Genomic DNA, 56,325 nt, shown 5'->3' with positions numbered 1-56,325 from the left:
CCGTTCAGGACGCCGGAGGCCGCAGCCGGAAGCCCGGAGGAGAAGGAGGCGTCCAGGTCAAGGAGCGAGCCGAGTTCGGAGGGGAGTCCGGCCACAATGCGGCGCACTCGCTGGGGGACCAGGCTGATCCCGGCGTCGTCGCGCTGCTGGAGCCCGTAGAGGAGCTCCTGGCGGACCGCTGGGCTCACATCGGCGAGCGAGAACTGGGAGACGCCGGGCATCGCCCCGTTCGCGGAGGTGTTGGGCCTACGGCGGGACGGATCCGGAATGTGCGTGGTGTCGAAGTCCGTGGGGTTCCCCAGGAGGTATCGGGCTTTCCGGCAGGCGTCGCACCGGGAACCGTTGCTCGCCACATGGGTGGTACAGGAGGCCACGGAGCAGACGAACACGCTGGTCATCGGGTTACCGGGATCGGCAGTGAACAGTGCCTGAACGGGGTCCCACTCATCTGCCCGCCAACTCGACGGAATGCGCGCCGCGAGCCATGACGGCCAATCCGGTTCAGCGGAGACGGAGGCGACGCCAGCCGAGCGGAGAGGTGCAACGGTCATCGCAGCAGCTCCGAGGCGAGACTGTCGACGGCCGCGACGGCTGCGCGGAGATCCTCGTCCTGGGCGTGCAGGTACACGGCGGTGCTAGCCGAGGAGGCGTGGCCCAGGAGCGTCTGTACGACGTCCGGAGCGACCCCTTTACGGATCCAGCGGGTGGCGGCAGTGTGCCGCATCATGTGCGGCCGGGCGGTCAGACCGCAGCGCCTCCCGATCCGTTCGACCACTTGCTTGGCGTTGGAATACGACAGGGGGCGTCCCGCGTGGACGCCGACGAGGTTGACGAAGACGTAGTCACAGTCGGCGGAGCCGACTGCCTGTTCACGCTCGGCGAGGTGATCGCGATACCGATGCACCACCTCTGGCGTCAGCGGAACCATGCGAGGGCGCCCGGCTTTGGCCCGTGCCCCGTTGACGTTGTCCTGTCGTGGCCTGACGTGCAGGTGCGCGCCACCGGTCCGGCAGCCGAGGTGGGTGGAGTCCGGGAGCAGGTGCATGTCCTCACGCCGCAGCCCGAGGGCTTCGCCGATGCGGAGGCCCGCCTCCACCAGGACGGTCAGCAGCAGCCGGTCACGCGCGGTGCGAGCGGCGTCGAGGACCTGATCCATCTGGGCGCTGGTGAGGGTCTGCGGCGTCCGCTCGATCTCCGGCGCCTTCAGGACGCGGGCTTTGATCATCAGGTGCTGGCCGCCCTCGCCGGGATCGAAGCCGGCCGGGGCGTGGGCGAGGAAGCGCGGCTCGCTGAGACGCGCGGCGACTTCGTGGGTCACGTGTCCCTGGACGGCGCAGAAGCGGAGGAACTCGCAGACCGCGGTGAGCGTGGCGTTGACCGTTTTGGCGGACGGAGGCCGCCCGTACCGGGTCGGTGTCCGCTCGACGTGGAACTTGAACAGACTCATGTCCCCGAGCCGGAGGGTCCTCCAGTCGGTACCCCGCTCTACGCACCAATTGAGGAAGCGGCCGATTCTGGGGATGTACGCGCGCTGTGTCTGCGGTGACCGCCCGGCTCCGCGCAGGTACAGGGAGAACGCACGGGCTTCGGGGTGGGGCGCGTACGTCTCCCCGTCGACCAGGAGCCAGGTGGTCTCGCCGGTGGTGGGCGAGACGGCCTTCTCCGTGCGTAACGTCATGGATCTGCTTCCTGTCTCCGTCGTCACTCATGTGCCTCACGGCATGACTGATAACGGTGAGGGACAGGAGTGGGTTACGGCTGTGCCTCATGTGCATCGCGATCGGGAGAGGGATAGAGATAACCCGCGACGACATACTCCGCCGCGACCTCACCGGCACCTCCTTCCGCGCCGACCGGGGCGGGGACTGCGTCGTCGCCTCGGGCACCCTCGACGACCCGTACACCGGCAGGCGGATCGACTTCATACGCGGCCGCAGCACGGTCGACATCGACCACGTCGTGGCGCTCAGCGACGCCTGGCAGAAGGGCGCCAAGTACTGGTCCCGCGACAAGCGCACGCAGCTCGCCAGCGACCCGCTGAACCTCCTCGCCGTCGACGGCCCGACCAACCGCGGCAAGGGCGACGGCGACGCCGCGACCTGGCTGCCGCCGGACAAGGCCTTCCGCTGCCCGTACGTGGCCCGGCAGGTGGCGGTGAAGAAGAAGTACGGGCTGTGGGTCACCGGGGCCGAGAAGGCCGCCATGGTGAACGTGCTGGACACCTGCCCCGACGAGCCCCTGCCCGACGCCGGCAGGCCGGTGACGTCCGGCGGCGGCGGCTCCGGTTCCGGCGAGGGGAAGGAGGGCACCGCCCCCTTGCCGGATGCCTCGTACGCGAACTGCGCCGCCGCCCGCGAGGCCGGCGCCGCCCCGCTGCACCGCGGCGACCCCGGCTACTCCCGGTCGCTGGACCGGGACGGCGACGGGACCGCCTGCGACACCTGAGGTGTCGCGGATCGTTTGTGCAGTGTGTTGTGCAGAGTGCTGGATATCCCGGCGCCCCGCTCAATATCCTCGATCACTGCATCACTGCCAGGTCGTGCACCGTCGCTCGATCCCTTGCCGGGAGGCAAAAATGCTCCGCCGCAGGACTGCTCTCTCCGCCACCGCCGCCGCAGCCGTGCTGCTCGCGGCACCACTGCTGACCTCCTGCGGCACACCGCACGCGGGTGCCGCGGCCGTCGTGGGCGGCGAGCAGATCACCGTGGAGGCGGTGCAGGCGAAGGTCGCCGCCGTGCGCGCCGCGCAGGAGAGGACCCCGCAGGCCGCCCAGCTCATCGAGGCCAGCAGCGATCTCCAGCGCAACGTCGTGCACCGGCTCGTGCAGAACGAGGTCATCGAGCAGGCGGCCGACGACATCGGCGTGTCCGTCACCCGGCGCGAAGTCCAGGCCGCCCGGACGGCCAGCGAGCAGCAGGCCGGCGGCAAGGCGGCCCTGGAGGCCCAGCTGCTGCAGACCTACGCGATGGTGCCCGCCGACATCGAGGAGAGCATCCGCACCGACCTGCTGATGCAGAAGGTCGCCGCCCACTACGGCGCCGACGTGCAGACCCCCGAGGGCCAGACGGCGCTGATCAAGGTGCTGCGCGACACGTCGAGGAAGCTGAGGATCGACGTCAACCCGCGCTACGGGATGTGGAACTCCGACAAGCTCGACCTGGACGCCACCAAGGACCCCTGGCTGTCCGAGGTGACCCGCCGCAGCGCCCAGGCCTGACGCACCGCGGAGGTGGGGCGGGGGCCGAACGCGGGTCCGGCCCCCGCCCCGGCGCCGTGGCGCGGCGAGGTAGTTTCGTCGGGTGGACCACTCCGATGACTCCGCCCGCCCGGGCCGCCTGGTACTGCTGACCACCACCCACCGGGTCGCCCCCGGCCTGCTCTCCTGGCCCGCCTGGGAGCTGCTGCGCGCCGCCGACCTGGTCGTCTGCCCCGACCCGGGGCACCCGCAGCTGCCGTACCTGCGCGAGGCCGGGGTCGCCGTCGAGACGTCCGCGCCGACCGGGCGGGAGCTGACCGACCTCACCGGGGGCGGCCGCACCGTGGTCTACCTGGCCGGCGGCGAGGGCGACCGCGCCGTCACCGACGAGCTCGCCCGGCTCGGGGGTTCCGGCCGGGTCCGTATGCCGGATCTGGAACTGCTGCCCGGCTCCTACGACCTGCCGGGCGCGCGGCTGCTCGACCTGGTGCAGGTGATGGACCGGATCCGCCGCGAGTGCCCCTGGAGCAGCGTCCGTACCACCGAGGAGCTGGTGAAGTACGGCATCGAGGAGATCTACGAGCTCGCCGAGGCCGCCGAGGAAGGCGACCGGGACGCCCTGCGCGAGGAGCTCGGCGACGTGCTGCTGCAGGTCGTCTTCCACGCGCGGATCGCGCAGGACGACCCGGAGGAGCCGTTCTCGATCGACGACGTCGCCGCCACGATCGTGGACAAGCTGATCCACCGGCACCCGCACGTCTTCGGCGACGAGGTCGCCGAGACGGCGGACGACGTCCGGGAGCACTGGCTGCGCACCAAGGCGGAGGAGAAGCGGCGCGGCTCGGTCACCGAGGGCATCCCGCTCGGCCAGCCCGCACTCGCCCTCGCCGCCAAGCTCGGCTCGCGGGCCCGCCAGGCGGGCCTGTCGGTGCCGGTCCCGGACCAGGACGCCGCCGAGACCGGGGACCGCCTGCTGGCGCTCGCGCTCGCCGCCCAGGCGGCCGGCATCGACCCTGAGTCCGCCCTGCGTGCCGCCGCGCGCCGCTACCGGGACGCGATTCTGGAGGCCGAGAAGACCGGCTGACCCGCCGCGGAGGATCTCCTTCCGCTGGTGTGCGTCAGCATGGGGCAAAGCGGGTAAAAGGGATATATGCGAGCACTGGAACAGATCCAGCTGGCCGTGCCGCACGACTACATCGTCGGCATCGCGCCGTTGATAGTGGGCATCTTCCTGGTCGGGATCCTGGTCGGCGCCGTGTCGATCGGGATGTGGGCCCGGAGCAAGGAACCGCCTCCCGAGCAGAAACCGCAGCCCCGTGGCGGGGCGTGGCACACCCGCGAGGAGTACGGGCGGGAGACCGCGGCCGACCACGGGCCCGGCCACCAGGACGGCGAGCGGCACACGCTCACCGAATGGCGGGAGCCGGACGAATGGCCGCAGGATGGCATCCGGCGCCTCCCGCACTCCCTGAAGGGCTTCGGCAACTGGGGCTCCCACGGTGTGAGCGGCCCCGAGGGCACCCGCAGCCCGGCGGGCACCCGCAGTGCCGAGGGCACCCCCGGCCCCGGGGGCACCCGCGGCTTCGAGGGCGGCACCCGCAGCCCCGCGGGGACCGCGGGCGGGTTCCAGGGCGGCGTCCCCAGAGGCGCGCCGACCCGCTCCGGGCCGGGACAGGAGGAGAGCGGCAAGGAAGAGCACTGAGCCGCGGCCGCCGGGCCCGGCCGCGAGCGGCCCCGGGCGCCGTGTCGTCAACCGCCCTCCCCCGGCCTTCGGCCGGGGGATCACTCACCCGGCGACGTCCGGCGCGGCACCCCCAGCCCTCGGCCGGGGGTGCCGCGCTACGTCGTCGAATCATCCGAGTAGCCCACGACGAGGCCGGCTCTCCGCCTTGCGATGCACCGCACCTGGGGGCACCTCCCAGCGGCGGCCTAGGCTGGCGGCCATGCGCATCGACGTACCGCACGCGTGGCCGCGCGGCGAGGCGGAGGCCCTGGCCCTGCAGGACCGGCTCCGCCCCCTGGCGGACCACCACGGCCCCGGCCCGCAGCGGCCGCGGTACGTGGCGGGGCTGGACGTGGCCTACGGCGGCGGTCACGGTGTCGAGGGCGACACCGTCGCCGCCGCCGTGGTCGTGCTCGACACCGCGACGCTGGCCCCGGTCGAGCAGGTCACCGCGACCGCCCGGGCGGGTTTCCCGTACGTTCCCGGGCTTTTCGCCTTCCGTGAGCTGCCCGTGCTGATCGACGCGCTGGAGAAGCTCTCCGTCACGCCCGACCTGCTGCTCTGCGACGGCCAGGGGCTGGCGCACCCGCGCCGCTTCGGGCTCGCCTGCCACCTGGGGGTCGTCACGGGCCTGCCGGCCGCCGGGGTGGCGAAGACGCCTTTCGTCGGCACCTGGGACCCGGCCTCGCTCGGCGACGCCCGGGGATCGGGTACGCCGCTGGTGGACGCGGGGGAGACGGTGGGCCGGGTGCTGCGGACGCAGACCGGGGTGAAGCCGGTCTACGTCTCCACCGGCCACGGCGTCGACCTGGACACCGCCTGCCGTCACGTGCTGGCCCTGGCCCCCTCCTACCGCCTCCCGGAGACGACCAGGCTCGCCGACCGGCTCAGCCGCGACCGGCTAACGTCATGGGATGCATGACAGCGTGACCCCCGACCCCGGTATCCCGGCCGCCCCCGAGCTGTTCACCTGGCAGTTCGCGAGCGATCCGTACCCCGCGTACGCCTGGCTGCGCGAGCACTCCCCGGTGCACCGCACGACCCTGCCCAGCGGGGTGGAGGCCTGGCTGGTCACCCGGTACGCGGACGCCAAGCGGGCGCTCGCCGACGCACGGCTGAGCAAGAACCCCGTCCACCACTCCGAACGCGCCCACGCCAAGGGCAAGGTGGGCATCCCGGGTGAGCGCAGCGCCGACCTGATGACGCACCTGCTCAACATCGACCCGCCCGACCACACCCGACTGCGGAGGCTGGTCTCCAAGGCTTTCACCCCGCGCCGGGTGGCCGCGTTCGCGCCGCGGGTACAGGAGCTCACCGAACGCCTGATCGACGGTTTCGCGGCCAAGGGCGAGGCGGATCTCATCCATGAGTTCGCCTTCCCGCTGCCGATCTACGCCATCTGCGACCTGCTGGGCGTCCCCGCCGAGGACCAGGACGACTTCCGCGACTGGGCCGGCATGATGATCCGGCACGGCGGCGGGCCGCGCGGGGGAGTGGCGCGCTCGGTGAAGAAGATGCGCGCCTACCTGCTGGAACTGATCCACCGCAAGCGCTCGGAACTCGGCGACGACCTGATATCCGGGCTGATCCGGGCCAGTGACCACGGTGAGCACCTCACCGAGAACGAGGCCGCCGCGATGGCCTTCATCCTGCTCTTCGCCGGCTTCGAGACGACCGTCAACCTCATCGGCAACGGCACCTGGACACTGCTGCGCCACCCGGAGCAGCGGCGGCTGCTCCAGGACTCCCTCGCCCGCGGCGAGCGCGGACTGCTGGCCACCGCCGTCGAGGAACTACTGCGCTACGACGGCCCGGTGGAACTGGCGACCTGGCGCTTCGCCACCGAACCGCTCACCGTGGGCGGGCAGTCCGTCGCCGCCGGAGACCCGGTGCTCGTCGTCCTGGCGGCGGCCGACCGCGATCCTGCGCGCTTCGCCGACCCGGACGCCCTGGACCTGTCGCGCCGTGACAACCAGCACCTCGGGTACGGTCACGGCATCCACTACTGCCTCGGCGCGCCGCTCGCCCGGCTCGAGGCGCAGTCCGCGCTGGCGACGCTGCTGACCCGGTTGCCGGACCTGCGACTGGCCGCCGATCCGGCCGACCTGAGGTGGCGAGGCGGCCTGATCATGCGCGGTCTGCGGACACTGCCGGTCTCCTTCACACCGGAAAGTGACTGACATGGCGTCAGAACGTGATCTTGGCGTGATCCTTGAGACATCGACTTGTGATGCATGGGCCAAGACCACTACGGTCTGGCGCCATCGCAGTATTCGAATGTGAAAGGCGATGGCGCATGCTGAAGTCCGGGAACGGCCGACACCGCAAGCCGCGTCAGGCCCCGACCGCAGTGGTCGCGGTCGCGGCGACCGGGGCGGGCCTCACGCTCCCCCTCTTCGCAGCGAGCGGCGCCAGCGCCGCCGACGCCAACAGCACCTGGAACGCGGTCGCCATGTGCGAGAGCGGCGGTCTGTGGAGCTCGAACACCGGCAACGGGTTCTTCGGCGGCCTGCAGATCACCGAGGAGACCTGGCAGCAGTACGGCGGCGGCCAGTACGCCGAGCGCCCTGACCTCGCCAGCCGCAACGAGCAGATATCCGTGGCCGAGAAGATCCTCGCGGAGCTCGGCCCGGACGCGTGGTCCGGCTGCGCCGACTCCTCCGGCCTCACCGACGCCCTCGACAGCCTGCTGCACGGCGGCCACGGCCCCGACGGGCAGGGCTCCGGCGACACCACCGGTTCCGGCGGCGACACCACCGGCACCACCTCCCCGGGCGCCGGCGACGACACCGCCGGCACGACGTCCCCGGGCACCGGTGACGACACGACCGCCACCCCGGACGCCGACGCGACCGAGAGTCCCGACGCCTCCGCGACCTCCTCCGCGGACGGCGAGGGTCAGGGCAAGCACCGCAAGCCGGACGGCGGCACCGCCACCGACGGCACGGCCACCGGGGACTCCAGGGGATCCACCGGGACCCAGGGGCACGGCCCCAGCGGCCTGCCGGCCCACTTCGTCGAGGGGGAGGCCGCCTGGGGCGTCATCCCGCTCACCCCCGACACGCGCGCCGAGACCAAGAAGGCCGACACCGGCCGGGACAGCGGCACGAGCGCCAAGAACACCACCGCCGGCCGTTACCTGGTGCAGGAGGGCGACTCGCTCTGCGAGATCGCGATGGAGCAGCACGTGCCGGGCGGCTGGCGCGGCCTGTACGACGCGAACCGCGACGTCATCGGCGAGGACCCGAACGTGATCACCGCAGGCTCGTACCTGAACCTCGGCCGCTGAGCCCCGCGCGCCGCCGGGCCGGGAGTCCACCTCCGCCCGGCGGACGCCGGCCGACATCGGGCTGAACTTTCTCCTCCGTTCCGAGCACGGGCATGTCCATCCCCTGAGCGTGCCCGGCCGGGGCTTTTCGGGTCGGTTAGGCTCATGCCGAAACGAAGAGACATCCAGAAGGAGACTCACGTGCCGTCCATCGACGTCGTCGTAGCCCGGGAAATCCTCGACTCGCGAGGCAACCCCACCGTCGAGGTCGAGGTCGGCCTCGACGACGGCAGCACGGGCCGTGCAGCCGTCCCCTCCGGTGCGTCCACCGGTGCGTTCGAGGCCCTCGAGCTCCGCGACGGCGACAAGAGCCGTTACCTGGGCAAGGGCGTGGAGAAGGCCGTCCTGGCCGTCATCGAGCAGATCGGCCCGGAGCTGGTCGGCTACGACGCGACGGAGCAGCGCCTGATCGACCAGGCGATGTTCGACCTGGACGCCACCCCGGACAAGTCCTCGCTCGGCGCCAACGCCATCCTCGGTGTCTCGCTGGCCGTGGCCCACGCCGCCTCCGAGGCCTCCGACCTGCCGCTCTTCCGCTACCTGGGCGGCCCGAACGCCCACGTGCTGCCGGTCCCGATGATGAACATCCTGAACGGCGGCTCGCACGCCGACTCCAACGTGGACATCCAGGAGTTCATGATCGCACCCGTAGGCGCGGAGTCCTTCTCCGAGGCCCTGCGCTGGGGCGCCGAGGTGTACCACACCCTCAAGGCGGTCCTGAAGGAGCGCGGCCTGTCCACGGGCCTCGGCGACGAGGGCGGCTTCGCCCCGAACCTGCCGAGCAACCGCGACGCCCTCGACCTGATCGTCGAGGCCATCAAGAAGGCCGGCTACCAGCCCGGCCAGGACATCGCGCTCGCGCTCGACGTGGCCGCCTCCGAGTTCTACAAGGACGGCGGCTACTCCTTCGAGGGCAAGTCCCTGTCGGCGGCCGAGATGACCGCGTACTACGCCGAGCTGGTCGAGGCGTACCCGCTGGTCTCCATCGAGGACCCGCTGAACGAGGAGGACTGGGACGGCTGGAAGACCATCACCGAGCAGCTCGGTGACAAGGTCCAGCTGGTCGGCGACGACCTGTTCGTCACCAACCCCGAGCGTCTGCAGCGCGGCATCGACAGCGGCACCGCCAACGCGCTCCTGGTCAAGGTCAACCAGATCGGCTCGCTGACCGAGACCCTCGACGCGGTCGAGCTCGCCCAGCGCAACGGCTACAAGTGCATGATGTCGCACCGCTCCGGCGAGACCGAGGACGTCACCATCGCCGACCTCGCCGTCGCCACCAACTGCGGCCAGATCAAGACCGGCGCCCCCGCGCGCAGCGAGCGCGTCGCCAAGTACAACCAGCTGCTGCGCATCGAGGAGATCCTCGATGACGCGGCGGTGTACGCCGGCCGCTCCGCGTTCCCCCGCTTCAAGGGCTGACGTCGTCCGGTGCCGCCCGCCGCGCCCGCGGCGGGCGGCACCGTGCGCCAGCAAGGGCCACCCGAACCCCCACCGGAGGTGCACGTGCCGGATCGCTTCTCCACCGCGACGCGCATCCGTGCCCTCGGGGCACAGGCGCAGGCCCGCGTCTACCGCGCGGCCGGCCGCCCGCGGCCCTCGCTGCCCCGCGGCCGCAACCGGCTGACCGGACGGGCCGCGCTGCTGGCGCTGGTCGTCTGCGCCCTGGTCGTGGCCCTGGCCTACCCCATGCGCCAGTACGTGGCGCAGCGCTCGCAGATCGCCGACCAGCGCAAGCAGGCCGAGCAGGCGCGCAAGCGGGTGGACGAGCTGCGCGAGGAGAAGGCCCGCTGGCAGGACCCGGAGTACGTCAAGGCGCAGGCCCGGGCCCGGCTTCACTACGTACTGCCGGGCGAGACGGCGTATACGGTGGTCAAGCCCAGTGGGGCCGCGGCCTCCGAGGACGCAGGCGCCCGCCACAGCGACAGCGCGGCCCGCCGCCCCTGGTACGCCAACCTGTGGGACGGCGTCGACCACGCGGACGCCGCCACCGCAGCACACCGTTGACGCACGCCCCGAAAGAGACACGCCCAGGCATGGAAAAGCCCCCGCCGCAGACCGAGCACGCCCCGCCCACCGAGGCGGACATCGCCGCCTTCAAGGAGCAGCTCGGCCGCCCGCCGCGCGGCCTGCGGGCCATCGCGCACCGCTGCCCCTGCGGCAACCCCGACGTGGTGGAGACGGCGCCGCGCCTGGAGGACGGGACGCCGTTCCCGACGCTGTACTACCTGACCTGTCCGCGCGCGGCCTCGGCGATCGGCACCCTGGAGGCCGAGGGCGTCATGAAGGAGATGACGGCCCGCCTCGCCGAGGACGAGGAACTGGCCGCCGCCTACCGCGCCGCGCACGAGGACTACATCGCCCGCCGGGACGCCATCGAGGTCCTGGAGGGCTTCCCCAGCGCCGGCGGCATGCCGGACCGGGTGAAGTGCCTGCACGTCCTGGTGGGCCACTCCCTCGCGGCCGGCCCCGGGGTGAACCCGCTGGGCGACGAGACGATCGCGATGCTGCCCGAGTGGTGGCGCAAGGGCCCGTGCGTGAGCCCGTGCGGCGGCGCCGGGCAGGACGAGGGGGAGAGCCGGTGACCCGGGTCGCCGCCATCGACTGCGGTACGAACTCCATCCGCCTGCTCGTCGCGGACGCGGATCCCGCGACCGGCGAGATCAAGGACCTGGACCGCCGGATGACCATCGTCCGGCTCGGGCAGGACGTGGACCGCACCGGCCGGCTCGCTCCCGAGGCGCTGGAGCGCACCTTCGCGGCCTGCCGCGAGTACGCGGGCGTGATAGCGGAACTGGGGGCCCGGACGGTCCGTTTCGTGGCCACCTCCGCCTCCCGTGACGCCTCCAACCGGGACGACTTCGTGCGCGGGGTGGTGGACATCCTCGGCGTCGAGCCGGAGGTGATCACCGGCGACCAGGAGGCGGAGTTCTCCTTCACCGGCGCCACCAAGGAGCTGGCCGGACGGGCGGACCTGGAGCGTCCCTTTCTGGTCGTGGACATCGGCGGCGGCTCCACCGAGTTCGTCGTCGGCGACCGCCATGTGACGGCCGCGCGCTCAGTCGACGTCGGCTGCGTGCGGATGACCGAGCGCCACCTGGTCCGCGACGGCGTGGTCACCGACCCGCCCACCGCCGGGCAGGTCGCCGCCATGACGCGGGACATCGACGCCGCCCTCGACCTCGCCGAGCGGACCGTCCCGCTGCGCGAGGCACGCACGCTCGTCGGGCTGGCCGGGTCCGTCACCACGGTCGCCGCGATCGCGCTGGACCTGCCCGAGTACGACTGGGCCGCCATCCACCACTCCCGCATCCCGGTCGGGACGGTGCGTGAGATCAGCGCGCGCCTGCTGGCCGCCACGCACGCCGAGCGCGCCGCGATCCCGGTGATGCACCCGGGGCGGGTCGACGTGATCGGCGCCGGGGCCCTGGTGCTGCTGCGGATCATGGAGCGCACGGGCGCCCGCGAGGTCGTGGTCTCGGAGCACGACATCCTCGACGGCATCGCGTGGAGCATCGCCTGAGCAGGGACTTTGCCATCTGAGCGGGTCTGGGGGGCGGGTGTGACACGCCCGCCGGGAAAACTTCGTGAATTTCTTCACATGAAAGTTCCCGCCGGACGGCCCAACTTTTCGAGGCCGGGGTCTCCCTTGACCCCCAAAGCCCTTGGTGCACACGTGGTTCGCCTGCCCTGCCGGAAGGTGGCGGGGTGTCCCCGGATGCCGATCACCGCTGGTCGGAGGGGGCGCTCAACGCCCGCGCGACCTTCCGGGTTCCCCCTGGGCGCTGTGGCCCTGGTCACGAAGCGGCGCAGTGTAGCAGAGGGCAGCAGAAACCTTGTGAAGGGGCTCACGAGGTACCCCCTGGGGCGTGGTGAATACTCGAAGCATGAGCACCACGGAGCGTCCCAGGATCCTCGTAGTAGGCGGAGGGTACGTCGGCCTGTACGCGGCGCGGCGCATCCTCAAGAAGATGCGTTACGCGGAAGCGACGGTCACCGTCGTAGACCCGCGCTCGTACATGACGTACCAGCCCTTCCTGCCGGAAGCCGCCGCCGGCAGCATCTCCCCCCGCCACGTCGTGGTGCCGCTGCGCCGCGTGCTCCCCAAGGCGGAGGTCCTCACCGGCCGGGTCACCACCATCGACCAGGACCGCAAGGTCGCGGTCGTCGAGCCGCTCGTGGGCGAGACCTACGAGCTGCCCTTCGACTACCTGGTGATCGCGCTCGGCGCCGTCTCCCGCACCTTCCCGATCCCCGGCCTCGCCGAGCACGGCATCGGCATGAAGGGCGTCGAGGAGGCCATCGGCCTGCGCAACCACGTGCTGGAGCAGCTCGACAAGGCCGACTCCACCACCGACGAGGACGTCCGACGCAAGGCGCTCACCTTCGTCTTCGTCGGCGGCGGCTTCGCCGGCGCCGAGACGGTCGGCGAGGTCGAGGACATGGCCCGTGACGCGGCCAAGTACTACACCAACGTCAAGCGCGAGGACATGCGCTTCATCCTCGTCGACGCCGCCGACAAGATCCTCCCCGAGGTCGGCCCGGAGCTGGGCACCTGGGGTCTTGAGCACCTGCGCGAGCGCGGCATCGAGGTCTACCTCGGCACCTCCATGACCTCCTGCGTCGACAAGCACGTGGTGCTCGCCAACGGCCTGGAGGTCGACGCCTCCACCATCGTGTGGACCGCGGGCGTCAAGCCCAACCCCACGCTGGCCAAGTACGGCCTGCCGCTCGGCCCGCGCGGCCACGTGGACACCGCCGCCACGCTCCAGGTCCAGGGCACCGACTACATCTGGTCCGCCGGCGACAACGCCCAGGTCCCCGACCTGGCTTCCGGTCCCGGTGCCTGGTGCCCGCCGAACGCCCAGCACGCGCTGCGCCAGGCCAAGGTGCTCGGCGACAACGTGGTGTCCGGCATGCGCGGCTTCCCGCAGAAGGAGTACAAGCACGCCAACCTGGGTGCTGTGGCCGGCCTCGGCCTGCACAAGGGTGTGGCCCTGATCCGCTTCGGCAAGCTCAAGCTGAAGTTCAAGGGCCGCCTGGCCTGGTACTTCCACCGCGGTTACCACGGCATGGCGGTGCCGACCTTCAACCGCAAGATCCGGGTCATCGCCGACTGGACGCTGGCGATGTTCCTCAAGCGCGAGGTCGTCTCGCTCGGTGCCATCGAGAACCCGCGCGAGGAGTTCTACGAGGCCGCCAAGCCGGTCCCGGCCGCGGCGGTCACCGCCGAGGCCGCCAAGGTCAAGGCCTGAGCAGGCACCTGCGCAGGTAACAGTCCGGCCGAAGGGCGTCCGCCATCCGTGGGGCGGGCGCCCTTCGTCGTGCCCGTGTCCCTGGCCCCGCGGCACAGGACATGAGATGGGTAGAGGTAAAGAAGCGGTAGTGCGGGAATGTCGGTGTATCCCGCATCCGTTTCTCAGCCCAGTGGACCCGTCTTCATGGAGGCACGGAGGTACGCGCCATGGCCGATGCGGCCGGACGACTGACCGCCCTCGCCGAGCAGGCGCTCGGCGTCCCGCTCCCACTGCGCATCCGCGCGTGGGACGGCAGCGAGACCGGACCGCCCGATGCCCCGGCCCTGGTCGTACGGCACCGCCGGGCGTTGCGCCGGCTGCTGTTCAAGCCCGGCGAACTCGGCCTGGCCCGTGCCTGGGTGTCCGGTGAACTCGACGTCGACGGCGACCTGTACGAGGCACTGGACCGGCTCTCCGGGCTCGTCTGGGAGCGCCCCGCCGAGGGGGGCGGGGCGTCACCGCGCCGCCTGCTCGGCCTCGCGCGCGACCCCGGGACCTACCGGCTGGCCCGCGAGGCCCTCGCCCTCGCCGGCCCCGGCCTGCCGCCGCCCCCGCCGCCGGAGGAGGTCCGCAGGCGCTCCGGGATGCTGCACAGCCCCATCCGGGACCGGCAGGCGATCAGTCACCACTACAACGTCGGCAACGACTTCTACGAGCTGGTGCTCGGCCCGTCCATGGTCTACTCGTGCGCCTACTGGGAGGGGCCCGACGCGACCCTGGAGGACGCCCAGCGGGCCAAGCTGGACCTCATCTGCCGCAAGCTGGAACTGCGGCCGGGGCAGCGGCTGCTGGACGTCGGCTGCGGCTGGGGCTCGATGGTGATGCACGCCGCCGAGCACTACGGCGTCCACGCCACCGGTGTCACGCTCTCCACCGAGCAGGCCTCCTACGCGCGCAAGCGGGTCGCCGACGCCGGGCTCGCCGACCGGATCGAGATCCGCGTGCAGGACTACCGGGCGGTCGCCGACGGGCCGTACGACGCCATCTCCTCGATCGGCATGGCCGAGCACGTGGGCCGTGAGCGCTACCGGCAGTACGCCGGGGTGCTGTACGGACTGCTGCGGCCCGGCGGGCGGCTGCTCAACCACCAGATCGGCCGCCGCCCCTGGGAGGACGAGGAGGCCTACCACGTCGACGAGTTCATCGACCGGTACGTCTTCCCCGACGGCGAGCTGGCCCCGCTCGGCTCCACCGTCTCCCGGCTGGAGGAGGCCGGGCTCGAGGTACGGGACGTGGAGGCGATCCGCGAGCACTACGCGCTGACGCTGCGGCAGTGGGTCGCCAACCTGGAGGCCCACTGGGCCGACGCCGTGCGTCTCGCCGGGGCCGGCCGCGCCCGTGTCTGGCGGCTCTACATGGCGGCGTCCGCGCTCTCCTTCGAGCAGAACCGCATCGGTGTCAACCAGGTCCTCGCCGTCCGCCCGGCCAAGGACGGCGGCTCCGGGATGCCCCGGACCCGGGCCGACTGGCTGGGCCGGGACCGGCAGGCCTGACCCGCCGCGGGGCGGGGGCCGTCGAGGACCCCCGCCCCGCGGGCGCTCGCCGCCGTCGTGCTACTCGGCCTTGATGGCCTCCAGCATGTTCAGCCGGGCCGCCCGGCGGGCCGGCCACAACGCGGCCAGGACGCCCACCAGGGCGGCCATCGCCAGGAACACCCCGATCCGGTCCCAGGGCAGGGCCAACGCGTAGCTCGGCAGGTCCCGCCGGATCAGCCCCCCGACGGCCCAGGCGAGGAACACCCCGAGGCCGAGGCCCAGCACCGCGCCGAACAGCGAGATCACCAGGGACTCCAGCCGGATCATCCGCTTGACCGCGGCACGGTCCAGACCGATCGCCCGCAGCATGCCGATCTCGTGCTTGCGCTCGAAGACCGACATCGCCAGCGTGTTGATCACACCCAGCACCGCGACCAGCACGGCCATCGCGAGCAGCCCGTAGAGGATGTTCAGGATCAGGTCGATCGTGGAGCTGATATCGCGGGAGATGTCAGCCTTGTCCTGCACCTTGATGACGGGGTTCTCGCCGAGCGCCCTCACCAGCGCGTCCTGGTTGGCCTCGTCGGCGCCGCCGGCCATCCGCACCAGCACCCGCATGTCCCCGGCCTTGGGGGTGTGCGGGGTGACCGTGGCGTTGTCCATGATCACGCCGTTGATGAGGTCGCCGCCCTCGAAGACGCCGCCGATCGTCAACCGCCCCTTGGTGCCGTCGTCGTAGCGCACCGGCAGGCTCTGCCCGGCGTGCCAGCCGCGCCGCTTCGCGGTGTCGGAGTCCACGACCATGGAGTCGCCGTGCACCGCGGCCAGGGAGCCCTGTCTGAAGTCCAGGGCGAGCAGGCGCCCGATCTGCGGGGCGTCGACGCCGGTGACCCACTCGTCCTCGCCGTCCAGCTCGGTGTGCGCGTCGCGCACCGCGCTGGAGTCGCTGACGCCTTCGGTGCCGGCGACCCGCTCGGCCACCTCGGGGGAGAGGTTCTGGCCGGTGGCCATGGTGATCTGGTAGTCGGCCTTCAGATGGGCGGCCGCCAGCTCGTCCACCGTCGTCCTCACCGAGATGGCCACCACCGTGAGGGCGGTGATCAGGGTGAGACCGATCATCAGGGCGGAGGCGGTGGCGGCGGTGCGCCGCGGGTTGCGCACCGAGTTCTGCCGGGCGAGCTTGCCCGTGACCCCGAAGGGCCGCAGCAGGGGCGCGGCCGCGGCGACCACCGGCCGGGACAGCAGCGGGGTGAGGACGAAGACGCCGACCAGCAGCAGTCCTGCGCCGCCGCCCAGGACCATGTTGCCGTTGTCCTTCATCCCCGAGCCGGCCACCACCAGGACGGCACCCGCCGCCGACAGCAGCGCGCCGAGCGTGTTGCGCAGGACCAGGCCCTTGACCGTGGCCGGGGCGTGCACGCTGCTCATCGCTGCGACCGGCGGGATCTTGGCGGCCCGGCGGGCCGGCAGCCATGCGGCGAGCACGGTGACGCCGACGCCCACCGCGAGCGCCGCCCCCGCCGTGCCGGGCTGCACGGTCAGGGTGCCGTCGGGCAGCAGCGCGCCGGCCGAGGCGAGCACCGCCCGCATCACGGCCGCGATGCCGATGCCGAGCAGGAACCCGGTGGCACCGGCCACCATGCCCACGACGAGGGCCTCGACCAGCACCGACCGGGTCACCTGCCGGCGGCTGGCGCCCACCGCGCGCAGCAGCGCCAGCTCCTTGGTGCGCTGTGCGACCAGCATCGTGAAGGTGTTGGCGATGATGAAGATCCCCACGAAGAGCGCGATGCCGGCGAAGCTGAGCAGGGTGGTGTTGAAGCTGCTGAGGTCCGAGGCGATCTGCCGCGCCTCCTCGTCCGCCAGCTTCTGGCCGGTGGAGGCGGAGGCGTCCTTGGCGTAGCGCGGCAGCAGCTTCTCGATCTCGGCCCTCAGCGCGGCCTGCGTGGTGCCGGCGGCGGCCTTGACGTCGATCTCCTCGTAGGTGCCCGGCTTGCCGAAGAGCTTCTGGGCCGTGGCGGTGTCGAAGAGCACCAGGCTGCCGCCCGCGGCGACGTTGCCGTCGTCGGTGCCGAAGACGCCGGTCACCTTCTGCCGCATCACCGGGCCGTCGATGGACATCCGGAGGATGTCGCCGACGGCGTAGCCGGTCCGTTCGGCGGTCCTGGAGTCCAGCGCGACCTCGGAGGGGCCGTGCGGGGCGCGGCCCTCGCGCATCGGGTAACGGCCCGCTCCCGTGTAGTTGCCGCCGCGGGTGGACCAGCCGTCGCCGACCAGCCGGCCCTGCTTGTCGGCGATCGCGGTGAAGCCGTTCACGGTCGCGGTGGTGGACTCGGCGCCGGGCAGCCGGCCGATCTCGTCCACCAGCCGCTGGGGGAGCGGATGGTCGGCGTCCCCGTAGGTGACGGCGACCGAGACGTCGGCGTAGCTCCTGGCGGAGGCCTTGCGGAGGGCACTGCCGATGGTGTCGGTGAACACCAGGGTGCCGGAGACGAAGGAGACGCCGAGCATCACGGCGAGCACGGTCATCAGCAGTCTGGCCTTGTGCGCGAGGACATTGCGCAGGGCGGTACGGAACATGTCAGGGCTTGTCTCTCGGTCGTGGCTCGTGGCCGGCGGCGGGGATCAGCTGGTACGGCCCTTGGCGTCGAAGCGCTTCATGCGCTCCAGCACCGTGTCCGCGGTCGGGCCGCGCAGCTCGTCGACGATCCGTCCGTCGGCGAGGAAGACCACGCGGTCCGCGTAGGAGGCGGCGACCGGGTCGTGGGTGACCATGACGACCGTCTGGCCGAGCTCCTTCACGGAGTTGCGGAGGAAGCCGAGGATCTCCGCGCCGGAACGCGAGTCGAGGTTGCCGGTGGGCTCGTCGGCGAAGATGATCTCGGGCCGGCTCGCCAGCGCCCGCGCGACGGCGACCCGCTGCTGCTGACCGCCGGACAGCTGGGACGGCCGGTGCGACAGCCGCTCGGACAGCCCGACGGTCTCGACGACCCGGTCCAGCCATTGCTGGTCGGCCCTGCGGCCGGCGATGTCCATCGGGAGCGTGATGTTCTCCGCGGCGGTGAGCGTCGGCAGCAGGTTGAACGCCTGGAAGACGAAGCCGATCTTGTCCCTGCGCAGCTTGGTGAGCTGCTTGTCCTTCAGCTCGGACAGCTCGGTGTCCCCGATCCGTGCGGAGCCGGACGAGACCGTGTCCAGGCCGGCCATGCAGTGCATCAGGGTGGACTTGCCCGAGCCCGAGGGCCCCATGATCGCGGTGAACTCGCCGGCGCGGAACTCGACCGTCACCGCGTCGAGCGCGACGACCCGGGTCTCGCCCTCCCCGTAGACCTTGCCCAGTTCGATGGCGCGGGCGGCCGTGGCCGTGGCGGTGGGGTGTGCGGTGGTGGTCACGGCACGCTGCTCCTGTCGGGACGGGGGGAGTCGATCGGACCCCTCCATCGTCCCGACGCGAGGCGTCGTCGGGATCCGTCCACATTCCGGTTCTGCAGGCCGTCCCGAGAGGTACGCGCGGACCCCCGCGTACTACTTGGGGATGACGGGAGCCCTGAGTCTTCGTCCCCGGGTGGAAGCGATTTCACGTCATATGCAGCGGGCCCGGTCCACCGCCCGCACCGCCTCGGGCCTGTGCTTTCCTTCGAGCGGTACATATCTGACTGGACGTCAGGCACCCTTAAAATCAGACAACATGACGAATCCTGGGCCCTGTTCCACCCGCCCCGCCGGATAGGCTCGTACCGCGCTCTCGCGCCGCCCAGCCCGGATGGTGGAACGCAGACACGGCGAGCTTAAACCTCGCTGCCCCTTGCGGGCGTACCGGTTCGAGTCCGGTTCCGGGCACCACGTCTGCCTGCGGCGCCGACCGGCGAAGGCGGCTGGAAAGCGCCGTACGTCCTCCATGGAGGCACGTGCACGCGGGCGCAGCAGGGAACGGATGGCGGAGCGCGAAGCGCCCGCCTCCACCGCTGGGGCGGGCGCTCCGGGGCAGCCGAACCCGTGCCGAACCGGGTCGTCGGCCACCGCGCGGCACGGCCGATCACCGTGCCGCCGCGGACTGCCCTGTCATGCAGTCCGCACACACTGAGACCGGACAGCCGGCCGAAGTGTGACGACGAACCATGCACGCGGGTGATCTGACGGATCTCTCGTCACCCGGGCACCTGCCCGACCGCCGGCCGCTGCGGGATTCATGTGGCCGTACACCCGGCCCAACCGCCGCCCGCGCCCGAGCGGCGAGCGCGCCCACCACCGCGTCGCGCGAACACGTGCGCGCCTGCCCTCGTGCCATCACCCGGTGCGCGGCACGCGGTCAGGAAGACCTCCGGGTCCGTCCTCGCGGTGAGGGCGTTCGGGTCCTCTGCGCGGATCACGGAGGCGCCGGGGCCCGCATGTGCGCCGTGGCCTTCGTCCGGCGCCGCGCCCGAGTCGCAGACCTGGAGCCGCTGAGCCCCGGTCCGAATCCCAGGCTCTCGGACCGTCCGCGCCCCGCCCGGCAGAGAGCCCGGTGGCCCTCGCCACCGGGGCCCCGAGGCCGCCCGCCGTACCCCGCGAGCGGGGAGCTTTCGAGGACTCACGGTGGGCCCGCGAGGTGACTGCTGGGCCCACCGCCTGTCGCCGGAGTCGGCGGCCACACAGTTTCGGCCAACTCGCGAAAGGTCGCGTGGCCCGACAACTGATCCGCCCCAGACGGTGGTTTGGGGCTGTGGAGGGGCGCGACGCGCCTCCCGTACCTCTTGAACGACAGTCGGTAAGGAGCCTCGTCCATGACCCGGATGAAGAAGTACGTGGCGGCCACCGTGGCAGCGGCGGCACTGCTGGGGGTGCCGACCGTGGCACACGCGCTGACCCCCGCCCAGACCGCCGGCGCGGCGACCCAGGTCGGCGCTTCGGCCGATGCTCACGCCGCCAAGGCCGGGTCCGCGAGGATCGTGCGGCCCGGTGAGCGCGTCCACGCAGCTCCCGGTGTCGATCTGTGGCTCACCAGGGACGGCAAGCACTGGACCACCCCCGACATGCCCGAAGGCCAGTTCCGCAGCGTGGTGGACGGCAACATCGACCGCGACGAGCCCAACGTGAGTCTGCAGACCGAGACGGTGGGTGACCAGTTCTTCCTGTCCGGCGTGTACGTCGCCCCGGAGACCGCCGCCAAGGTAGAGGTCGTCACCGATGACGGAACGGTCACCGGCACCGTCGTACGGCTGCCGGGACACCCGGGCTGGGGTGCCTGGTATGCCACCACGCCCACTCCCGGGCCGCTCCGGGCGCCGGTCACCCGCTACTTCCACAGCGTCACCGTCCTCGACGCCGCCAACCACCCCCTCGCCACGCTGACCATGCCGTAGCGGTGCGGACCGGCGGGGACCCGGCACCACCGGTCTTCCCGCGTGAGGGTCGATCTGCGGCTGGGCCGGCAGGCGACTGCCGGCCCAGCGCGGTCAGGGACGTGTTCCCGAAGCGTGACACCACCGCCCCGCTCAGCCCTGTTCCCGGTCCACCGGGAGCCACAGTTCGAATCGCGCTCAGCGATCGCACGGCGATCACGCCTTGATCGCGGCGGGCCCCCGAGTGGATCGTGGAGGGCGTGCACCGCACACCACCTCTGGAGGAGACATGACCGTGTTGCGCGTGAAGGCTTTCGACCACCTGGTCCTCAACGTCGCCGACGTCGAACGTTCCCTGGCCTTCTACACCGGGCCGCTCGGCCTCGAACCGGTGCGCGTCGGCGAATGGCGCGCCGGGAAGGCCCCGTTCCCGTCGGTGCGGGTCACCCCGGAGACCATCATCGACCTGGTGGCCGGGCCCCGCGGCGAGTCCAACGTCGACCACATCTGCCTCACGGTGGAGCCGCTGGACTGGGAAGAGGTCGTCGCCTCCGGGGTGTTCACGGTCCTGGAGGCCGATGTGCGGCGGTTCGGGGCGCGTGGCGAGGCGCAGTCGACCTACGTGCAGGACCCGGACGGCAACACGGTGGAACTGCGCTGGTACCCGCAGGACGCCGACGCCTGAGCGGAGTTGCGGGCGCCGCAGCTCGCGCCCGGCCCGGTTGCTAAAGTGCGCCGGTGTCCGACTCCTCGCGTGAATCCCTGGCCGGCGCCGGCTGGGAGAGCCAGCAGCCCGGCACCTACCGGGAGCTGATGCCGGCCCGGGTGGTCAACCTGTCGTGGCTGGACCCGGTGACCCTGTGGAAGGCCCGCAACGGCCCGCTCGCCTCGCTGTTCGGCGACCCGACCGGCCGGGACCGGCAGCGCTGGGTGAGCGGCCAGCGGGAGCGCGGGGCGGCCGGCGCCGATCTGGTGATCGAGCGGGACGACCCCGACACGTACTCCTTCCTCCTCCTCGGGGACACCGGCGAGGGCGACGACCCGCAGTACGCGGTCGTCCCCGGGATGCTCAAGGCGGGCGCCGGCACGCGCTACGCCGTGATCTGCAGCGATGTCCTCTACCCCGTCGGCAGCGCCAACGAGTACGACACGAAGTTCTTCCGGCCCTACCGGGACTACGACGCCCCCGTCTACGCCATCCCCGGCAACCACGACTGGTACGACGGGCTCACCGGCTTCATGCGGGTGTTCTGCCGGGCCCCTGCCCTGCCGCCCGCCCCGCGCCCGCGCGCACTGACGCGGGCCTGGTGGCGCACCCTGCTGTGGGCGAAGCCCGACGTGCCGGACGACGCCCGCGTCGACGAGGCCCGGCGGATGCGCTCCGCGCCCTCGCAGACGGCGTCCCAGCCCGGCCCGTACTGGGCGATCGACTCGGGGCCGATACGGATCATAGGCATCGACACCGGGCTGCTCGGCGACATCGACGGGGAGCAGGGGGAGTGGCTGCGCCGGGTCTCGCGCGGGCCCCGGCCCAAGATCCTCGTCACCGGTTCGCCGATCTACGTGGACGGTGAGCACCACCCCTGCGCCATCGAGGGCGGCGGCACGGTCGACGAGATCGTCCGCGACCCGGAGCGCAACTTCGTCGCCGTGATCGGCGGCGACATCCACAACTACCAGCGCTACCCGGTCGACGTGGACGGCCGCAGGATCCAGTACGTCGTCTCCGGCGGCGGGGGCGCCTTCATGCACGCCACCCACACGATCCCGCGCGTGACGGTCGGCGGCGTCACCGAGGACCGGTTCCGCTGCTACCCGATGCGCGGCGACTCCCTGACCTTCTACAGCCGGCTCTACGGCCGCCGGCTCCACCTGCGCCGGCTGTTCGACCTCACCCCGGACGAGGCGTCCGCGGTCCTCGCTCAGCGGCTCGGCGTGCCGGCCACCCGGGGCACCGGCGCCCGTGTGACCCTGCGGACCCGCTTCGTCGCGAGCGTCCTGGGCGCTCCGCCCCGTCCGGACCGCAGGCGGCGGCTGCGGTTGCCCGTCCGCCGGGTGCTCACCCGTCTGCTCTCCCCGGGCTCGGCGACGTACAGTCCGCCGTTCTTCAAGAGCTTTCTGAGGCTGGACGTCAGCCCGGCCGTCGTGCGTGTGCGGTGCTTCGCCGCCACCGGCCTGCTCGCACACGAACTCGACCCGCCGGTCGAGGACGACTTCACCATCCCTTTGCCGGCCAACGCGAAATGAGCCGGCAGGGCCTTTCCCAGGCCTGTGGGCTGCGCGCAACGCGAGGCCCGTCGCCGACGGTGATCTGCCCGAACGTGCCGGAAGCGGCGGTGCGGGGCGGCCCGCGCGCGGTGGTGCCGCGGCTACCTGTACGGACAAGTCCGGGCCTAGGCTTTTACCGTCACCTGAAGGTTCCGTCGCGTTCTGGACATCTGCGCTTCGTCAACCTTCCCCCTAAGGCTCCTAAGTTCACGGCCAAGCAATGGCAAGCAGTGAGCAACGGAGGTCGTTGTGTCCGAGGGTGTTCGCAGGGCCCGGCGGTTCGCCGCGCCGGTGGCGGCCGCAGCCGCCGCCGCGGTGGTGACCATGGTGATCAACCCGACGCTGGGTGCGTCGGCCACGGCCCCGCAGGCCGCAAGCAAGGGCAAGGCCCCGGCTGCGAAGAACGTCATCTTCATCAACGGCGACGGCATGGGTGCCGCCGCTCGGCAGGCCGCGCGCCTGCACCTGACCGGTCTGAACGGTCAGCTCGCGATGGACAAGCTCCCCTACTCGGGTCAGCTGACCACCGAGCCCGACGACCCGAAGTCCGTCGTCACCGACTCCGCCGCGGCCGCGACCGCGTGGGCGACCGGTGAGAAGACCTACAACGGCGCGATCAGCGTCGACGTGGATGGCAACCCGCTGGCCACCCTGGGCCAGCAGGCCAAGGCGGCCGGCAAGGCCACCGGTCTGGTGACGACCGCGCAGGTCACCGACGCGTCCCCGGCCGCCTTCTTCTCCAGCACAGCCAACCGGTCGGCGCAGGACGAGATCGCGCGTCAGTACATCGAGGTCAGCAAGCCCGACGTCATCCTCGGCGGCGGCGAGGACTGGTGGCTGCCCGCGGGGAGCCCCGGCGCCTTCCAGGACAAGCCCGCCGAGGACACGTCCGAGGCGAGCAAGGGCACCAAGGGTGACCTGATCAAGAAGGCCCAGAAGGCCGGCTACACCTACGTCTCCAGCGCGGACCAGCTGGACCGCGCCAAGGGCGGCAAGCTCCTCGGTCTCTTCGCCAACGAGGAGATGTTCCAGCAGCACCCCGAGGGTCAGGGCGACGTGTACAACCCGGTGGTCGGCCTGTCCACCATGACCAGCAAGGCCCTCGGCACGCTGGACAAGAACAAGAAGGGCTTCTTCCTCATGGTCGAGGAGGAGGGCGTGGACGAGTTCGCGCACAACAACAACGGCGCCCGGGTCCTGCAGTCCATGCAGGAGCTGGAGAAGACCGTCGCGGTGGCGCGCGCCTACGTGGCCACCCACCCCGACACCCTGCTGGTCGTCACCGGTGACCACGAGACCGGCGGCCTGGCCGTGGAGGAGGCCGACTCCGCCGACGAGTCCGGCGACGGCATCTCCGCCGAGGACGGTCCGTTCAGTATCCGCGGCAGCGACAAGTCGTTCTCCATCGACTGGACCACCTCCGGTCACACCGGTGTGGACGTACCCGTCACCGCGGCCGGCCCGCTCGCGAGCCGCTTCTCGGGCAAGCACGCCAACACCTACGTGCACGACGTGCTGAGCGAGATCCTTGCGACGCGTCGCTGAGCGGGGATCCACTTCCGGCGGGTGCCGGGAAGGGGCGCGGCCTCTTCCCGGCACCCGCCGTTCGTCGCCGGGCGGTGTGGCGTGCCGGGGACGGGGAAAGGCGTGGTGGCAGGCAAGGCGGGCGCCGGCAAAAGATCCTCCTTGAGGCGTAGGCGACCCGCTTTGCCATACCATTACTCTTGGTGCGGAGCCGTATCGCGCGGCCATGGAGGAGTGACAGATGAGGAGCAGCAACCCGGTCTTCTCGCGGCGTGGGTTCTCCCGCGGGGAGGGCTACGCGGGCTTCGGCGGTCAGCCGCAGGCGCAGGGTGCCCCCCAGGCGGGCGGCAACCCGTACGCGGGCACGAACCCGTACGCGGGCACGAACCCGTACGCGGGTACGACCAACCCCTACGACACCACGTACCAGGCCCCGCCGGCCGCCGCCGTGCAGACCGGCCGGATGACGATGGACGACGTCGTCATGCGCACCGCCATGACCCTGGGCACCGTGGTGCTCGGCGCGCTCGTGGCGTGGTTCGTGCTGCCGGTCTCGGAGAAGAGCTACGGCCTGGCGATCGGCGCCTCGCTCGTCGCCCTGGTCCTGGGCCTGATCCAGTCATTCAAGCGCGAGGCCTCGCCCGCGCTGATCCTCGGCTACGCGGTCTTCGAGGGCGTCTTCCTCGGCGTCTGGAGCAAGATCCTCAACTTCATGTGGCCGGGCATCCCGCTGCAGGCCGTGCTGGGGACCATGGCGGTCTTCGTCGGCATGCTGGTGGCGTACCGCACGCGCCTCATCCGGGTCACCGCCCGCTACACCCGCATCGGCATGGCGATCGCCATCGGCTTCGTCATCCTGATGTTCGTCAACCTGATCGCCGCGCTGATCGGCGGCGGTGACGGCCTTGGCCTGCGCAGCGGTGCGCTGGGCATCGTGGTCGGCGTCATCGGGATCGCGCTGGGCGCGTTCTTCCTGTCGCTGGACTTCAAGCAGATCGAGGACGGCATCCAGTACGGCGCTCCGCGCCAGGAGTCCTGGCTGGCGGCCTTCGGCCTCACGCTCTCCCTGGTCTGGATCTACCTGGAGATGCTGCGGCTGATCGCGATCCTGCGCGGCGACGACTGAGTGCGCTGACCCGTCAGGGACATTCAACGGGCCCCGGAGGCAGTGCCTTTCGGGGCCCGTTCGCATGCGCGGCAGGGGAGGCGCGTCAGCCGAACCTCCGCGCGGCCCGCCTCAGATCGTATTCGTGGACGATGGCCTTGGCGTGTCCGTAGGACAGGTCGTGCTCGCTTCGGAGCCAGCTGACTTTCTCCTCGAAGCGGAGGAATGCGGGCCCGTCGTCGACCGTGCGAAGCCATTCGCCGATCTCGCGGCCGGTGCAGTGCGGGATGTGGGAGAGCAGGTTCCGGTGGGTCTCTTCCGAGAAGGTCTGTGACATCGGCGCCTCCGGTATGCGTTCCGGTCACCCCACCGTGCCTGAGCCGTCGACCGTTGGCAACAGTGCAACGCGCTCGGTTGTGTGTACGCACCGGTAGGCTCGCGGCGTGCTGGACTGTACGACGCTCCGCGACGCCGCCGGACTCCTGGCGGCGCGATACCGTTCCCTGCCGCAGAGCCGGCTCCGTGGCGAGGTGGCCCGGGCGGGCCTGGAGCTCGCCCGTGAACTGGCCGCCCGGGCACAGCAGATCGAGTTCCCCGGACGGGAACCGCTGCTGATGCCGGACGAGGGGGTGTTCGTGATCGGCGACCAGATCTCGGTGGCCGCGAACGACCTGGCCGCCGCCCTGGAACCGCACCCGGAACTGGCGCAGGTACGCGACGCGGCCGTGTCCCGGATCAGGGACACGGCCGCGCGCTGCGGTCTGTAGGACGCGCCGGCTACAGCGAGGCGACCACCCGGTCGGCGAGCACGTAGACGGACTCCTCGCCGTAGGTGAAGGTCAGCGCGTAGCCCCCGGCGACGGCGGAGCCGCCCAGCAGGACCGGGGACTCGCCGCGGTCCAGGGCCTCGCAGAGGCGGTCGGCGGTGTCCCGGTCGCCCGGGGTCATGCACAGCGTGGTGCCGTCGGCGAAGACGTACACGTCGAGCGTGCCGAGCGGGCCGGGACGGACGTCGGCGAGCGGCATCCGCAGGTCCGCGAGTTCACAGAGGCGCTCGGCGGTCTGCTCCTGGTTCGCCACGACCGGGGCGGGGACGCCGAAGTCGGCGTCGGAGGGGTGCCGGAAGGGTGCCGGGCCGCCGGGCTCCAGGCCCGCGAGGTCGGCCTGGCGGGGCAGGAACGGGCCGTACGGCAGCACCTCGTAGTCGGTGCCCGCGGCGCCGGGAACGGGGCCGGTACCCTGGCCGCCGAAGAGCTGGGCGTCGAGCTGCGGGTCGACGAGGGACTCGCCGGACTCGCCCGTCGCATAGCCGAGAGGGGCCTCCTGGGCAGCCCAGAAGGCGCGGGCCTCGGCCAGTTCGCGCTCCCGCTCGTCGGCGAGCGCGTCGGCGACGGCCGTGCGGATGGCCTCGGCGTCCGGAGTGGTGCGCGCGGCGGGAACCGTGGCCGCCCGCTGGGCACGGGCCTCGGCCAGGTCCGCGCGCAGGGCCGCGACATCACGACGTACGCCGCGGGTGGCGAACAGCGTGGCGGAGCCGGCGGCCACGGCTGTTGCCGCACCCGTCAGCAGGACGAGGAACATGGCGCTCACTGGCGTACTCCCGACTGTGCTTTCCCGAGCCTGGCCCCCTGTACACCACCACTCTGCACCGGAATCCATGGCCTCTGCAGTGCGGAACGTCACGAAATGGGAGGGTCCAAAGTCTTGGTCCGTATGGGTGACGCACCCCTGACCTGCATAAACAACCGCCCCCGGGATTAGGTCACATCCCGGGGGCGGTTCGATTGCGACTTGTGCCTCGAACGAATGTCCGAGGGGTGGGAGAGGCGGAAGAGGCCGGAGGGGCCAGAGAAGCCGGAGGGGCCCGTTACGACAGGCGCTCGATGACCATGGCCATGCCCTGGCCGCCGCCGACGCACATGGTCTCCAGGCCGAACTGCTTGTCGTGCCACTGGAGCGAGTTGATCAGCGTGGTGGTGATGCGGGCGCCCGTCATGCCGAAGGGGTGGCCGACCGCGATCGCGCCGCCGTTGACGTTGAGCTTGTCGATGTCGACGCCCAGGTCCCGGTAGGAGGGGATGACCTGCGCCGCGAAGGCCTCGTTGATCTCGACCAGGTCGATGTCGTCGAGGGTCAGCCCGGCCCGCTTGAGGGCCTGGCGGGACGCCTCGACCGGGCCGTATCCCATGATCTCGGGGGAGAGGCCCGAGACGCCGGTGGAGACCACGCGGGCGAGCGGGGTGATACCGAGCTCGCGCGCCCTGGTGTCGCTCATGATCACCAGTGCCGCCGCGCCGTCGTTGAGCGGGCAGCAGTTGCCGGCGGTCACGGTGCCGTCGGGGCGGAAGACCGGCTTCAGGCCCTGCACGGCCTCCAGGGTGACCCCGGCGCGCGGGCCGTCGTCCTTCGCGACGACCGTGCCGTCGGGCAGCGTCACCGGGGTGATCTCGCGCTCCCAGAAGCCCTTCCTGATGGCCTCCTCGGTCAGGTTCTGCGAGCGGACGCCGAACTCGTCCTGGTCGGCGCGGGTGATCCCCTTGAGGGCCGCCAGGTTCTCCGCGGTCTGGCCCATCGCGATGTACGCGTCCGGCACCAGCCCGTCCGCGCGCGGGTCGTGCCACACTCCTCCGCCCTGCGCGGCGCGGGCCGCGGTACGGGCCTCGGCCTCGGCGAAGACCGGGTTGTGGGTGCCGGGCATGCCGTCGGAGCTGCCGCTTGCGAACCGGGAGACGGTCTCGACGCCGGCCGAGATGAAGACGTCGCCCTCGCCCGCCTTGATGGCGTGCAGCGCCATCCGGGTCGTCTGCAGCGAGGAGGAGCAGTAACGCGTGATCGTGCAGCCCGGGAGGTGGTCCATGCCCATCTGTACGGCCACGATCCGGCCCAGGTTGTGGCCCTGCTCGCCGCCGGGCAGACCGCAGCCGAGCATCAGGTCGTCGATCTCGCGCGGGTCCAGCTGCGGCACCTTGGAGAGGGCCGCCTGGATGATCGTGGCGGTCAGGTCGTCGGGACGAAGGTCCTTCAGGGACCCCTTGACGGCCCGGCCGATGGGGGAACGGGCGGCAGAGACGATCACGGCTTCGGGCATCGCGACTCCTCGACGAGGCGGCGGGGCAGGCTGGGACTCTCTGGGAAGTTACCTGTACGTAGCGGAGGGAGTCACGGCTTGGAGGCTGTGACGCGGACCTCTTTCTGAGCGCTTGCTTAGTCCATGATGGCGCATCCTCGTGGCGAACGCGCCCCCCGTGCGATGCTGGGCCGGTGAATCCGGACGACCTGGTACGGCTGCGCCGCGCCCGCGACGCGATGGACCGCGACTACGCGGACCCCCTCGACGTCACCGCGCTGGCCCGCGCGGCGCTGATGTCCCCCGGCCACTTCTCGCGCAGCTTCCGGGCCGCGTTCGGCGAGACCCCGTACAGCTACCTCATGACGCGCCGGATCGAACGCGCCAAGGCCCTGCTGCGGCGCGGCGACCTCACGGTCACCGAGGTCTGCTTCGCGGTGGGCTGCACCTCGCTCGGCTCCTTCAGCTCGCGCTTCACCGAACTCGTGGGGGAGACCCCGAGTGCGTACCGCGCCCGCGACCACGAGCCGGGCGCGGCGATCCCGGCGTGCGTCGCGAAGCGGTACACCAGACCGGTCAGGAACAAGGAAGCGAGGACCGCGGCGCGGGCCTAGCGTGGTCCGCATGGACATCACGCTGTCACAGTGCTTCATCGCCGTCGACGACCACGACAAGGCGCTTCCCTTCTACCGCGACGTCCTCGGCCTGGAGGTCCGCAACGACGTCGGGTTCGAGGGCATGCGCTGGGTGACGGTCGGCTCGCCCGACCAGCCCGGCGTGGAGATCGTCCTCGAACCGCCCCTCGCGGACCCGGGCGCGTCCGACGCGGACAGGCGGGCCATGAGCGAGCTGCTGGCCAAGGGCATGCTGCGCGGGGTCATCTTCGCCACCGGTGACGTCGACGCCACGTTCGAACGGATCCGCGACGCGGGCGGCGAGGTGCTGCAGGAGCCCATGGACCAGCCCTACGGCGTCCGGGACTGCGCCTTCCGGGACCCCTCGGGCAACCTGCTCCGCTTCACCCAGCGCAAGGCCGGCTGAAGCCGGCGGCTTCCGGGTTCCCGGCCGTCCCCGGCGTGGTGCGGGGTTCTTCGGGTGGTCGCCGCGGGGCACCCGCCGTTGCCGTCCGTGGGTTCGCTGCGCCTCCCGGCGGGCCGTCTCCCGCCGACCGCCCGCGGCAGCCGGGGGATATCACACCGTCCAGCGCAAGGCCGGGTGACACCGGCGGCCTCCGCGCCCGGGAGGGGGCGCCGCGGGGCAACCCGCCGTTGCCCTCTCCCACCCACGTGCAGGAACCCCGGACCGGCAGCCATCGGCCCAGCGCCGGGCCGCGGTGGGCGAGACCTGGGAGCGTTCGGCGGCCCGGCGCGGCGGCCGGCCGTCGTCCACGACGCAGCGGGCCAGGCGCGGTTGCCCAGTCCCGGTCAGGGTGCGTCGCGATGGGACTCAGGGGTTCTTCTGCCGGCGTGGATGTCGCCATCCACACCGAACCGGAAGGCCCTCACCCGTTCGGAATCCCTCGGCCGAGAGCTGCCTCACCCGTCCACAACCTCCCGGACGGAACACCTACTAGTTCTGGGCGGCCTCGGCCGCCGCCGTGGTGTCCGGTTCCGTCGTGTCGGGGAGGCGGCGACGGCGGCGGCGCTTGAGCAGGGCCCAGCGGCCGCGGGGGCCGGAGACCGTGCCGGCGGCCGCGGTGACCTCGGTGCCGGCCTCGCCCGCGGCTTCCGCGGCGGCCTGGGCCACCGGGAGGAAGCCCTCGCCGCGCCGGGCGTCGGGGCGCTCGTCCTCCTCGGGCCACAGCCCGACCGCGGAACACAGCGTGGGCAGCATCGCCATGGCCGCGGTCGCGTAACCCTCGGCCGAGGGGTGGTAGTTGTCCGGGCCGAACATCTCGCGGGGGCGGGACTCGAACTCGGGCCCGAGCAGGTCGCCCAGCGACACGGTGCGGCCGCCGAGGCTGACCACCGCGATGGTCTGCGCGGCCGCGAGCTGGCGGCTCAGCCGGCGGGCGATCCAGCGCAGCGGCTGGTAGACCGGCTCGATCGTGCCGAGGTCCGGGCAGGTGCCGACGATCACCTCGCAGCCGGCCTCGCGCAGTCGTCGCACCGCGTCGGACAGCAGCCGCACGGAGACGGCCAGCGGCATCCGCCGGGTCACGTCGTTCGCCCCGATCATGATCACGCACAGATCGGGTGCGGTACCGGGGACGGGCCCCAGCAGAAGATCGACCTGGCGAGCCAGGTCGTCGGACTGTGCGCCGGGGTTGGCCACGTTGACCATCCGCACCGGCCGTTCCGCCACCGCCGCCACCCCGGACGCCAGCAGCGCGCCCGGGGTCTGGCTCGCCCGGTGCACCCCCTGGCCCGCCGCCGTGGAGTCGCCCACGAGCGCCAGCACGATCGGCCGCTCGTCGGTGCTCAGCGCGAAGGCGGCGCCGTAGACGCCGTCCGCGCGGGGCGGGACGGCGTCGGAGCCGCCCACGGCCCTGCGGGCGAGCGCGCCCTCGGTCAGCAGCAGGCCGACCGCGGCGCCGCCCAGCAGGCCGATGCCGCCTCCTCCGTACGCGGCGGCCGTAGCGATCCGCCGCGCCACCCTTGCCCTGGACAACGTCCACCTCCCGCGCCGGGTCCACGGGCCCCCGCGGCCCGACCCGTACAACGATTTGTTGCCCCGTCCGATGCCCGCCGCAACCGCTGGGCGGCCCGGACTCAGGTCAGCCGCTGCTGCGCGACGAACCAGGCGAGCTGGGTGCGGTTGGCGGTTCCGGTGGACTCCATCAGGGACCGGATCCTGCGCTGCAGCGTGCGCAGGGATATCCCGAGCTGGGAGGCGATCGCCTTGTCCGGCAGCCCGGACATCAGCAGCGAGAGCAGCTGCTCGTCGAGCTCGGGGGAGCCGGGGAACTCCGGGTCCTCATCGGTCTCGCCGAGTGAGGGCATGCGCAGCGGCGTGCCGCGCAGCCAGCGGTCCTCGAAGAGCTCCAGCAGCGCGTCCACCAGCACCGAGGGGTGGAGCAGCAGCAGCCCGGCGGAGGACACCACGGACCGGTCGCGGCCGCCGGACAGCGGCAGCAGCGCCCGCTCGGCGTCGACGATCATCAGCTTCATCGGCACGCTCGGCGCCGCCCGGGCCAGCTCGCCCGGCTCGACGAAGCCCGGCATGTCGGCCGCCCCGGGGTACACCAGGGCCGTCGTCTCGTACAGCGAGCGGTACTCGACCCCGGCGGCCAGCCGCTCCTTCTGGACGACGTTGCCCGCCGCCGCGACGTACGGCGGTCGCACGAAGGTCAGCACCTCCTTGCGGGCCTCGCGTTGCAGCTGCTCGATCACGTGCTGCTGCTCCGCCTCGCCGTGGATCACCTCGGCGATCCCGCCCGGCATCACCGGCTCGGCCGGCCGTGACGGGCGCACGGCGGCGAGCGCCGTGAGCCGTTCGCGTACGGAGGCGAGGCCGGACTCCACGGCCGCCAGGCCGCTGAGCGCGGCGACGTAGTCGGCGTTGCCCGTACCCGCGTCGACGGAGTCCGGGTGTTTCTGGTCAGGCATCGCCCACCCCCCGGTTGTATAAGGCCGGTGTCGTAACTGCGACGTGTCGTGATCGCGCCACGGTGTGACTCTACAACCGGACCTTCCGGGGCGTAGGTAACGCCGATGTGAAGCGTGCGACGCCCGGTGCCGGTGGAGGCCGCCCCCCACCGGAAAACCGCTTACCCTGGCCTCACAATCACGGAGAACCCGGAGACAATGGTGCAGTTCCACGACTCGATGATCAGCCTCGTCGGCAACACCCCGCTGGTGAGGCTCAACAGCGTGACGGCAGGAATCCAGGCGACCGTCCTGGCCAAGGTCGAGTACTTCAACCCCGGCGGTTCGGTCAAGGACCGCATCGCGCTGCGGATGATCGAGGCCGCGGAGAAGAGCGGCGAACTCAAGCCCGGCGGCACGATCGTGGAGCCCACCTCGGGCAACACGGGCGTCGGCCTGGCGATCGTGGCCCAGCAGAAGGGCTACAAGTGCATCTTCGTCTGCCCGGACAAGGTCTCCACCGACAAGATCAACGTGCTGCGCGCCTACGGCGCCGAGGTCGTGGTCTGCCCCACCGCCGTGGACCCCGAGCACCCGGACTCCTACTACAACGTCTCGGACCGGCTGGTGCGCGAGACCCCGAACGCCTGGAAGCCGGACCAGTACAGCAACCCCAACAACCCGGCCTCGCACTACCACTCCACCGGTCCGGAGCTGTGGGAGCAGACCGAGGGGAAGATCACGCACTTCGTGGCGGGCGTCGGCACCGGCGGCACCATCTCCGGCACCGGCCGCTACCTGAAGGACGCCTCGGAGGGCCGGGTCAAGGTCATCGGCGCCGACCCGGAGGGCTCCGTGTACAGCGGCGGCTCCGGCCGCCCGTACCTGGTCGAGGGCGTCGGTGAGGACTTCTGGCCCACCGCCTACGACCGCACCGTCGCGGACGAGATCGTTGCGGTCTCGGACAAGGACTCCTTCCAGATGACCCGCCGCCTCGCCAAGGAGGAGGGCCTGCTCGTCGGCGGCTCCTGCGGCATGGCGGTCGTCGCGGCGCTCCGCGTGGCCGAGCGCCTCGGCCCGGACGACGTCGTGGTCGTCCTGCTGCCGGACTCCGGCCGCGGCTACCTGTCGAAGATCTTCAACGACGAGTGGATGGCCGACTACGGCTTCCTGGAGGAGGGCACCGGCCAGGCCCGCGTCTCCGACGTGCTGGACCGCAAGGACGGCGGTATCCCGCAGCTGGTGCACATGCACCCCGAGGAGACCGTCGGCCAGGCCATCGAGGTGCTGCGCGAGTACGGCGTCTCGCAGATGCCGATCGTGAAGCCGGGCGCCGGCCACCCCGACGTCATGGCCGCCGAGGTCGTAGGCTCCGTCGTGGAGCGGGAGCTGCTCGACGCGCTGTTCACCAAGCGCGCCACCCTGGACGACCCGCTGGAGCGGCACATGAGCGCGCCGCTGCCGCAGGTGGGCTCCGGCGAGCCGGTCGGCGACCTGATGGCCGTGCTGGGCTCGGCCGACGCGGCGATCGTGCTGGTCGAGGGCAAGCCGACGGGTGTGGTCAGCCGGCAGGACCTGCTCGCCTTCCTCGCCGAGGAGGCCAGGTAGCGCCGGGCCACAAGGGTTGGTGGAACTGGTACACCCACGTCACGTACGCGCAGCACGCGCTTAACACGGCTCCGGCACATTGGTGGATGTCGGCGGACGGCGCACCGGTCGCCCGGCCGACACCACGGATGTGGCGCCAAGGACCTCCGGAGCGGCTCCCGGACCTCCATGGTGACCCCAGGACGTGTGGCCCGGCCCTGATCCGGCCCGCGTCCCTCGCGGGGACCGCCGTCGTCCCGCCCCCCGGGTGACCGGGGGTGCGGCGGTTCCCGCGCAATCTGTGGAAGAGCGGCCCGCGTCCCCGCGCGGGCCGCTCTTCTGGTTGAGTGGCCGCCGTGATCAGCGCACAGACGTTCGCAGCCGTCGAGGAGTCCATACGCGCCGTGGCCGACGAAGAGGCGCTCGCCCGCTTCGGCCGCCTCGCCGAGGGCGACGTCGACGAGAAGAAGGGGCCGCTGGACCTCGTCACGGTCGCCGACCGCCGCGTCGAGGAACGCCTCACCCGTACGCTCACCGCCCTGTTGCCGGGTTCCGCCGTCATCGGCGAGGAGGCCGTGCACGCCGACCCCGCGCTGCTCGGGGCGCTGCTCGGCGACGATCCCGTCTGGATCGTCGACCCGGTCGACGGAACCTCCAACTTCGTACGCGGCGACGCCTCGTTCGTCACCCAGGTCGCCCTCGCCGCGCGCGGTGAGCTGCTCGCCTCGTGGACGTACCGGCCCGTCGACGGGATCCTCGCCACCGCCCGGCGCGGCGAGGGCGCGCACGCCGGCGGTCGGCCGCTGCGGCTGGGCACCGGCGGCGCGCAGGAGGCGGACGACGTGCTGCTGGTGGCCGGTGCCCGGCCCGTGCACCTCACCGCCGACCAGCACCGGCGGCTGTACGAACTGGGGTCCGCGCACGGCGTCAAGCCCTGGGCGAGCGGCTCCGCCGGCTGTGACTACCTCGACGTCGCGCTCGGGCGGCTCGACGCGGCCACCTACGCCTACGACAACCCCTGGGACCACTCCGCGGGCATCCTGCTGGTCGCCGAGTCGGGCGGCACGGTGCTCGGCGCGGACGGACTGCCGTTCCGCATGGCGGGCGGGCCGCTGCCCTTCGCCGCGGCACGCGACGAGACCGCGGCCCGCCGTGTGGTGGCGCTGCTGAACGCCTGACCCCGCCGGCCTGAAGGACGGCGACTCCCGTCCGTCCGTCGTCGCCGGCCGCGGTGTCGGTTGCGTTCCGGCTCGGGCCGGCTTCGAAGCAGGGTGCCGGAGCGGTCACGGTCCCGCGCCGCGGTCGGCGGGTCGCACCGCCGGTCCGGCCGCCTTGGCGAGCGTGAACGGAGCCGGCGGCACGGGAAGGTGTCCGGCGCGTCACGACCGGCCGCGCGCCCGGGGCGGGCGCCCGTCCCCGCACCCATGTGGATCGCGGTGGTGCGGCCGGCCCGGCGCCGGGGGACGCGGCCTCGGCATCGGGCGGGCCGGCCGGGTCATGCGTCGCCGACCCGTGACGCCCTTTCAGGGGCGTGTCCCGTCACCAGCGGGGACCGCTGACCGCCCGTCGCCGGGGCGGTCAGTCCTCCCAGGCGTCCGGGTCCTTGGCGCGACGAGGGGCATCGCCCCGCTCGTGGAACAGCCACCCCAGTGAATGCGCGGCGTTGACGGCGACGATGCCGACCCAGGCGACGAGGAGCCCGGGCAGATCGCCCTTTTCGGCCGCGATGGCGGACAACGGGATGGCCATGATCAGGGAGAAGGCGCCGAAGCCGTAGCGGGCGCCGAAACGGCCGCCCCCCTGGCCGCGCGCCTCCGGGCCGACCCGGCGCCCGGCGCGGGCGAACGCCGTCTGCTGCTCGGCCAGTTCGCGGCGTACCCGCCGCTCGACCTGGGAGTCGATGCGCCGGTCCATCTTCTCCAGGAAGGAGTCGATGAGGGCCGACTCGTACTCCTCCCCCAGGTCCTTGCGCGCCTGGATGGTGGCGGCGAATTCCTTCTTGAGCTCTGGGTCACGGGCGTCCATGACGCCACCGTACGGACCGATCGGCGCCGTGGCACTGGGGGAAACCCCCGAACCTTCCCGGGGTCGCCATTAGGGTCGTGCCGTGACCGGACACGCGCCACGCCTGCTGACCGCCCTCCACCACGCCCCCTCCGACCGCCCCGACGCGGTCACCGTCGACGGACGCCCCTGCTCGCGGGAGGTACTGCTCGGCGCCGCGGGCGCCTTCGCGGCCCGTGTCGTGGGTGCCCCGGCGGTCGCCGTGCACGCGGCGGCGTCCCTGGAGACGGTCGCGGCGGTCGTCGGGGGCCTGCTCGCGGGCGTCCCCGTCGTCCCGGTGCCACCCGACGCGGGACCGGCCGAGCGCGACCACATCCTGCGCGACTCCGGGGCCGTGCAGGCGCCCCCGGCCGTTCTCACCGAGCGCCGCCCCTGGGACGGCCCCGAGCCGGACCCGGACACGACGGCCCTCGTCCTGTACACCTCGGGCACCACCGGAGCGCCCAAGGGCGTGCTGGTCCCGCGCCGCGCGATCGCCGCCGACCTCGACGCCCTCGCCGGGGCCTGGGAGTGGACGCCGGAGGACACCCTCGTCCACGGCCTGCCGCTGTTCCACGTGCACGGTCTCGTGCTCGGCGTGCTCGGCGCGCTGCGCACCGGGAGTCGTCTGGTCCACACCGGTCGCCCGACACCGCAGGCGTACGCGGCGGCCGGCGGCAGTCTGTACTTCGGCGTGCCGACCGTCTGGGGCCGGGTCGCGGGGGACCCGGAGTCCGCCAGGGCGCTGAGCGGCGCCCGGCTGCTGGTCTCCGGCAGCGCGCCGCTGCCCGCGCCCGTCTTCCGCGACCTGGAGGCGCTGACCGGGCAGCGGCCGGTCGAGCGCTACGGCATGACGGAGACCCTGATCACGGTCAGCACCCGGGCGGCCGGGGAGCGGCGCCCCGGCTCCGTCGGGCTGCCGCTGCCGGGGATCCGCACCCGGATCGCCGCCGAGCCGGGCGCGGAGATCGGCGAGCTCCAGCTCACCGGGCCCACCCTCTTCGACGGCTACCTGGGGCGGCCGGAGGCGACCGCGGCCTCGTACACCGAGGACGGCTGGTTCCGCACCGGTGACATCGCGGCGATCGCGCCGGACGGCATGCACCGGATCGTCGGCCGGGCCTCCACCGACCTGATCAAGTCGGGCGGCTACCGGATCGGCGCGGGCGAGGTGGAGAACGCCCTGCTGGACCACCCCGCGGTGCGCGAGGCGGCCGTGGTGGGCGCCCCGCACGCCGACCTCGGCCAGGAGATCGTGGCCTATGTGGTGGCGGACGGGGTCGGCGAACGCGAGCTGATCGACTTCGTGGCCGGGCACCTTTCGGTGCACAAGCGCCCGCGCAAGGTCCGCTTCCTGACGGAGCTGCCGCGCAACGCGATGGGCAAGCCGCAGAAGAAGCTGCTGCCGCCCGCGTGAACCGGCGCCTTGCCCTCCTGCATGGAATCATGCAGAGTCATCGGCACATGAATGGCCGAGCGGAGAGGGCGCCATGGCCACCGAGAACGCCACCGGAGCCGACGGGACCGACACCGCGTCGGCGCGCCTGGTGAAGCTGTTCGAAGCGCACCGGCTCACGCCCACCCAGCGCCGCATCGCCCACTGCCTCGTCCGGCGGGCCGCCGACGCGCCCTTCCTGTCCAGTGTCGAGGTCGCCGAACTGGCCGGGGTCAGCCAGCCCTCCGTGACCCGCTTCGCCGTCGCGCTCGGCTTCGACGGCTACCCCGCGCTCCGCCGCCACCTGCGCGAGGTCGCCCCCGCCGCGGTGCCCCCCGGGCAGCCGGCCGGCGACACGTACAACGAGTACCAGGAAGCCGTGCAGGCGGAGATCGAGAACCTGCGGCACCTCGCCGCGCTGCTCGCCGACCCCGCCCCCGTCGCCCGCGCGGGCGCCCTGCTCGCCGCGTCACGGCCGCTGCCCGTGCTCGGGCTGCGGGCAGCGGCCGCCCAGGCCCGCGGCTTCGGCTACTTCGCGGCCAAGGTGCACCCCGACGTCCGCCTCCTCGACGAGGGCGGCAGCATGCTCGCCGACCGCGTCGACGCGGCCGTGCGGGCCGGGGCGAGCGCCCTGCTGTGCTTCGCGCTGCCCCGGCATCCGCGCGAGGTGGTCGAGGCGCTGGAGTACGCCCGCTCCGTGGGGCTGACCGTCGTCACCGTCGCCGACAGCGCCTTCGCGCCGGTCGCCGCCCACTCCGACGTCCTCCTCCCGGCGGCCGTCGGCACCGGGCTCGCCTTCGACACCGCGTGCGCGCCGATGCTGCTCGGCCGGGTGCTGCTGGAGGCGATGTGCGACGGGCTGCCGGACGCGCAGGCGCGGCTGGAGGAGTTCGACGCCAAGGCCGCGGCGCAGGGCCTGTTCGTGGAGTGATCCGGGGCCGGGCCGGGCCCGGCCGCCGGGTCAGGCGCGCGCCCCATCGGCCTGGGCGACCCCGAGCACGACGATGATGGCCTGCACCGGGCACGCCACCGCGGCCCGCCGGACGCGCTCGTGCTGGTCCTCCGGGACGGCCGGGACGTACCGCAGGGCCTCCTCCGCGTGCGGCACGAAGACCTCGGGAGCGAGGTGCGCACTGCGCGCGGGCCCGGCAGCGATCGAGGCCGACCACGATGTTCCTACGCACCACTCCAGCCCCGAAGGCCCACGCCCTCAGCGGTGGCACCGCCTCCGGGGCCCCGCATGCGCCGCGGTTCTCACGGAATTTTGATGTGCCGTGAGTAACCTCCCTCCCCAGCACTCTCGGAACGAGCCGTGAAGGAGGAGACAGCGGTGGTGCGCGGAGCGTATGTGCTGGCACGGGTGGCGGTCCTGGTGCGGGTGCCGGCGCGGTGGCTGTGGTGGCTGGGGGTCGTGGCGGCGGGCGTCGGGGTCTTCGTGCCCGGACTGACCGGCCGCCGGATCGGAGTGCTGGGCGGGGCGGCGCTCTTCGTGGTCGCCGCGGTGGTGGCCTTCCTGGCGCGTCGGCGGCGGTACACCGCGCTCGCGGAGACGGCCGTGCGCGCGCCCCGCGGCGTCTTCCTGCAGGACCGCCGGGTCACGGCGCGCGCCTGGGTCCGGGCCCGGCGGTGGTGGCTGCTCGGGGCGTTCGTGGCGGCCCTCGCGTCCGGCATGGCCGCGCCCGCGGCGGCGGGGATGCTGCTCGCCGGTGCCGGGGCGGGGCTGTGGGCCAAGGCGGTGAGCCTGGGGCGCTGGGAGCGGGCGCACGAGACGCTGCTGTGGGTCCGGCCCGAGCACGCGGGACGCGGCCCCGCCGCCCCGTCCGTCCCCGGGTACGAGGCCACCGGGCCCGTGGCCGGCGACGCGGGCCCCGGCGGGTCCCCGCGCCGTCGCGCCGTGACGGCCCGCTGACCCGTCCGGGCGACCGGCCGGGGTGACCGTCCCGCGGTCGCGTCGCCCAGCGGCCGCTCAGCCGCCGCTCTCCCGGACGAGGTCCTCGACGGTCTGGGCGCGACGCAGGGTGCGGAAGGCCGGGCCGGGCCCGGAGTAGCCGTGGACGGCGGGGCGGGGCAGGGAGTTGTACGCGAAGTGCGTCGAGAAGTAGTACGCCCCCGTGTCGGGCAGTGCCACGAGGTCGCCCTCCGCGAGCAGCGGCAGTTCGCGCGCCGCGGCGACGAGGTCGCCCGCGAAGCAGCACGGCCCGGCGACGTCCTGGACCACCGGGGCGCCCCCCTTGGGGCGCCCCTTCGGGTCGAGCGCCAGCACCCGCAGCGGCCAGGCGCCGGGCGCGAAGACGGTGCGGGTGGCGACCTGGGCGCCGGCGTGCGTCACGGCGATCGCGCGACCGCCGGCGGTCTTGGCGTACTCCACGCGCGCCAGGATCGTGCCCTGCTTGGCCACCAGTGACCGCCCGAACTCCGTGACCAGCGCGTACCGCCCGGCGAAGAGCCCGGGCACGGCGGCGCGGAGCGCGTCGGCGTAGGCGCGGAAGCCCGGCCGGACCTCGTCGGAGGCGAAGTTGACCGGCAGACCGCCGCCGATGTCGAGGGTGGTGACCTGCCGGCGCCCGGCCGCCGCGTTGATCCGCTCGGCGAGCTCGTACACGGCGCGGACACCGGCCGCCATCAACTCCAGGGGCACGCCCTGCGACCCGGTGTGGGTGTGCAGCCGGGTGAGCCAGGGCCGGTCGAGGTAGGCGCGGACCACCCAGTCCGCCGCGCCCTCGTCGCGCAGGGCGACGCCGAACTTCGACGTGGCGGTGGCCGTGCTCATCGCGCCGATGCGGCCCGCGCCGACCTGGGGGTTGACCCGCAGGCCCAGCGGGGCGTCGGTGGTGCCGGGCGGCACGAGCCGGTCCAGCCGCGCCAGTTCCTGCGGGTTGTCGGCGTTGAGGGCGATGCCGAGGGCGAGTGCCTTCCGCAGCTCGTCCGGGGTCTTGGCGGGAGAGTCCAGCACGATCCTCCCGGCGGGTACGCCCGCGGCCTGTGCTAGGGCCAGCTCGCCGGGGCTGGCGACCTCCGCGCCGACGCCCTCCTCGGACAGCAGCCGCAGCACCGGCACCAGGGAGGCCGCCTTGACCGCGAAGGTGTGCGTGACCTCCACCCCGGGCGTCGCGAAGGCCGCCCGCAGATCGGCGGCGGCCGCCCGGACCCCGTCCAGGTCCAGCAGCCCGACCACGGGTTCGTCCGGGCCGACCAGCCCCTGTTCGACCGCCGCGCGCAGTGCCCGTCCCCGTCGTGCCGCCGGTTCCTCCGTCATACGGCCATCGTGTCAGCCCGGGCCCGCGAGCGGCTGGGTCCCAGCGAGTGCGCGTGACGCCCGCGCCGGGGCGCCGGAGGGTTCCTGCGGGCGGGTGCCCCGGGCAGTCGCTCCGCGGCAGGCGCCGGGGTACCGGGGGCCGCCGTGCGGGTGGGCGGGCGCCCGGGCCGGTCATGTTTCGCCCGCACGCCGTTCAGTGCGCGTTGCCTCCGGTGCGGCGGCCGTCCTGCGCCGCTGTCCGCCCGGCTCGCTCCGGTCGGTTCGGGGCGCCCAGTCCCTCCGGGTCAGGTGTGCGCCCCGGTGGCGGGCAGTGCGGGGCGTCGGCGTCGACCCCGGGGTCCGGCCCCGGCGGGTCCGTTGCCGGCTCGTCCGAGGCGGTGACCCTGCCGTGTGCGACGTCCGCGCCGCAGGTGTCGGGGGCCGCCCGGGCCCGGTCCTGCGGTCCGCTCACGCCGTTCAGTGCGTTGCCCGCGGCGGGGCGGCCGTCCTCGTCGCGCTTCGCCCCCGTCGGTTCGCGACATCGGCCATCCGGGCCGGACCGTCGCGGGGTGGGGCTGTGCGAGGGGCCCGGCGGGCAGGCTGTCTCAGTGGCCGGTGTCCGAGGGGCGTCCCGCGGCGGACGCCGCGTGCGGGTTCGTGAGGGGCGGGTTCGCGGCGGGGCCGGGCGCAGTTCCGGTGATAGATGAGCCCAGGAGGCGCGGCGGCCCGGTTGACTAGTGGTATTCAGCAGACCAGGATGTGAATGACTCAATCCAGTCGCGAGGAGGCAGGGGCATGACCGGAACCGGTGCCGGACCGAGGACCGTACGCGCACCGCGCGGCAGCGCGCTCACCACGCAGGGCTGGCAGCAGGAAGCCGCGCTGCGCATGCTGCAGAACAACCTCGACCCCGAGGTCGCCGAGCACCCCGAGAAGCTCGTCGTCTACGGCGGCACCGGCAGGGCCGCCCGCGACTGGCGGTCCTTCGACGCCATGGTGCGCACCCTCCAGGGCCTCAAGCAGGACGAGACGATGCTCGTCCAGTCCGGCCGCCCGGTCGGCGTGATGCAGACCCACGAGTGGGCGCCGCGGGTGCTCATCGCCAACTCCAACCTCGTCGGCGACTGGGCCACCTGGGAGGAGTTCCGCCGTCTGGAGGCCCTCGGCCTGACCATGTACGGCCAGATGACGGCCGGTTCGTGGATCTACATCGGCACCCAGGGCATCCTGCAGGGCACCTACGAGACCTTCGCCGCCGTCGCCGCGAAGAAGTTCGGCGGCAGCCTGGCCGGCACCATCACCCTCACCGCCGGTCTCGGCGGCATGGGCGGCGCCCAGCCGCTCGCCGTCACCATGAACGGCGGCGTCGCCATCTGCGTCGACTGCGACCCGCGCGCCATCGAGCGCCGCATCGAGCACCGCTACCTGGACGTGCGCGCCGACTCCCTGGAGCACGCGCTCGCCCTCGCCACCGAGGCCCGCGACCAGCGCAAGCCGCTGAGCATCGGCGTCCTCGGCAACGCCGCCGAACTGGTCCCGCAGCTGCTCGCCATGGGCGCGCCCATCGACATCGTCACCGACCAGACCTCCGCCCACGACCCGCTGGCGTACCTGCCGATCGGCGTCGCCTTCGAGGACATGGCCTCCTACGCGGCCGAGAAGCCCGCCGACTTCACCCAGCGGGCCCGCGAGGCGATGGCCAAGCACGTCGAGGCGATGGTCGGCTTCATGGACGCCGGCGCCGAGGTCTTCGACTACGGCAACTCCATCCGCGGCGAGGCCCAGCTCGCGGGCTACGAGCGGGCGTTCGCCTTCCCGGGCTTCGTCCCGGCCTACATCCGCCCGCTGTTCTGCGAGGGCAAGGGCCCCTTCCGCTGGGCGGCGCTGTCCGGCGACCCGGCCGACATCGCCAAGACCGACAAGGCGATCCTGGAGCTCTTCCCGGAGAACGAGTCGCTGGCCCGCTGGATCCGCATGGCCGGCGAGCGCGTCCACTTCCAGGGCCTGCCCGCGCGCATCTGCTGGCTCGGCTACGGCGAGCGCGACAAGGCCGGCGAGCGCTTCAACGAGATGGTCGCCGACGGCACCCTGGCCGCGCCCGTCGTCATCGGCCGCGACCACCTCGACGCGGGCTCCGTCGCCTCCCCGTACCGCGAGACCGAGGCCATGCTCGACGGCTCCGACGCCATCGCCGACTGGCCGCTGCTCAACGCCATGGTCAACATCGCCTCCGGCGCCTCCTGGGTCTCCATCCACCACGGCGGCGGCGTCGGCATCGGCCGCTCCATCCACGCCGGCCAGGTCACCGTCGCCGACGGCACGAAGCTGGCGGGCGAGAAGATCCGCCGCGTGCTCACCAACGACCCCGGCATGGGCGTCATCCGGCACGTCGACGCGGGGTACGAGCGCGCCGAGGAGGTCGCCGCCGAGCGCGGTGTGCGCGTGCCCATGCGCGAGGACGCCGAGGGTGTCGAAGGCGGGGAGGCGTGACCTCCTCGTTCCACGAGATGTGGACGGAGTTGCGGCCGATCGGCCGCGACTCCGGCTCCGGCGGCTACCGCCGCTACGCCTGGACCGGCGCGGACACCGACTGCCGCGCCTGGTTCCGGGCGCAGGCCGAGGGCCGGGGCCTGAGCTACGAGCTGGACCGCAACGGCAACCAGTGGGCCTGGCTCGGCGACCCTGCCGCCGGGGACGCCGTCGTCACCGGTTCGCACCTGGACTCGGTGCCCGACGGCGGCGCCTTCGACGGGCCGCTGGGCGTCGTGTCGTCCTTCGCGGCGCTGGACGAGCTGCGGGCCCGCGGCGCCGCCCCCGGCAAGCCGCTGGCGATCGTCAACTTCGGCGACGAGGAGGGCGCCCGCTTCGGGCTCGCCTGCGTCGGCTCCCGGTTGACGGCGGGACAGCTCACCGCCGACAAGGCCCGCGCGTTGCGCGACGGCGACGGCGTCACCCTCGCGCAGGCCATGGAGCGCGCCGGCCACGACCCCGGGGCGATCGGCCCGGACCCCGAACGCCTCGCCCGTATCGGCGCCTTCGTCGAGCTCCACGTCGAGCAGGGCCGCCACCTGGCCGACACCCCGCACGCGGTCGGTGTCGCCTCCGCCATCTGGCCGCACGGCCGCTGGCGGTTCGACTTCCACGGCGAGGCCAACCACGCGGGCACCACCCGGCTGGAGGACCGCCGCGACCCGATGCTGACCTACGCCAACACGGTGCTCGCCGCCCGCAAGAAGGCCCGGCTCGCCGGGGCGCTGGCCACCTTCGGCAAGGTCGGCGTCGAGCCCAACGGCGTCAACGCCATCGCCTCCCTCGTCCGCGGCTGGCTGGACTCGCGCGCCGCCGACGAGGCCACCTTGGCCGAGGTGGTCGGCGAGATCGAGCGCGCCGCGGTCGAGCGGGGCGCGCGCGACGGCGTCCGGGTCGAGGTCACCCGGGAGTCCTTCACCCCGGTCGTGGAGTTCGCGCACGGCCTGCGCGACGAGCTCGTCACCCTGCTCGGGGAAGCGCCCGTGCTGCCGACCGGGGCGGGACACGACGCCGGCATCCTCTCCGAGGCGGTCCCGACCGCCATGCTGTTCGTGCGGAACCCCACCGGGGTCTCGCACTCCCCGGCCGAGTCGGCCACCGAGGACGACTGCGTGGCCGGGGTGACCGCACTCGCCGACGTACTGGAGGGCCTGGCGTGTCGCTGACGCCGCAGAGCTACTGGGCCGAGTACGCGTGGACCGGCGGCCGCGTCGAACGGGGCGTGGTCGTCGACACCACCCCCGACGGCCGGATCGCCGCCGTGCGCACCGGGGCCGCCGCGCCGCCCGTCGGGGCCGTGACGCTGCGCGGACTGACCCTGCCGGGCCTGGCCAACGCCCACAGCCACGCCTTCCACCGGGCCCTGCGCGGCTCCGTCCAGCAGGGCAGCGGCACCTTCTGGACCTGGCGCGAGGTGATGTACCGGGTCGCGGCCGCGCTCACCCCCGACACCTACTTCGACCTCGCCCGCGCCGCGTACGCCGAGATGGCGCTGGCCGGCATCACCTGTGTCGGCGAGTTCCACTACGTGCACCACCGGCCCGGCGGCGGCCCCTACGACGAGCCCAACGCCATGGGCGAGGCGCTGATCGCCGCCGCCGCCGAGGCGGGCATCCGCATCACCCTCCTCGACACCGTGTACCTCTCCTCCGGCTTCGGCGCCGCCCCCGAACCGCACCAGCTGCGCTTCAGCGACGGCGACGCCGAGGCCTGGGCCGAGCGCGCCGCCGCCCTCGCCGACCGCCCCCACGCGCGGATCGGCGCGGCCGTCCACTCGGTGCGCGCGGTGCCCGCCGCCCAGCTCGCCACCGTCGTGCGCTGGGGCGAGGACCGCCAGGCGCCGCTGCACGCCCACCTGTCGGAGCAGCCCGCCGAGAACGAGGCCTGCCTCGCGGCGCACGGCGTCACCCCCACCCGGCTCCTTGCCGACCACGGAGTGCTGGGCCCGCGTACCTCGGCCGTGCACGCCACGCACCTCACCGACGAGGACATCGCGCTGCTCGGGGGCTCCGGCACCACCGTGTGCATGTGCCCCACCACCGAACGGGACCTCGCCGACGGGATCGGTCCCGCCAAGCGGCTGCAGGAGGCGGGCAGCCCGCTCAGCCTCGGGAGCGACAGCCACGCGGTGATCGACCTGTTCGAGGAGGCGCGGGCCATGGAGCTGGACGAGCGGCTGCGCACCCGCACCCGCGGCCACTGGACCGCCACCCAGCTGCTGCGCGCCGCCACCGCCGACGGCCACGCATCGCTGGGCTGGGCCGACGCCGGGCGGCTGGAGGCGGGGGCGCTGGCCGACTTCACCACGATCGCGCTGGACAGCGCGCGCACCGCCGGACCCCCGGCCCGGCTCGGCGCCGAGACCGCCGTCTTCGCGGCCACCGGCGCCGACGTCCGCCACACGGTGGTCGGCGGCCGCCACGTGGTCCGCGACGGCGCGCACCAGCTCGTCCACGACGTGGGCGCTTCCCTGGCCGCCGCGATCTCCGCCGTCCCCGCCGCCGAAGGAAGCCCGTCATGAGCAGCAGCGTCATCACCAACATCGGCAGCCTGGTCACCAACGACCCGGCGCTCGGGGAGGGCCCGCTCGGGCTGCTGGAGGACGCGGCGCTCGTCATCGACGGCGAGCACGTGGCCTGGGTGGGCCCCGGCGCGGGGGCGCCCGCCGCGGACGAGTCCTACGACGCGGCCGGACGGGCCGTCCTCCCCGGCTTCGTCGACTCCCACTCGCACCTGGTGTTCGCCGGCGACCGCACCCGCGAGTTCAACGCCCGCATGTCGGGCCGGGCCTATACGGCGGGCGGCATCCGCACCACCGTCGCCGCCACCCGCGCGGCGAGCGACGAGGAGCTGCACGCCAACGTCGCCCGCTACGTCGCCGAGGCCCTGCGCCAGGGCACCACGACCATCGAGACCAAGTCCGGCTACGGCCTCACCCCGCACGACGAGGCCCGCGCGCTGCGCATCGCCGGCGCCCACGCCGACGAGGTCACCTTCCTCGGCGCGCACATCGTGGCCCCCGAGTACGCCGACGACCCGGCCGGCTACGTCGACCTGGTGACCGGCCCCATGCTCGACGCCTGCGTCCCGTACGCCCGCTGGGTCGACGTCTTCTGCGAGCGCGGCGCCTTCGACGGCGACCAGGCCCGTGCCGTCCTCACCGCCGGCGCCGCCCGCGGCCTGGTCCCGCGCGTGCACGCCAACCAGCTCGGCCACGGCCCGGGCGTGCAGCTGGCCGTGGAGCTGGACGCGGCCTCCGCCGACCACTGCACCCACCTCACCGACGCCGACGTCGACGCGCTCGCGAACAGCCGAACGGTCGCGACGCTGCTGCCCGGCGCCGAGTTCTCCACCCGCGCGGTCTACCCCGACGCGCGGCGGCTGATCGACGCGGGCGCCACGGTCGCGCTGTCCACGGACTGCAACCCCGGCTCCTCCTTCACCAGCTCCATGCCCTTTTGCGTGGCCGTCGCCGTGCGGGACATGCGGATGACACCGGACGAGGCGGTGCGGGCCGCGACCCTGGGCGGGGCGCTGGCACTGCGCCGGGACGACGTGGGGCGGCTCGCGCCCGGCGCGCGGGCCGACGCGGTGGTGCTGGACGCCCCCTCGCACGTCCATCTCGCCTACCGGCCCGGAGTGCCGCTGGTGTCCGCAGTGTGGCGGCGCGGGGTGCGCGCGTCGATCTGACCCCCGCCAGATGCGGGCGGTACGGCCGCCGCGCTGTGGCCGGCGGCTCACCGGCCCGTCCTGAGAACGCGGTGGGCCCGGTGAGGGAACTCTCACCGGGCCCACCGTGTCGTACAGGGGAAGGGGAGCGGGTCAGTCCTCCACGAGCAGCCCCCGCCGCAGCCGCGCGAGGGTGCGGCTGAGCAGCCGCGACACGTGCATCTGGGAGATGCCCAGCTCGTTGCCGATCTCGGACTGTGTCATGTTGCCCACGAAGCGCAACGAGAGGATCTGCCGGTCGCGGGCCGGCAGCTCCGCGATCAGCGGCTTGAGGGACTCCATGTACTCGATCCCCTCCAGACCGTGGTCCTCGTAGCCGATGCGGTCGGCCAGCGCGCCCTCGGAGTCGTCCTCCTCGGGCTGGGCGTCCAGCGAGCTCGCGGTGTACGCGTTGCTGGCGCTCATGCCCTCGACGACCTCGGCCTCGGTGATCTGCAGCCGGCCGGCCAGCTCGGCGACGGTCGGCGCGCGGTCCAGCTGCTGAGCGAGCTCGTCACCGGCCTTGGCCAGGTCCAGCCGCAGTTCCTGCAGCCGCCGGGGGACCCGCACGGACCAGGAGGTGTCACGGAAGAAGCGCTTGATCTCGCCGATGATGGTCGGCATCGCGAACGTGGGGAACTCGACCCCGCGGCTCAGCTCGAAGCGGTCGATGGCCTTGATCAGGCCGATCGTGCCCACCTGGATGATGTCCTCGACGGGCTCGCTGCGGGAGCGGAACCGGGAGGCGGCGAACTTCACCAGGGCGAGGTTGAGCTCCACCAGGGTGTTGCGTACGTAGCTGTACTCGTGCGTGCCCTCCTCCAGCGTCTCCAGCCGCTGGAAGAGCGTCTTGGACAGGGCCCGTGCGTCGACCGGACCCACCTCGTCGAAGGGCGGGATCTCCGGGAGGTCCTCCAGGCCCAACGGTGTTCCGTGTTCCTCGTGGACGCTGGCCTCGGTGGTCACCGACGCGTCAAGCGCGTCGAGCCGGGGTGCCATGCTCTCCTCCCTCGGGGTGCGGCGGCAGGGCAAAGCGGAGCGTGAAATTCAGCCCACACTCCACGCCTACCCCGTTCGGCGCGGATATTGCAACCTCGCGGTCATCGATCTCCGGACCGCCGTGGGAGCGACTACCGCCCTGATCAGGAAGCGCGTAGGGTGCGAGTTGCGGATCGCCGATTCGTCCGGGAGGAGTGTGCATGGACCGCGAGATGGTCGACACGGCCGGGCGTGACCGGCTGCACGTCTCTGTGCAGCGGAACGGCGAGAAGGCGGTCGTGGCACCCGCGGGTGAGCTCGACCACCACACCGCCGACCTGCTGCGCGAGCCGCTCGACAAGCTGATCGAGGACGGCTACGGCATCCTCGTGGTGGACTGCACGCATCTGGAGTTCTGCGACTCCACCGGGCTCAACGTCCTGCTCGGCACCCGGCTCAAGGCCGAGGCCGCGGGCGGCGCGGTCCATCTGGCCGGAATGAGGCCAGCCGTGGCCAAGGTCTTCGCCATCACCGGAGCCGAGGCCGTTTTCACCGTCCACGACACCCTGGACGACGCACTCAAGGAGTGACCCTCCGCGGCGGCTCCCCACGGGGGCGCCGAGGCGTGCCCTGTTTCGTCCGCATCCGGAGGTGTTCGCCGGAGCGGCCCGGGCAGGAGAGCCTCGGGATCACTTCGGACACTGGCGGACCATCGGTGAGTGGAGGCGCTGATGAGCACCACCCGGCCCCCTGCGGCCGACGACCGCGGCCCGGACCCGGGCGGTGCGGCCGTGCCGTCGCGCGGTCAGGGCGGCCAGGAAGGCGAGGCACGGCGGCTGTCGCTCGCCGACGTGGCCGGCGTGGTGCCCACCGCCCGTGACTTCACCCGCCAGGCGCTCTACGACTGGGGCTGGCTGCCCGCCGCGACCGCGGACCGCCGCGCGGCGGCCGAGGACGTCCTGCTGGTGGTGTCGGAGCTGGTCACCAACGCCTGCCTGCACGCGGGCGGTCCCGAGGAGCTGCGGCTGTTCCGGAACGCGAAGGCGCTGCGCCTGGAGGTCGTCGACGGCGGCGTCGGCAGCCCGGCCCCGCGGAACCCGCACCGCGCCGGACGGCCGGGCGGGCACGGGATGTTCATAGTGCAGCGGCTCTGCCTGGACTGGGGGGTCGTACGCCACGCCGGCGGCGGGCCGGGCAAGACGGTCTGGGCCGAGGTCGCCGCCCCCGCCTGAGCCGGCTGATGGCCCGTCAGTGACTTCCGGGGAAGGGGACGTCCGGCATCGCCCCCAAGCGCAAGGCGGCGGCCGTTCCCAGTGGAGAACGGACTTCCGTCTCGACCACCGCACCCCGGACTCCCGGCGCCTGAACGCGGCGGCGCGCGGGGACATCGACGACGCCCCCTGCCCGCCCCTGACCCCGGCCGAGCGCGGTGAACCGCTGAGCCACCGCTGCGTCCTGCGCGAGCCGGCCGCCGCGGCCGGGCCCGCCCGGGCACCAGGGTCCGCCGGCGGCTTCCCGCGTCCGACGAGCGGCGGGCCGGCGGTCCCGGCTCCTAGGCCTTGCCGTCCAGGTCCTCGATCGAGGCGGTGGAGGGGCCGCGCTTGCCCGCGAGCCCCGCCGCCACCGACCCGGCGTCGCGCAGCACCCGGACGGCGTTGCGCCACGCCAGTTTGGCGAGGTCGTCGTCGGACCAGCCGCGGCGCAGGAGTTCGGCGAACAGCCGCGGGTAGCCGGAGACGTCGCCGAGGCCCTCGGGGAGGTGGGCGACGCCGTCGTAGTCGCCGCCGAGACCGAGGTGGTCGACGCCGGCGACCTCACGCATGTGGTCGAGGTGGTCGGCGACCGTGCCGATGCCGGCGAGCGGCCGGGGGTGCTCGGCCGCGTAGGCCTCCTGGACGGCCCGGGCCTTCGGGGACTGGTCGAGCGGGTGCAGGCCGTTCGCCTTCATGTTCTCGTTCGCGCCGACGATCCACTCGGCGGCCGCCGGCAGGATGAACTGCGGCACGAAGGTGGCCATCGCGACGCCCCCGTTGCGGGGCAGCTGCTCCAGGACGTCGTCGGGGATGTTGCGGACGTGGTCGCAGACGGCACGCGAGGAGGAGTGCGAGAAGAGTACGGGGGCCTCGCTGACCCGCAAGGCCGCGCGCATGGTGTCGGGCGCGACATGGGAGAGGTCGACGAGCATGCCGAGCCGGTTCATCTCCCGCACGACCTCCTCGCCGAAGGCGGTCAGGCCGCCGTGCCGCGCCTCGTCCGTGGCCGAGTCCGCCCAGTCGATGGTGTCGTTGTGGGTGAGCGTCATGTAGCGCACGCCCAGCGTGTACAGCATCCGCAGCACACCCAGGGAGTTGGCGATGCTGTGGCCGCCCTCGGCGCCCATGAGGGAGGCGATGCGGCCCTCGGCGCGGGCGGCCTCCATGTCGTCCGCCGTCACCGCGAGCCGCAGGGCCGCCGGGTGACGTTCGGTCAGCCTGAGTACGCAGTCGATCTGCTCCAGGACGGCGACGACCGCGTCTCCACCGGTGAGGTCGGTGCGGACGTACACCGACCAGAACTGCGCCCCGACGCCGCCCGCCCGCAGCCGGGGGATGTCGGTGTGCAGGTGGGCGGACTGGTCGGTGGCGATGTCACGCCGCTCGAGGTCGTAGCGGACCTGCTCGCGCAGCCGCCAGGGGAGGTCGTTATGGCCGTCCACCACAGGGTGGGCGGTGAGCAGCTCCTGTGCGCGTGCGAGCAGGTCCATGGATTACTTCCCTCCGAAACCGAAGCCGGCCGACCCCTCCACCTTGGCACGCAGGCGCTTACCCTTCTCGGTGGCCTGCTGGTTCAGCTCGTCCTGGAAGTGCCGCATGCGCTCGAGCAGTTCGGTGTCGTGGGCGGCGAGCATGCGCACCGTCAGCAGGCCCGCGTTGCGCGCGCCGGCCACCGAGACGGTGGCGACCGGGACTCCGGCGGGCATCTGCACGATGGACAGCAGCGAGTCCATGCCGTCCAGGTACTTCAGCGGCACGGGTACCCCGATCACCGGCAGCGGCGTCACCGACGCCAGCATCCCGGGCAGGTGCGCGGCCCCGCCGGCGCCGGCGATGATCGCCTTGAGGCCGCGTTCGGCGGCCCGCTCGCCGTACGCGACCATCTCGCGCGGCATGCGGTGCGCGGAGACGACGTCGACCTCGTACGGCACCTCGAACTCGTCCAGCGCCTGGGCGGCGGCCTCCATGACCGGCCAGTCGGAGTCGGAACCCATCACGATGCCGACCAGCGGCCCAGCGGGATTGCTCACTCTTGGATCGTCCCTCGCAGGTAGTCGGCGGCGTGCCGGGCGCGTTCGCGCACCTCGGGCAGGTCGTCGCCGAAGGTGTTGACATGGCCCACCTTGCGGCCGGGCTTCACGTCCTTGCCGTACATGTGGATCTTCAGCTGCGGGTCCCGGGCCATGCAGTGCAGGTACGCCGCGTACATGTCGGGGTAGTCGCCGCCGAGCACGTTGGCCATCACGGTCCACGGCTGGCGCGGGCGCGGATCGCCCAGCGGCAGGTCCAGGACCGCGCGCAGGTGGTTGGCGAACTGCGAGGTTATGGCGCCGTCCTGGGTCCAGTGACCGCTGTTGTGCGGGCGCATGGCCAGCTCGTTGACGAGGATCCGGCCGTCCCGGGTCTCGAAGAGCTCCACCGCGAGGTGACCCACCACGCCCAGCTCCTTGGCGATGGTCAGCGCGAGCCGCTGGGCCTGCGTCGACAGAGCCTCCGGCAGGTCCGGCGCCGGCGCGATCACCGTGTCGCACACGCCGTCGACCTGGATGGACTCCACCACCGGGTAGGCGACCGCCTGCCCGTGCGGGGAGCGCACGACGTTGGCCGCCAGCTCCCGCACGAAGTCGACCTTCTCCTCGGCCAGCACCGGCACGCCCGCGCGGAACGGCTCGGCGGCGCCGGCCTCGTCGCGCACGACCCACACGCCCTTGCCGTCGTAACCACCGCGCACCGTCTTCAGCACGACGGGGAACCCTCCCCCGGAGTCTTGCCCGGGAGGTGTCCCCACCTCCTCGGCGAAGCGCGTCACGTCGGCCGGGTCGGAGACGATGCGGTGCCGCGGGCAGGGCACGCCGATGGAGTCGAGCTTCGCCCGCATGACGCCCTTGTCCTGGGCGTGCACCAGCGCGTCGGGCCCGGGGCGGACGGCGATGCCGTCGGCCTCCAGCGCCCGTAGGTGCTCGGTGGGGACGTGCTCGTGGTCGAAGGTGATGACGTCGCAGCCGGCGGCGAACGCCCGCAGCGTGTCGAGGTCGCGGTAGTCGCCCACCACGACCTGCCCGGCGACCAAGGCCGCGGAGTCCACGGGCGTGTCGCTGAGGAGCTTGAATCTGATGCCGAGGGGAATACCCGCCTCGTGGGTCATACGGGCGAGCTGGCCGCCGCCGATCATGCCGACTACCGGGAATGTCACAGTCACCAGGATATCGGGGCGCGAATGACGCACCGACCGCCGTCCCGCGGGACCCCCGGATAGCATGAAGGTCACTGACCAGTCACAGACGGGGCCGAACGATCACATGGACGGTGCGACCGGGTCCACCACCCGGGCAGGGCTGCGGAACCGGCTGACGGTGATGACCCGCGAGATCGCCAAGTTCGGCGCGGTCGGCGGGGCGGGGGTCCTGGTCAACATCGGGGCGTTCAATCTCGTCCGGCACGTCACCGACCTCCAGGTCGTGCGGGCCGGCATCATCGCGACCGTCGTGGCGATCGCCTTCAACTACGTGGGCTTCCGCTACTTCACCTACCGTGAACGCGACAAGACGGGCCGTACCCGCGAGCTGACGCTGTTCCTGGTGTTCAGCGCGGTGGGCCTGGTGATCGAGAACGGGGTGCTCTACACGGCGACCTACGCCTTCGGCTGGGACAGCCCGCTGCAGAGCAACGTCTTCAAGTTCATCGGCATCGGCGTGGCGACCCTGTTCCGCTTCTGGTCCTACCGCAGCTGGGTGTTCAAGGCGCTGCCCGTCCGCGAGGCCGTGCAGCAAGCAGAATCGATCCTGGTCGCGAAGGGGAACGAGACCTCCGGCGCCCCCCGGACCGGCACCCGCGGCGCCCGGTCCTCCGCGCGGCTGCGCTGACGCCTCTCAGCGCTTGACGGCGCCCTTCCCGCGGACGGCCTGGTCCTCCCGTGCCAGGAAGAGCGCGAAGACCGGAGGACGCTGCTGCAGTAGCTCCAGCCGGCCGCCGTCGGCCTCGGCCAGGTCGCGGGCCACCGCGAGGCCGATACCGGTGGAGTTGCGGCCGCTGACCGTGCGCTCGAAGACCCGCGCCCCCAGCTCCGGCGGCACGCCCTGGCCCTCGTCCGTGACCTCGACCACGACCTGCGTACCGGTGACCCGGGTGGAGATCGCGACCGTGCCGGAGCCGTGCATCAGCCCGTTCTCGATCAGCGTCGCCAGCACCTGGGCCACCGCTCCGGGGGTGCCGACCGCCCGCAGCCGCTTCATACCCGCGGAGGAGATGGCCCGGCCCGCGCTGCGGTACGCCGGGCGCCACTCCTCCACCTGCTGCTTGATCACGTCGTCGATGTCGAAGACGACCGCGGAGCCGGTCCGCGGGTCCCGCGCGTTGGTGAGCAGCCGCTGCACGACGTCCGTGAGCCGTTCCACCTGACCGAGTGCGATGGTCGCCTCCTCCTTGACGGCCTCCTCGTCCTCGGCGGTGGCGATGATCTCCTCCAGCCGCATCGACAGCGCCGTCAGCGGCGTCCGCAGCTGGTGCGAGGCGTCCGCCGCCAGCCGCCGCTCGGCGGTCAGCATCCGGGCGATCCGTTCGGCGCTGCGGTCCAGCACGTCGGCGACCCGGTCCAGCTCCGGCACCCCGTAGCGCCGGTGGCGCGGCCTGGGGTCACCGGAGCCCAGGCGCTCCGCGGTCTCCGCGAGGTCGGTCAGCGGGCTGCCGAGCCGGCGTGCCTGGCGCACCGCGAGGACCACGGCGGCCAGCACCGCCAGCAGCGCCACCGCCAGGATGATCAGCAGGGTGCGGCCGATCTCCCGGCTGACCTTGCTGCGGGACTCCTCGACGGTGACGGTCTCGCCCTGCTCGCCGGTCTGCCGGGAGGAGATCACCTGGCCCGTGGGCTTGGTGCCGATGGCGATCGGTTCCGCCCCCGGGATCTGCACCAGCGCGTACCGCCCGGGGGCGATCTGCTGGGCCAGCACCTCGCGGCTGATCCGCTCCTCGCCGATCATCCTGCTCTCGACGATGCCGACCAGCCGCACCGCCTCGGAGTCCACGCTCTCCTTGGCGCTGCTCTCGATCGTCCGCGCCTCCACCAGGACGAGGGAGACACCGAAGACGGCGATCACGACGAGCACCACGGCGAGCGTGGACTGGATGAGACGGCGGCGCATGAGTGAAGCGTCTCAGACCACGAGCGCCCCTGGCGTGCCGGTTCTTCCTAGTTCTTCTCGAACCGGAAGCCGACTCCACGCACCGTGGAGATGTACCTCGGCGCCGCCGCGTCGTCGCCGAGCTTCTTGCGCAGCCACGAGATGTGCATGTCCAAGGTCTTGGTGGAGGACCACCAGGTGGTGTCCCAGACCTCGCGCATCAGCTGCTCCCGGGTGACCACCCGGCCCGCGTCGCGCACCAGCACGCGCAGGAGGTCGAATTCCTTCGCGGTGAGCTGCAGTTCCTCGTCGCCCATCCACGCGCGGTGCGACTCGACGTCGATCCGCACGCCCTGGGTGGAGGGATGCTGGGCCTCGGCGGTGCCGCGCCGCAGCAGTGCCCGCACCCGGGCCAGCAGCTCGGCCAGCCGGAAGGGCTTGGTCACGTAGTCGTCGGCGCCGGCGTCCAGGCCGACCACCGTGTCCACTTCGTCGGCGCGGGCGGTGAGCACCAGCACCGGGAAGCCATGGCCCTCGGTGCGCAGCCTTCTGCACACCTCGAGCCCGTCCATTCCGGGCAGCCCCAGGTCGAGCACCAGAAGGTCGAAGGAGCCGAGCAGGGCGGCTTCGAGCGCCGCGGGTCCGTCCTCGCGCACCTCGACCTCGTACCCTTCGCGGCGCAGCGCGCGTGCGAGCGGTTCCGAGATGGATGCGTCGTCCTCGGCGAGCAGTACGCGGGTCATGGGCTGATGGTAGTCCGCCCGGGGAAACCGCACGCCGGGCGGGCCGCGACCGTTGTGAGGTACCTCTCAAGTCGGCCCATATAGCACATCTCGTGCTGCCATAAGGTAACCAAAAGCCCGAATCGGTCCAGGGGACCTTTGGCGCGCGCCACGCGTCGAAGGGCCCTTCTGTGACGGGGCTGGTCCCCACCAGCATTTCAGTCAACGACCTGTGGACCGGGACCGCGCCTGTGAAGGCGTCGGTCGTGGATCCCGGTGCGCCCTCGCGCGCCCCGGTGCCGGTCACCCCCCACCCGGGCGCGCACCGCTCTCGCAGCGCGTCCCGAGCAGCAAGGAAAAGTCCATGGCGTCCAGCCTGACGAAGGGCGCCGCTCCGCAGGACACCCCTGCACACGGCGGCAAGACCTTCCTCGGCCACCCCCGCGGCCTGGCCACTCTTTTCATGACCGAGACGTGGGAGCGTTTCAGCTACTACGGCATGAGGGCCTTGCTCGTCCTCTACCTGACGGCCTCGGTCGCGGACGGCGGCCTCGGCATGAAGGCCGCCACCGCCGGCGCCATCTACAGCGTCTACACCGCCACGGTGTACCTGCTGGCGATGCCGGGCGGCTGGTTCGCCGACCGCCTGTGGGGCCCGCGCCGTACGGTCGCCATCGGCGGCACGATCATCATGATCGGCCACTTCCTGCTGGCCGTGCCGGTGAAGGCGTCGTTCTTCGTCGGCCTGGTCTTCATCGCCGTGGGCTCCGGCCTGCTGAAGTCGAACATCTCCACGATGGTCGGCCAGCTCTACCCGGACCGCAACGACCCGCGCCGGGACGGCGGCTTCACGATCTTCTACATCGGCATCAACCTCGGTGCCTTCCTCGCGCCGCTCGCCATCGGCACCGTCGGCCAGCAGGTCGACTGGCACCTTGGCTTCGCCATGGCCGGTGTCGGCATGGGGCTCGGCCTGGCCCAGTTCCTCATCGGCACCAAGCACCTCGCACCGGTCTCCAGCATGGTTCCCACGCCGCTCGATGCCGCCGAGCGCGCCGGCCTGATGAAGAGGGCGCTGATCTGGCTGGCCGTCGCGGTGGTCTTCTACGGCGTGGTCACCTTCACCGGCCACTTCACGATCAACTGGGTGCTCTGGCCGCTCTCCCTGCTGGGCCTGGCGCTGCCGGCGTACTACTTCACCCGCATCCGCCGGGACCAGGAGCTCACCTCGGACGAGAAGTCCAAGGTCAGCGGCTACATCTGGTTCTTCGTCGTGGCCGCCGTCTTCTGGATGATCTACGACCAGTCCGGTTCGACCCTGACGGTCTTCGCCTCCGAGCACACCGCGTCCACCCTGTGGGGCTTCAACTTCCCCGAGAGCTGGTTCCAGTCGCTGAACCCGCTCTTCGTGATGGCGCTCGCCCCGGTCTTCGCCGCCCTGTGGATGACGCTGGGCCGCAGGAACCCCAGCACGACCGTGAAGTTCGCCCTCGGCGTCGCCGGCATCGGCGTCTCCTTCGTGGTGATGATGCTCGCCCAGGCCGCCGCCTCCGGCGACGTCAAGGTCACTCCGCTGTGGCTGGCCGTGGTCTACCTGATCCAGACCGCCGCCGAGCTGTGCCTGTCCCCGGTGGGTCTGTCGGTCACCACCAAGCTGGCCCCGGTCAAGTACGCCAGCCAGATGATGGGCCTGTGGTTCCTCGCCGTCACGGCGGGCGACTGTGTGGCCGCCATCCTGCAGCTGGTCATCGGCGACGCCTTCCTGTCGGAGACCTCCTTCGCGGTCCAGGGCTTCGTGGCGCTCGCCGCGGGCGCGGCCTTCGTGCTGTACCGCAAGCGCGTCATCCGGCTCATGGGCGACGTCCACTGACGTCTGCCGACGGCTAC

Annotated in this window: 51 protein-coding genes, 1 tRNA gene and 2 pseudogenes (1 of these 54 only partly in view); 35 read left to right on the top strand and 19 right to left on the bottom strand. The window is 72.6% G+C overall.

The annotated features are described in order from the left end of the window. Together AC3EUJ_RS19035 and AC3EUJ_RS19030 are read right to left on the bottom strand one after the other, a co-directional pair. Positions 1-398 carry the beginning of a tyrosine-type recombinase/integrase gene (locus AC3EUJ_RS19035; RefSeq protein ID WP_431962820.1) on the bottom strand. It extends 1,654 nt beyond the left edge of the window, so the window shows 398 of its 2,052 coding nt (coding positions 1-398); the start codon lies at positions 396-398; the stop codon falls past the left edge of the window. Positions 399-547: 149 nt separating this feature from the next. Then, complete coding sequence (locus AC3EUJ_RS19030) at positions 548-1,678, bottom strand: tyrosine-type recombinase/integrase (RefSeq protein WP_431962818.1); 1,131 nt, start codon at positions 1,676-1,678, stop codon at positions 548-550. 122 nt (positions 1,679-1,800) lie between these two features. Between AC3EUJ_RS19030 and AC3EUJ_RS19025 the strand changes: the two are divergent. From AC3EUJ_RS19025 to AC3EUJ_RS18965, 13 genes and pseudogenes are all read left to right on the top strand, one after another. Continuing rightward, positions 1,801-2,445: pseudogene (locus AC3EUJ_RS19025) on the top strand (GmrSD restriction endonuclease domain-containing protein); the annotation flags it as partial. A 130-nt stretch (positions 2,446-2,575) separates the two neighbouring features. After that, a complete protein-coding gene (locus AC3EUJ_RS19020) occupies positions 2,576-3,217 on the top strand; it encodes a SurA N-terminal domain-containing protein (RefSeq protein WP_431962816.1) in 642 nt (213 codons plus the stop codon). A gap of 82 nt (positions 3,218-3,299) precedes the next feature. Then, positions 3,300-4,280 carry a nucleoside triphosphate pyrophosphohydrolase gene (locus tag AC3EUJ_RS19015; protein ID WP_431962814.1) on the top strand — a complete coding sequence of 327 codons (981 nt, stop codon included), beginning with the start codon at positions 3,300-3,302 and terminating at the stop codon, positions 4,278-4,280. A 66-nt stretch (positions 4,281-4,346) separates the two neighbouring features. Further along, positions 4,347-4,898, top strand: coding sequence for a DUF6479 family protein (locus AC3EUJ_RS19010; protein WP_431962812.1), 552 nt, complete (start codon positions 4,347-4,349; stop codon positions 4,896-4,898). Positions 4,899-5,139: 241 nt separating this feature from the next. Further along, positions 5,140-5,841: an endonuclease V gene (locus AC3EUJ_RS19005; protein ID WP_431962810.1), complete on the top strand. Its 702-nt coding sequence runs from the start codon at positions 5,140-5,142 to the stop codon at positions 5,839-5,841. Next, entirely contained in the window at positions 5,834-7,099 is a 1,266-nt protein-coding gene (locus AC3EUJ_RS19000; RefSeq protein WP_431962808.1) for a cytochrome P450 family protein, read from the top strand. Before AC3EUJ_RS19005 ends, AC3EUJ_RS19000 begins: the two co-directional genes overlap by 8 nt. Positions 7,100-7,215: 116 nt before the next feature. Next, positions 7,216-8,208, top strand: a complete 993-nt coding sequence (locus tag AC3EUJ_RS18995) for a transglycosylase family protein (RefSeq protein WP_431962806.1) — start codon at positions 7,216-7,218, stop codon at positions 8,206-8,208. Positions 8,209-8,388: 180 nt separating this feature from the next. Next, positions 8,389-9,669, top strand: coding sequence for a phosphopyruvate hydratase (gene eno / locus AC3EUJ_RS18990; protein ID WP_326581391.1), 1,281 nt, complete (start codon positions 8,389-8,391; stop codon positions 9,667-9,669). 84 nt (positions 9,670-9,753) lie between these two features. Next, positions 9,754-10,254, top strand: a complete 501-nt coding sequence (locus AC3EUJ_RS18985; RefSeq protein WP_431962803.1) for an FtsB family cell division protein — start codon at positions 9,754-9,756, stop codon at positions 10,252-10,254. A gap of 29 nt (positions 10,255-10,283) precedes the next feature. Continuing rightward, positions 10,284-10,832 carry a DUF501 domain-containing protein gene (locus AC3EUJ_RS18980; protein ID WP_431962801.1) on the top strand — a complete coding sequence of 183 codons (549 nt, stop codon included), beginning with the start codon at positions 10,284-10,286 and terminating at the stop codon, positions 10,830-10,832. Next, positions 10,829-11,770: a Ppx/GppA phosphatase family protein gene (locus tag AC3EUJ_RS18975; protein WP_431962799.1), complete on the top strand. Its 942-nt coding sequence runs from the start codon at positions 10,829-10,831 to the stop codon at positions 11,768-11,770. The genes AC3EUJ_RS18980 and AC3EUJ_RS18975 overlap by 4 nt, the downstream gene beginning before the upstream one ends. 364 nt (positions 11,771-12,134) lie before the next feature. After that, a complete protein-coding gene (locus AC3EUJ_RS18970) occupies positions 12,135-13,502 on the top strand; it encodes an NAD(P)/FAD-dependent oxidoreductase (protein WP_431962797.1) in 1,368 nt (455 codons plus the stop codon). 209 nt (positions 13,503-13,711) lie between these two features. Continuing rightward, a complete protein-coding gene (locus AC3EUJ_RS18965; protein WP_431962795.1) occupies positions 13,712-15,037 on the top strand; it encodes a class I SAM-dependent methyltransferase in 1,326 nt (441 codons plus the stop codon). A gap of 60 nt (positions 15,038-15,097) precedes the next feature. On the opposite strand, the gene AC3EUJ_RS18960 is transcribed toward AC3EUJ_RS18965, so the two are convergent. Both AC3EUJ_RS18960 and AC3EUJ_RS18955 read right to left on the bottom strand, forming a co-directional pair. Beyond that, the gene (locus tag AC3EUJ_RS18960) at positions 15,098-17,599 is read right to left on the bottom strand and encodes an ABC transporter permease (RefSeq protein ID WP_431962793.1); all 2,502 of its coding nucleotides are present in this window, start codon (positions 17,597-17,599) and stop codon (positions 15,098-15,100) included. A 45-nt stretch (positions 17,600-17,644) separates the two neighbouring features. Next, positions 17,645-18,460: an ABC transporter ATP-binding protein gene (locus tag AC3EUJ_RS18955; protein ID WP_431962791.1), complete on the bottom strand. Its 816-nt coding sequence runs from the start codon at positions 18,458-18,460 to the stop codon at positions 17,645-17,647. A gap of 316 nt (positions 18,461-18,776) precedes the next feature. Here AC3EUJ_RS18955 and AC3EUJ_RS18950 point away from each other — a divergent pair. The 6 genes from AC3EUJ_RS18950 to AC3EUJ_RS18925 all read left to right on the top strand — a co-directional run bounded on the left by AC3EUJ_RS18950 (position 18,777) and on the right by AC3EUJ_RS18925 (position 25,258). Further along, positions 18,777-18,862: transfer RNA gene (locus tag AC3EUJ_RS18950), tRNA-Leu, on the top strand. A gap of 920 nt (positions 18,863-19,782) precedes the next feature. Then, positions 19,783-20,361 carry a hypothetical protein gene (locus tag AC3EUJ_RS18945; RefSeq protein WP_431962789.1) on the top strand — a complete coding sequence of 193 codons (579 nt, stop codon included), beginning with the start codon at positions 19,783-19,785 and terminating at the stop codon, positions 20,359-20,361. A gap of 268 nt (positions 20,362-20,629) precedes the next feature. Beyond that, positions 20,630-21,025 carry a VOC family protein gene (locus AC3EUJ_RS18940; RefSeq protein WP_431962787.1) on the top strand — a complete coding sequence of 132 codons (396 nt, stop codon included), beginning with the start codon at positions 20,630-20,632 and terminating at the stop codon, positions 21,023-21,025. 53 nt (positions 21,026-21,078) lie between these two features. Beyond that, on the top strand, positions 21,079-22,587 hold the full coding sequence (locus AC3EUJ_RS18935; RefSeq protein ID WP_431962785.1) for a metallophosphoesterase family protein: 1,509 nt from the start codon (positions 21,079-21,081) through the stop codon (positions 22,585-22,587). 270 nt (positions 22,588-22,857) lie between these two features. Further along, positions 22,858-24,153 carry an alkaline phosphatase gene (locus AC3EUJ_RS18930; RefSeq protein ID WP_431962783.1) on the top strand — a complete coding sequence of 432 codons (1,296 nt, stop codon included), beginning with the start codon at positions 22,858-22,860 and terminating at the stop codon, positions 24,151-24,153. 220 nt (positions 24,154-24,373) lie between these two features. Then, on the top strand, positions 24,374-25,258 hold the full coding sequence (locus AC3EUJ_RS18925; protein ID WP_431962781.1) for a Bax inhibitor-1/YccA family protein: 885 nt from the start codon (positions 24,374-24,376) through the stop codon (positions 25,256-25,258). A gap of 85 nt (positions 25,259-25,343) precedes the next feature. Here the strand turns inward: AC3EUJ_RS18925 and AC3EUJ_RS18920 are convergent, their stop codons facing one another. Beyond that, positions 25,344-25,574, bottom strand: a complete 231-nt coding sequence (locus tag AC3EUJ_RS18920) for a DUF4287 domain-containing protein (protein ID WP_319161564.1) — start codon at positions 25,572-25,574, stop codon at positions 25,344-25,346. A 106-nt stretch (positions 25,575-25,680) separates the two neighbouring features. On the opposite strand from AC3EUJ_RS18920, the gene AC3EUJ_RS18915 reads away from it, so the two are divergent. Next, positions 25,681-26,004, top strand: coding sequence for a hypothetical protein (locus tag AC3EUJ_RS18915; RefSeq protein ID WP_431962779.1), 324 nt, complete (start codon positions 25,681-25,683; stop codon positions 26,002-26,004). 10 nt (positions 26,005-26,014) lie between these two features. Here AC3EUJ_RS18915 and AC3EUJ_RS18910 read toward each other — a convergent pair whose 3' ends face one another. Next, the gene (locus AC3EUJ_RS18910; RefSeq protein WP_431962777.1) at positions 26,015-26,827 is read right to left on the bottom strand and encodes a hypothetical protein; all 813 of its coding nucleotides are present in this window, start codon (positions 26,825-26,827) and stop codon (positions 26,015-26,017) included. 277 nt (positions 26,828-27,104) lie between these two features. Then, complete coding sequence (locus AC3EUJ_RS18905; protein WP_431962775.1) at positions 27,105-28,325, bottom strand: acetyl-CoA C-acetyltransferase; 1,221 nt, start codon at positions 28,323-28,325, stop codon at positions 27,105-27,107. 173 nt (positions 28,326-28,498) lie between these two features. On the opposite strand from AC3EUJ_RS18905, the gene AC3EUJ_RS18900 reads away from it, so the two are divergent. Next, positions 28,499-28,918, top strand: a complete 420-nt coding sequence (locus AC3EUJ_RS18900) for a helix-turn-helix transcriptional regulator (RefSeq protein WP_431962773.1) — start codon at positions 28,499-28,501, stop codon at positions 28,916-28,918. Positions 28,919-28,928: 10 nt separating this feature from the next. Continuing rightward, positions 28,929-29,345 (top strand): VOC family protein, encoded by a 417-nt coding sequence (locus AC3EUJ_RS18895; protein WP_431962771.1) that lies wholly within the window; start codon positions 28,929-28,931, stop codon positions 29,343-29,345. Between the two features lie 249 nt (positions 29,346-29,594). Here the strand turns inward: AC3EUJ_RS18895 and AC3EUJ_RS18890 are convergent. The 3 genes and pseudogenes from AC3EUJ_RS18890 to AC3EUJ_RS18880 all read right to left on the bottom strand — a co-directional run. Next, positions 29,595-29,732: pseudogene (locus AC3EUJ_RS18890) on the bottom strand (IS481 family transposase); the annotation flags it as partial. A 141-nt stretch (positions 29,733-29,873) separates the two neighbouring features. After that, complete coding sequence (locus AC3EUJ_RS18885) at positions 29,874-30,899, bottom strand: SGNH/GDSL hydrolase family protein (protein ID WP_431962904.1); 1,026 nt, start codon at positions 30,897-30,899, stop codon at positions 29,874-29,876. Positions 30,900-31,015: 116 nt separating this feature from the next. Further along, positions 31,016-31,852 (bottom strand): helix-turn-helix transcriptional regulator, encoded by an 837-nt coding sequence (locus AC3EUJ_RS18880; RefSeq protein ID WP_431962770.1) that lies wholly within the window; start codon positions 31,850-31,852, stop codon positions 31,016-31,018. Between the two features lie 201 nt (positions 31,853-32,053). On the opposite strand from AC3EUJ_RS18880, the gene AC3EUJ_RS18875 reads away from it, so the two are divergent. Beyond that, entirely contained in the window at positions 32,054-33,439 is a 1,386-nt protein-coding gene (locus tag AC3EUJ_RS18875; protein WP_431962902.1) for a cystathionine beta-synthase, read from the top strand. A gap of 335 nt (positions 33,440-33,774) precedes the next feature. Continuing rightward, on the top strand, positions 33,775-34,596 hold the full coding sequence (locus AC3EUJ_RS18870; RefSeq protein WP_431962768.1) for an inositol monophosphatase family protein: 822 nt from the start codon (positions 33,775-33,777) through the stop codon (positions 34,594-34,596). 400 nt (positions 34,597-34,996) lie between these two features. Here AC3EUJ_RS18870 and AC3EUJ_RS18865 read toward each other — a convergent pair whose 3' ends face one another. Next, complete coding sequence (locus AC3EUJ_RS18865) at positions 34,997-35,443, bottom strand: hypothetical protein (RefSeq protein ID WP_431962766.1); 447 nt, start codon at positions 35,441-35,443, stop codon at positions 34,997-34,999. A gap of 82 nt (positions 35,444-35,525) precedes the next feature. Here AC3EUJ_RS18865 and AC3EUJ_RS18860 point away from each other — a divergent pair, with 82 nt between their 5' ends. Continuing rightward, positions 35,526-36,878: an AMP-binding protein gene (locus tag AC3EUJ_RS18860; protein ID WP_431962764.1), complete on the top strand. Its 1,353-nt coding sequence runs from the start codon at positions 35,526-35,528 to the stop codon at positions 36,876-36,878. Between the two features lie 73 nt (positions 36,879-36,951). Beyond that, positions 36,952-37,827 (top strand): MurR/RpiR family transcriptional regulator, encoded by an 876-nt coding sequence (locus tag AC3EUJ_RS18855; protein WP_431962762.1) that lies wholly within the window; start codon positions 36,952-36,954, stop codon positions 37,825-37,827. A 30-nt stretch (positions 37,828-37,857) separates the two neighbouring features. Here AC3EUJ_RS18855 and AC3EUJ_RS18850 read toward each other — a convergent pair whose 3' ends face one another. Further along, on the bottom strand, positions 37,858-38,004 hold the full coding sequence (locus tag AC3EUJ_RS18850) for a ferredoxin (protein ID WP_431962760.1): 147 nt from the start codon (positions 38,002-38,004) through the stop codon (positions 37,858-37,860). Positions 38,005-38,226: 222 nt separating this feature from the next. Here AC3EUJ_RS18850 and AC3EUJ_RS18845 point away from each other — a divergent pair, with 222 nt between their 5' ends. Continuing rightward, positions 38,227-38,805 carry a hypothetical protein gene (locus tag AC3EUJ_RS18845; protein WP_431962758.1) on the top strand — a complete coding sequence of 193 codons (579 nt, stop codon included), beginning with the start codon at positions 38,227-38,229 and terminating at the stop codon, positions 38,803-38,805. Between the two features lie 57 nt (positions 38,806-38,862). Here the strand turns inward: AC3EUJ_RS18845 and AC3EUJ_RS18840 are convergent, their stop codons facing one another. Continuing rightward, a complete protein-coding gene (locus AC3EUJ_RS18840; RefSeq protein ID WP_431962756.1) occupies positions 38,863-40,152 on the bottom strand; it encodes a type III PLP-dependent enzyme domain-containing protein in 1,290 nt (429 codons plus the stop codon). A 774-nt stretch (positions 40,153-40,926) separates the two neighbouring features. Here AC3EUJ_RS18840 and hutU point away from each other — a divergent pair. Genes hutU through hutI form a run of 4 tightly spaced genes read left to right on the top strand, consistent with a single transcriptional unit; the run spans position 40,927 to position 46,350 of the window. Continuing rightward, positions 40,927-42,621 (top strand): urocanate hydratase, encoded by a 1,695-nt coding sequence (hutU, locus tag AC3EUJ_RS18835; RefSeq protein WP_431962754.1) that lies wholly within the window; start codon positions 40,927-40,929, stop codon positions 42,619-42,621. After that, positions 42,618-43,826, top strand: coding sequence for an allantoate amidohydrolase (locus tag AC3EUJ_RS18830; RefSeq protein WP_431962752.1), 1,209 nt, complete (start codon positions 42,618-42,620; stop codon positions 43,824-43,826). Before hutU ends, AC3EUJ_RS18830 begins: the two co-directional genes overlap by 4 nt. After that, on the top strand, positions 43,823-45,181 hold the full coding sequence (locus AC3EUJ_RS18825) for a formimidoylglutamate deiminase (RefSeq protein WP_431962900.1): 1,359 nt from the start codon (positions 43,823-43,825) through the stop codon (positions 45,179-45,181). The genes AC3EUJ_RS18830 and AC3EUJ_RS18825 overlap by 4 nt, the downstream gene beginning before the upstream one ends. Further along, positions 45,178-46,350, top strand: a complete 1,173-nt coding sequence (gene hutI, locus AC3EUJ_RS18820; protein WP_431962750.1) for an imidazolonepropionase — start codon at positions 45,178-45,180, stop codon at positions 46,348-46,350. The genes AC3EUJ_RS18825 and hutI overlap by 4 nt, the downstream gene beginning before the upstream one ends. A 132-nt stretch (positions 46,351-46,482) precedes the next feature. On the opposite strand, the gene AC3EUJ_RS18815 is transcribed toward hutI, so the two are convergent. Continuing rightward, entirely contained in the window at positions 46,483-47,367 is an 885-nt protein-coding gene (locus AC3EUJ_RS18815; RefSeq protein WP_431962748.1) for an RNA polymerase sigma factor SigF, read from the bottom strand. 200 nt (positions 47,368-47,567) lie between these two features. Between AC3EUJ_RS18815 and AC3EUJ_RS18810 the strand changes: the two genes are divergently transcribed. Both AC3EUJ_RS18810 and AC3EUJ_RS18805 read left to right on the top strand, forming a co-directional pair. Beyond that, a complete protein-coding gene (locus AC3EUJ_RS18810) occupies positions 47,568-47,936 on the top strand; it encodes an STAS domain-containing protein (protein WP_431962746.1) in 369 nt (122 codons plus the stop codon). Positions 47,937-48,077: 141 nt separating this feature from the next. Beyond that, positions 48,078-48,578, top strand: a complete 501-nt coding sequence (locus AC3EUJ_RS18805) for an ATP-binding protein (RefSeq protein ID WP_431962744.1) — start codon at positions 48,078-48,080, stop codon at positions 48,576-48,578. A 320-nt stretch (positions 48,579-48,898) separates the two neighbouring features. On the opposite strand, the gene AC3EUJ_RS18800 is transcribed toward AC3EUJ_RS18805, so the two are convergent. The 3 genes from AC3EUJ_RS18800 to AC3EUJ_RS18790 are packed head-to-tail and all read right to left on the bottom strand — an operon-like array spanning position 48,899 to position 51,792. Continuing rightward, complete coding sequence (locus AC3EUJ_RS18800; RefSeq protein ID WP_431962742.1) at positions 48,899-50,089, bottom strand: dipeptidase; 1,191 nt, start codon at positions 50,087-50,089, stop codon at positions 48,899-48,901. 3 nt (positions 50,090-50,092) lie between these two features. Next, positions 50,093-50,593 carry a 5-(carboxyamino)imidazole ribonucleotide mutase gene (gene purE, locus AC3EUJ_RS18795; RefSeq protein ID WP_431962898.1) on the bottom strand — a complete coding sequence of 167 codons (501 nt, stop codon included), beginning with the start codon at positions 50,591-50,593 and terminating at the stop codon, positions 50,093-50,095. A gap of 32 nt (positions 50,594-50,625) precedes the next feature. After that, positions 50,626-51,792 (bottom strand): 5-(carboxyamino)imidazole ribonucleotide synthase, encoded by a 1,167-nt coding sequence (locus AC3EUJ_RS18790; protein ID WP_431962740.1) that lies wholly within the window; start codon positions 51,790-51,792, stop codon positions 50,626-50,628. A gap of 106 nt (positions 51,793-51,898) precedes the next feature. Between AC3EUJ_RS18790 and AC3EUJ_RS18785 the strand changes: the two genes are divergently transcribed. Next, the gene (locus tag AC3EUJ_RS18785) at positions 51,899-52,462 is read left to right on the top strand and encodes a GtrA family protein (protein WP_431962738.1); all 564 of its coding nucleotides are present in this window, start codon (positions 51,899-51,901) and stop codon (positions 52,460-52,462) included. A gap of 6 nt (positions 52,463-52,468) precedes the next feature. On the opposite strand, the gene AC3EUJ_RS18780 is transcribed toward AC3EUJ_RS18785, so the two are convergent. Both AC3EUJ_RS18780 and AC3EUJ_RS18775 read right to left on the bottom strand, forming a co-directional pair. Further along, entirely contained in the window at positions 52,469-53,737 is a 1,269-nt protein-coding gene (locus tag AC3EUJ_RS18780; protein ID WP_431962736.1) for an ATP-binding protein, read from the bottom strand. A 47-nt stretch (positions 53,738-53,784) separates the two neighbouring features. Beyond that, positions 53,785-54,459: a response regulator transcription factor gene (locus tag AC3EUJ_RS18775; protein WP_018559726.1), complete on the bottom strand. Its 675-nt coding sequence runs from the start codon at positions 54,457-54,459 to the stop codon at positions 53,785-53,787. Between the two features lie 343 nt (positions 54,460-54,802). Here AC3EUJ_RS18775 and AC3EUJ_RS18770 point away from each other — a divergent pair, with 343 nt between their 5' ends. Further along, complete coding sequence (locus AC3EUJ_RS18770; protein WP_431962733.1) at positions 54,803-56,308, top strand: peptide MFS transporter; 1,506 nt, start codon at positions 54,803-54,805, stop codon at positions 56,306-56,308. The last annotated feature ends 17 nt before the right edge of the window (positions 56,309-56,325 follow it).

Source organism: Actinacidiphila sp. bgisy160 (genome assembly GCF_057707815.1).
This window is presented reverse-complemented; position numbering and strand designations above follow the sequence as displayed.

Bases quoted from the DNA above. Each gene is read 5' to 3' on its own strand.
- AC3EUJ_RS19030 (WP_431962818.1), bottom strand. From the start codon at position 1,678: ATGACGTTACGCACGGAGAAGGCCGTCTCGCCCACCACCGGCGAGACC.
- AC3EUJ_RS19020 (WP_431962816.1), top strand. From the start codon at position 2,576: ATGCTCCGCCGCAGGACTGCTCTCTCCGCCACCGCCGCCGCAGCCGTG.
- AC3EUJ_RS19010 (WP_431962812.1), top strand. From the start codon at position 4,347: ATGCGAGCACTGGAACAGATCCAGCTGGCCGTGCCGCACGACTACATC.
- AC3EUJ_RS19005 (WP_431962810.1), top strand. From the start codon at position 5,140: ATGCGCATCGACGTACCGCACGCGTGGCCGCGCGGCGAGGCGGAGGCC.
- AC3EUJ_RS19000 (WP_431962808.1), top strand. From the start codon at position 5,834: ATGCATGACAGCGTGACCCCCGACCCCGGTATCCCGGCCGCCCCCGAG.
- AC3EUJ_RS18995 (WP_431962806.1), top strand. From the start codon at position 7,216: ATGCTGAAGTCCGGGAACGGCCGACACCGCAAGCCGCGTCAGGCCCCG.
- AC3EUJ_RS18980 (WP_431962801.1), top strand. From the start codon at position 10,284: ATGGAAAAGCCCCCGCCGCAGACCGAGCACGCCCCGCCCACCGAGGCG.
- AC3EUJ_RS18970 (WP_431962797.1), top strand. From the start codon at position 12,135: ATGAGCACCACGGAGCGTCCCAGGATCCTCGTAGTAGGCGGAGGGTAC.
- AC3EUJ_RS18965 (WP_431962795.1), top strand. From the start codon at position 13,712: ATGGCCGATGCGGCCGGACGACTGACCGCCCTCGCCGAGCAGGCGCTC.
- AC3EUJ_RS18960 (WP_431962793.1), bottom strand. From the start codon at position 17,599: ATGTTCCGTACCGCCCTGCGCAATGTCCTCGCGCACAAGGCCAGACTG.
- AC3EUJ_RS18955 (WP_431962791.1), bottom strand. From the start codon at position 18,460: ATGGAGGGGTCCGATCGACTCCCCCCGTCCCGACAGGAGCAGCGTGCC.
- AC3EUJ_RS18945 (WP_431962789.1), top strand. From the start codon at position 19,783: ATGACCCGGATGAAGAAGTACGTGGCGGCCACCGTGGCAGCGGCGGCA.
- AC3EUJ_RS18940 (WP_431962787.1), top strand. From the start codon at position 20,630: ATGACCGTGTTGCGCGTGAAGGCTTTCGACCACCTGGTCCTCAACGTC.
- AC3EUJ_RS18925 (WP_431962781.1), top strand. From the start codon at position 24,374: ATGAGGAGCAGCAACCCGGTCTTCTCGCGGCGTGGGTTCTCCCGCGGG.
- AC3EUJ_RS18920 (WP_319161564.1), bottom strand. From the start codon at position 25,574: ATGTCACAGACCTTCTCGGAAGAGACCCACCGGAACCTGCTCTCCCAC.
- AC3EUJ_RS18905 (WP_431962775.1), bottom strand. From the start codon at position 28,325: ATGCCCGAAGCCGTGATCGTCTCTGCCGCCCGTTCCCCCATCGGCCGG.
- AC3EUJ_RS18895 (WP_431962771.1), top strand. From the start codon at position 28,929: ATGGACATCACGCTGTCACAGTGCTTCATCGCCGTCGACGACCACGAC.
- AC3EUJ_RS18880 (WP_431962770.1), bottom strand. From the start codon at position 31,852: ATGCCTGACCAGAAACACCCGGACTCCGTCGACGCGGGTACGGGCAAC.
- AC3EUJ_RS18865 (WP_431962766.1), bottom strand. From the start codon at position 35,443: ATGGACGCCCGTGACCCAGAGCTCAAGAAGGAATTCGCCGCCACCATC.
- AC3EUJ_RS18855 (WP_431962762.1), top strand. From the start codon at position 36,952: ATGGCCACCGAGAACGCCACCGGAGCCGACGGGACCGACACCGCGTCG.
- AC3EUJ_RS18840 (WP_431962756.1), bottom strand. From the start codon at position 40,152: ATGACGGAGGAACCGGCGGCACGACGGGGACGGGCACTGCGCGCGGCG.
- hutU (WP_431962754.1), top strand. From the start codon at position 40,927: ATGACCGGAACCGGTGCCGGACCGAGGACCGTACGCGCACCGCGCGGC.
- hutI (WP_431962750.1), top strand. From the start codon at position 45,178: ATGAGCAGCAGCGTCATCACCAACATCGGCAGCCTGGTCACCAACGAC.
- AC3EUJ_RS18815 (WP_431962748.1), bottom strand. From the start codon at position 47,367: ATGGCACCCCGGCTCGACGCGCTTGACGCGTCGGTGACCACCGAGGCC.
- AC3EUJ_RS18810 (WP_431962746.1), top strand. From the start codon at position 47,568: ATGGACCGCGAGATGGTCGACACGGCCGGGCGTGACCGGCTGCACGTC.
- AC3EUJ_RS18805 (WP_431962744.1), top strand. From the start codon at position 48,078: ATGAGCACCACCCGGCCCCCTGCGGCCGACGACCGCGGCCCGGACCCG.
- AC3EUJ_RS18800 (WP_431962742.1), bottom strand. From the start codon at position 50,089: ATGGACCTGCTCGCACGCGCACAGGAGCTGCTCACCGCCCACCCTGTG.
- purE (WP_431962898.1), bottom strand. From the start codon at position 50,593: ATGGGTTCCGACTCCGACTGGCCGGTCATGGAGGCCGCCGCCCAGGCG.
- AC3EUJ_RS18785 (WP_431962738.1), top strand. From the start codon at position 51,899: ATGGACGGTGCGACCGGGTCCACCACCCGGGCAGGGCTGCGGAACCGG.
- AC3EUJ_RS18780 (WP_431962736.1), bottom strand. From the start codon at position 53,737: ATGCGCCGCCGTCTCATCCAGTCCACGCTCGCCGTGGTGCTCGTCGTG.
- AC3EUJ_RS18775 (WP_018559726.1), bottom strand. From the start codon at position 54,459: ATGACCCGCGTACTGCTCGCCGAGGACGACGCATCCATCTCGGAACCG.
- AC3EUJ_RS18770 (WP_431962733.1), top strand. From the start codon at position 54,803: ATGGCGTCCAGCCTGACGAAGGGCGCCGCTCCGCAGGACACCCCTGCA.